54 protein-coding genes (2 of these 54 running past the window's edge) are annotated in these 57,164 nt (G+C 65.8%); 36 read left to right on the top strand and 18 right to left on the bottom strand.

Annotated elements, in window-relative coordinates:
• The 4 genes from F623_RS0101615 to F623_RS0101600 form a co-directional block, all read left to right on the top strand.
• On the top strand, positions 1–359 hold the final stretch of the coding sequence (locus F623_RS0101615) for a hypothetical protein (protein ID WP_018868123.1). 847 nt of this gene lie to the left of the window's left edge; 359 of the gene's 1,206 nt are visible here — the last part of the coding sequence; its start codon lies beyond the left edge, outside the window; it ends in the stop codon at positions 357–359.
• Positions 360–515: 156 nt separating this feature from the next.
• The gene (locus F623_RS0101610) at positions 516–2,135 is read left to right on the top strand and encodes a BCCT family transporter (protein ID WP_026278612.1); all 1,620 of its coding nucleotides are present in this window, start codon (positions 516–518) and stop codon (positions 2,133–2,135) included.
• 199 nt (positions 2,136–2,334) lie between these two features.
• Positions 2,335–3,747, top strand: coding sequence for a hypothetical protein (locus F623_RS0101605; protein WP_196799754.1), 1,413 nt, complete (start codon positions 2,335–2,337; stop codon positions 3,745–3,747).
• A 90-nt stretch (positions 3,748–3,837) separates the two neighbouring features.
• Entirely contained in the window at positions 3,838–5,856 is a 2,019-nt protein-coding gene (locus tag F623_RS0101600) for a TonB-dependent receptor family protein (RefSeq protein WP_369771385.1), read from the top strand.
• A 114-nt stretch (positions 5,857–5,970) separates the two neighbouring features.
• On the opposite strand, the gene F623_RS0101595 is transcribed toward F623_RS0101600, so the two are convergent.
• Entirely contained in the window at positions 5,971–6,699 is a 729-nt protein-coding gene (locus tag F623_RS0101595) for a rhomboid family intramembrane serine protease (RefSeq protein WP_018861043.1), read from the bottom strand.
• A gap of 54 nt (positions 6,700–6,753) precedes the next feature.
• Positions 6,754–8,259, bottom strand: a complete 1,506-nt coding sequence (locus tag F623_RS0101590) for a SulP family inorganic anion transporter (protein ID WP_018861044.1) — start codon at positions 8,257–8,259, stop codon at positions 6,754–6,756.
• A 262-nt stretch (positions 8,260–8,521) separates the two neighbouring features.
• On the opposite strand from F623_RS0101590, the gene F623_RS0101585 reads away from it, so the two are divergent.
• Positions 8,522–9,010, top strand: coding sequence for a universal stress protein (locus tag F623_RS0101585; RefSeq protein WP_018861045.1), 489 nt, complete (start codon positions 8,522–8,524; stop codon positions 9,008–9,010).
• Between the two features lie 15 nt (positions 9,011–9,025).
• On the opposite strand, the gene F623_RS0101580 is transcribed toward F623_RS0101585, so the two are convergent.
• Positions 9,026–10,528 carry a YdiU family protein gene (locus tag F623_RS0101580; RefSeq protein ID WP_018861046.1) on the bottom strand — a complete coding sequence of 501 codons (1,503 nt, stop codon included), beginning with the start codon at positions 10,526–10,528 and terminating at the stop codon, positions 9,026–9,028.
• A 138-nt stretch (positions 10,529–10,666) separates the two neighbouring features.
• Here F623_RS0101580 and F623_RS0101575 point away from each other — a divergent pair, with 138 nt between their 5' ends.
• The gene (locus F623_RS0101575; RefSeq protein ID WP_018861047.1) at positions 10,667–11,170 is read left to right on the top strand and encodes a hypothetical protein; all 504 of its coding nucleotides are present in this window, start codon (positions 10,667–10,669) and stop codon (positions 11,168–11,170) included.
• A 49-nt stretch (positions 11,171–11,219) separates the two neighbouring features.
• Here F623_RS0101575 and argH read toward each other — a convergent pair whose 3' ends face one another.
• Positions 11,220–12,656, bottom strand: a complete 1,437-nt coding sequence (gene argH / locus F623_RS0101570; RefSeq protein WP_018861048.1) for an argininosuccinate lyase — start codon at positions 12,654–12,656, stop codon at positions 11,220–11,222.
• A gap of 106 nt (positions 12,657–12,762) precedes the next feature.
• Between argH and F623_RS0101565 the strand changes: the two genes are divergently transcribed.
• From F623_RS0101565 to F623_RS0101550, 4 genes are all read left to right on the top strand, one after another.
• The gene (locus F623_RS0101565; protein ID WP_018861049.1) at positions 12,763–13,803 is read left to right on the top strand and encodes a sensor histidine kinase; all 1,041 of its coding nucleotides are present in this window, start codon (positions 12,763–12,765) and stop codon (positions 13,801–13,803) included.
• The gene (locus tag F623_RS0101560) at positions 13,793–14,518 is read left to right on the top strand and encodes a LytTR family DNA-binding domain-containing protein (RefSeq protein WP_018861050.1); all 726 of its coding nucleotides are present in this window, start codon (positions 13,793–13,795) and stop codon (positions 14,516–14,518) included. The genes F623_RS0101565 and F623_RS0101560 overlap by 11 nt, the downstream gene beginning before the upstream one ends.
• A gap of 123 nt (positions 14,519–14,641) precedes the next feature.
• Positions 14,642–15,589, top strand: coding sequence for a hydroxymethylbilane synthase (gene hemC / locus F623_RS0101555; protein ID WP_081616563.1), 948 nt, complete (start codon positions 14,642–14,644; stop codon positions 15,587–15,589).
• Between the two features lie 3 nt (positions 15,590–15,592).
• The gene (locus F623_RS0101550) at positions 15,593–16,408 is read left to right on the top strand and encodes a uroporphyrinogen-III synthase (RefSeq protein WP_018861052.1); all 816 of its coding nucleotides are present in this window, start codon (positions 15,593–15,595) and stop codon (positions 16,406–16,408) included.
• Positions 16,409–16,427: 19 nt separating this feature from the next.
• Here the strand turns inward: F623_RS0101550 and F623_RS0101545 are convergent, their stop codons facing one another.
• Positions 16,428–17,456: a CDP-6-deoxy-delta-3,4-glucoseen reductase gene (locus tag F623_RS0101545; protein WP_018861053.1), complete on the bottom strand. Its 1,029-nt coding sequence runs from the start codon at positions 17,454–17,456 to the stop codon at positions 16,428–16,430.
• 160 nt (positions 17,457–17,616) lie between these two features.
• On the opposite strand from F623_RS0101545, the gene F623_RS0101540 reads away from it, so the two are divergent.
• On the top strand, positions 17,617–18,192 hold the full coding sequence (locus tag F623_RS0101540) for a hypothetical protein (RefSeq protein WP_018861054.1): 576 nt from the start codon (positions 17,617–17,619) through the stop codon (positions 18,190–18,192).
• A 34-nt stretch (positions 18,193–18,226) separates the two neighbouring features.
• Here F623_RS0101540 and ubiD read toward each other — a convergent pair whose 3' ends face one another.
• The 8 genes from ubiD to dnaA all read right to left on the bottom strand — a co-directional run bounded on the left by ubiD (position 18,227) and on the right by dnaA (position 29,500).
• Positions 18,227–19,690 (bottom strand): 4-hydroxy-3-polyprenylbenzoate decarboxylase, encoded by a 1,464-nt coding sequence (ubiD, locus tag F623_RS0101535; protein ID WP_018861055.1) that lies wholly within the window; start codon positions 19,688–19,690, stop codon positions 18,227–18,229.
• Between the two features lie 33 nt (positions 19,691–19,723).
• A complete protein-coding gene (xth, locus tag F623_RS0101530; protein ID WP_018861056.1) occupies positions 19,724–20,491 on the bottom strand; it encodes an exodeoxyribonuclease III in 768 nt (255 codons plus the stop codon).
• The gene (locus F623_RS0101525) at positions 20,488–22,536 is read right to left on the bottom strand and encodes a M3 family metallopeptidase (protein ID WP_018861057.1); all 2,049 of its coding nucleotides are present in this window, start codon (positions 22,534–22,536) and stop codon (positions 20,488–20,490) included. The genes xth and F623_RS0101525 overlap by 4 nt, the downstream gene beginning before the upstream one ends.
• Positions 22,537–22,645: 109 nt before the next feature.
• On the bottom strand, positions 22,646–23,173 hold the full coding sequence (locus F623_RS0101520) for a hypothetical protein (RefSeq protein WP_018861058.1): 528 nt from the start codon (positions 23,171–23,173) through the stop codon (positions 22,646–22,648).
• 6 nt (positions 23,174–23,179) lie between these two features.
• Entirely contained in the window at positions 23,180–25,612 is a 2,433-nt protein-coding gene (gene gyrB, locus F623_RS0101515) for a DNA topoisomerase (ATP-hydrolyzing) subunit B (protein WP_018861059.1), read from the bottom strand.
• A gap of 65 nt (positions 25,613–25,677) precedes the next feature.
• Positions 25,678–26,751 carry a DNA replication/repair protein RecF gene (locus F623_RS0101510; RefSeq protein WP_081616572.1) on the bottom strand — a complete coding sequence of 358 codons (1,074 nt, stop codon included), beginning with the start codon at positions 26,749–26,751 and terminating at the stop codon, positions 25,678–25,680.
• Positions 26,752–26,774: 23 nt separating this feature from the next.
• Positions 26,775–27,878, bottom strand: a complete 1,104-nt coding sequence (gene dnaN / locus F623_RS0101505) for a DNA polymerase III subunit beta (RefSeq protein ID WP_018861061.1) — start codon at positions 27,876–27,878, stop codon at positions 26,775–26,777.
• Positions 27,879–28,132: 254 nt separating this feature from the next.
• Positions 28,133–29,500 (bottom strand): chromosomal replication initiator protein DnaA, encoded by a 1,368-nt coding sequence (gene dnaA, locus F623_RS0101500; protein ID WP_018868124.1) that lies wholly within the window; start codon positions 29,498–29,500, stop codon positions 28,133–28,135.
• Positions 29,501–29,652: 152 nt separating this feature from the next.
• On the opposite strand from dnaA, the gene rpmH reads away from it, so the two are divergent.
• From rpmH to F623_RS0101395, 21 genes are all read left to right on the top strand, one after another.
• The gene (gene rpmH, locus F623_RS0101495; protein ID WP_012983964.1) at positions 29,653–29,793 is read left to right on the top strand and encodes a 50S ribosomal protein L34; all 141 of its coding nucleotides are present in this window, start codon (positions 29,653–29,655) and stop codon (positions 29,791–29,793) included.
• Positions 29,794–29,815: 22 nt separating this feature from the next.
• A complete protein-coding gene (gene rnpA / locus F623_RS0101490) occupies positions 29,816–30,166 on the top strand; it encodes a ribonuclease P protein component (protein ID WP_018861063.1) in 351 nt (116 codons plus the stop codon).
• Entirely contained in the window at positions 30,163–30,420 is a 258-nt protein-coding gene (yidD, locus tag F623_RS0101485; RefSeq protein ID WP_018868125.1) for a membrane protein insertion efficiency factor YidD, read from the top strand. The genes rnpA and yidD overlap by 4 nt, the downstream gene beginning before the upstream one ends.
• 8 nt (positions 30,421–30,428) lie before the next feature.
• A complete protein-coding gene (gene yidC, locus F623_RS0101480; protein ID WP_018861065.1) occupies positions 30,429–32,135 on the top strand; it encodes a membrane protein insertase YidC in 1,707 nt (568 codons plus the stop codon).
• A 7-nt stretch (positions 32,136–32,142) separates the two neighbouring features.
• Positions 32,143–33,456, top strand: coding sequence for a tRNA uridine-5-carboxymethylaminomethyl(34) synthesis GTPase MnmE (gene mnmE, locus F623_RS0101475; RefSeq protein WP_018868127.1), 1,314 nt, complete (start codon positions 32,143–32,145; stop codon positions 33,454–33,456).
• A 151-nt stretch (positions 33,457–33,607) separates the two neighbouring features.
• Positions 33,608–35,482, top strand: a complete 1,875-nt coding sequence (mnmG, locus tag F623_RS0101470) for a tRNA uridine-5-carboxymethylaminomethyl(34) synthesis enzyme MnmG (protein WP_018861067.1) — start codon at positions 33,608–33,610, stop codon at positions 35,480–35,482.
• Entirely contained in the window at positions 35,472–36,101 is a 630-nt protein-coding gene (gene rsmG / locus F623_RS0101465) for a 16S rRNA (guanine(527)-N(7))-methyltransferase RsmG (RefSeq protein ID WP_018861068.1), read from the top strand. The genes mnmG and rsmG overlap by 11 nt, the downstream gene beginning before the upstream one ends.
• On the top strand, positions 36,098–36,853 hold the full coding sequence (locus F623_RS0101460; protein WP_018861069.1) for a ParA family protein: 756 nt from the start codon (positions 36,098–36,100) through the stop codon (positions 36,851–36,853). The genes rsmG and F623_RS0101460 overlap by 4 nt, the downstream gene beginning before the upstream one ends.
• A gap of 327 nt (positions 36,854–37,180) precedes the next feature.
• Positions 37,181–38,023: a ParB/RepB/Spo0J family partition protein gene (locus F623_RS0101455; protein ID WP_018868128.1), complete on the top strand. Its 843-nt coding sequence runs from the start codon at positions 37,181–37,183 to the stop codon at positions 38,021–38,023.
• A gap of 132 nt (positions 38,024–38,155) precedes the next feature.
• A complete protein-coding gene (locus F623_RS0101450) occupies positions 38,156–38,542 on the top strand; it encodes an ATP synthase subunit I (protein WP_018861071.1) in 387 nt (128 codons plus the stop codon).
• Positions 38,543–38,573: 31 nt separating this feature from the next.
• On the top strand, positions 38,574–39,416 hold the full coding sequence (gene atpB / locus F623_RS0101445; protein WP_018868129.1) for a F0F1 ATP synthase subunit A: 843 nt from the start codon (positions 38,574–38,576) through the stop codon (positions 39,414–39,416).
• Between the two features lie 51 nt (positions 39,417–39,467).
• Positions 39,468–39,704, top strand: a complete 237-nt coding sequence (atpE, locus tag F623_RS0101440) for a F0F1 ATP synthase subunit C (protein ID WP_012983953.1) — start codon at positions 39,468–39,470, stop codon at positions 39,702–39,704.
• A 53-nt stretch (positions 39,705–39,757) separates the two neighbouring features.
• Positions 39,758–40,228 carry a F0F1 ATP synthase subunit B gene (locus tag F623_RS0101435; protein WP_012983952.1) on the top strand — a complete coding sequence of 157 codons (471 nt, stop codon included), beginning with the start codon at positions 39,758–39,760 and terminating at the stop codon, positions 40,226–40,228.
• A 9-nt stretch (positions 40,229–40,237) separates the two neighbouring features.
• Positions 40,238–40,774, top strand: a complete 537-nt coding sequence (locus F623_RS0101430; protein ID WP_018861073.1) for a F0F1 ATP synthase subunit delta — start codon at positions 40,238–40,240, stop codon at positions 40,772–40,774.
• A gap of 13 nt (positions 40,775–40,787) precedes the next feature.
• Positions 40,788–42,329, top strand: a complete 1,542-nt coding sequence (gene atpA / locus F623_RS0101425; protein ID WP_018861074.1) for a F0F1 ATP synthase subunit alpha — start codon at positions 40,788–40,790, stop codon at positions 42,327–42,329.
• A gap of 12 nt (positions 42,330–42,341) precedes the next feature.
• Positions 42,342–43,202, top strand: coding sequence for a F0F1 ATP synthase subunit gamma (gene atpG / locus F623_RS0101420; protein WP_018861075.1), 861 nt, complete (start codon positions 42,342–42,344; stop codon positions 43,200–43,202).
• 58 nt (positions 43,203–43,260) lie between these two features.
• On the top strand, positions 43,261–44,637 hold the full coding sequence (gene atpD / locus F623_RS0101415) for a F0F1 ATP synthase subunit beta (RefSeq protein ID WP_018861076.1): 1,377 nt from the start codon (positions 43,261–43,263) through the stop codon (positions 44,635–44,637).
• Between the two features lie 12 nt (positions 44,638–44,649).
• Positions 44,650–45,069: a F0F1 ATP synthase subunit epsilon gene (locus tag F623_RS0101410; RefSeq protein ID WP_018861077.1), complete on the top strand. Its 420-nt coding sequence runs from the start codon at positions 44,650–44,652 to the stop codon at positions 45,067–45,069.
• Positions 45,070–45,196: 127 nt separating this feature from the next.
• Positions 45,197–46,519, top strand: a complete 1,323-nt coding sequence (glmU, locus tag F623_RS0101405; RefSeq protein WP_018861078.1) for a bifunctional UDP-N-acetylglucosamine diphosphorylase/glucosamine-1-phosphate N-acetyltransferase GlmU — start codon at positions 45,197–45,199, stop codon at positions 46,517–46,519.
• 323 nt (positions 46,520–46,842) lie between these two features.
• Complete coding sequence (gene glmS, locus F623_RS0101400; protein ID WP_018861079.1) at positions 46,843–48,693, top strand: glutamine--fructose-6-phosphate transaminase (isomerizing); 1,851 nt, start codon at positions 46,843–46,845, stop codon at positions 48,691–48,693.
• 109 nt (positions 48,694–48,802) lie between these two features.
• Positions 48,803–49,099, top strand: a complete 297-nt coding sequence (locus F623_RS0101395) for a hypothetical protein (protein ID WP_018861080.1) — start codon at positions 48,803–48,805, stop codon at positions 49,097–49,099.
• 63 nt (positions 49,100–49,162) lie between these two features.
• Here F623_RS0101395 and dtd read toward each other — a convergent pair whose 3' ends face one another.
• The 3 genes from dtd to F623_RS0101380 all read right to left on the bottom strand — a co-directional run bounded on the left by dtd (position 49,163) and on the right by F623_RS0101380 (position 50,953).
• Entirely contained in the window at positions 49,163–49,606 is a 444-nt protein-coding gene (dtd, locus tag F623_RS0101390) for a D-aminoacyl-tRNA deacylase (RefSeq protein WP_018861081.1), read from the bottom strand.
• Complete coding sequence (gene pip, locus F623_RS0101385) at positions 49,603–50,589, bottom strand: prolyl aminopeptidase (protein WP_018861082.1); 987 nt, start codon at positions 50,587–50,589, stop codon at positions 49,603–49,605. Before pip ends, dtd begins: the two co-directional genes overlap by 4 nt.
• 73 nt (positions 50,590–50,662) lie before the next feature.
• Positions 50,663–50,953, bottom strand: coding sequence for a hypothetical protein (locus F623_RS0101380; protein WP_018861083.1), 291 nt, complete (start codon positions 50,951–50,953; stop codon positions 50,663–50,665).
• Positions 50,954–51,165: 212 nt separating this feature from the next.
• Here F623_RS0101380 and F623_RS0101375 point away from each other — a divergent pair, with 212 nt between their 5' ends.
• Positions 51,166–51,960: an ATP-binding protein gene (locus tag F623_RS0101375; RefSeq protein ID WP_026278613.1), complete on the top strand. Its 795-nt coding sequence runs from the start codon at positions 51,166–51,168 to the stop codon at positions 51,958–51,960.
• A complete protein-coding gene (locus F623_RS0101370; protein ID WP_018861085.1) occupies positions 51,935–52,840 on the top strand; it encodes a lysophospholipid acyltransferase family protein in 906 nt (301 codons plus the stop codon). The genes F623_RS0101375 and F623_RS0101370 overlap by 26 nt, the downstream gene beginning before the upstream one ends.
• A 269-nt stretch (positions 52,841–53,109) precedes the next feature.
• Here the strand turns inward: F623_RS0101370 and glnA are convergent, their stop codons facing one another.
• Both glnA and F623_RS0101360 read right to left on the bottom strand, forming a co-directional pair.
• Entirely contained in the window at positions 53,110–54,519 is a 1,410-nt protein-coding gene (gene glnA, locus F623_RS0101365) for a glutamate--ammonia ligase (RefSeq protein ID WP_018861086.1), read from the bottom strand.
• A 197-nt stretch (positions 54,520–54,716) separates the two neighbouring features.
• Positions 54,717–55,988 carry a cation diffusion facilitator family transporter gene (locus F623_RS0101360; RefSeq protein WP_026278614.1) on the bottom strand — a complete coding sequence of 424 codons (1,272 nt, stop codon included), beginning with the start codon at positions 55,986–55,988 and terminating at the stop codon, positions 54,717–54,719.
• An 86-nt stretch (positions 55,989–56,074) separates the two neighbouring features.
• On the opposite strand from F623_RS0101360, the gene glyQ reads away from it, so the two are divergent.
• Positions 56,075–57,019 (top strand): glycine--tRNA ligase subunit alpha, encoded by a 945-nt coding sequence (gene glyQ, locus F623_RS0101355; RefSeq protein WP_018861088.1) that lies wholly within the window; start codon positions 56,075–56,077, stop codon positions 57,017–57,019.
• 61 nt (positions 57,020–57,080) lie between these two features.
• On the top strand, positions 57,081–57,164 hold the beginning of the coding sequence (gene glyS / locus F623_RS0101350) for a glycine--tRNA ligase subunit beta (protein WP_018861089.1). The gene runs 1,998 nt beyond the window's last position; only the first 84 of its 2,082 coding nucleotides appear in the window; it begins with the start codon at positions 57,081–57,083; its stop codon lies off the right edge, out of view.

Raw genomic sequence — 57,164 nt, 5'->3', positions numbered from 1 at the left:
ACATGGGCGCGTACGACTTTCCGAATACCGTGGCCACCGAGGGCTGGGTGCCGGCAATCTCGCTCAGCTACTACCACGAGACGCCAAACATCGGATGGCTCGACTTCGTGATCCCCTATGCCGAATTCAGTTCCGTGGTGAAGCGCGAGAGCGATTTCAACAACAGCGATCTTCTGGTTCTGGGTGCCGCCTGGGGCCGAGGCAACTGGTACATCTACACCGATCTCGCATACTCCAACGGCAACGAGTTTGTTGGTGGCAACCGTCGGGGCGACAACCCGTTCGGCGACCGTCTCGGTGCTAACGAGGACGACAACTGGGAGGCCCGCTTCAACATCAACTTCGGCTACTACTTCTGACGCAGATGCAGGAAGTAGCGGGCTTCATGCGGATGAGACCATGCGCTTCGGGGCCACAAAAACAAGGCACATTCACGACGCCGGACCCCCGCAGCCCGTACACGGATGGACCAAAGGCTGTCGGCGGTTCCGGACCTGTTTTCCAAGGAGGAGATCGTGAGCGACAACGCACAAGATCCACAACGGGAGATCGAGGAGCTCGAAGCCCGTTACGAGACCGATCACGAGATCGGCGAACAGAACATCAACCCGCTGGGGCTGGATCTGCACAACCCGGTATTCGCCGTCAGCGCCCTGTTGATCCTCGTGTTCGTGATCCTGTCCCTGCTGTTCCCGGAACAGGCCGACGAGGGCCTGGGCGCCACGCGCGCCTGGATCGGCGAAACCTTTGACTGGCTGTTCCTGTCGGCCGGCAACCTGTTCGTGCTGTTCTGCCTGGCCCTGATCCTGCTGCCGATCGGGAGCATCCGGATTGGTGGTCAGGATGCGAAGCCGGACTTCGGGGTGCTGTCCTGGTTCTCGATGCTGTTCGCCGCCGGCATGGGCATCGGGCTGATGTTCTGGGCCGTGGCCGAACCGGTGGGCTACTTCACCGAGTGGTTCGGGACGCCGCTCGGCATCGAGGGCGGCACCGAGGCCTCCAAGCACGCGGCCCTTGGCGCCACGATGTATCACTGGGGCCTGCACCCGTGGGCGATCTATGCCGTGGTGGGCCTGGCCCTGGCGTTCTTTGCCTTCAACAAGGGCCTGCCGCTGACCATCCGCTCCGCGTTCTACCCGATCTTCGGCGAGCGGATCTGGGGCCCGATCGGGCATGTGATCGACACCCTGGCGGTACTCGCCACCCTGTTCGGCCTGGCCACCTCCCTGGGTCTTGGGGCGCAGCAGGCGGCATCGGGGCTGGAGTCGGTGTTCGGCATCGAGGCCGGGCTGAACACCCAGGTCGCGATCATCATCGGCGTTACCGTCATCGCCCTGTTGTCGATCATGCGCGGCATCCATGGCGGGGTGCGCGTGCTCAGCAACATCAACCTGACGCTGGCGGCCATCCTGCTGCTGTTCGTGGCCCTGTTCGGCGGCTTTATCGCCTTCCTCTCCAACACCGGCATCACGTTGAGCGCCTACGCCCAGTACATGTGGCCGCTCAGCAACCCGGTGGGCCGTGATGACCAGACCTTCTACCACGAGTGGACGATCTTCTTCTGGGCCTGGTGGATCTCCTGGTCGCCGTTTGTCGGCATGTTCATCGCGCGGGTCTCGCGCGGGCGCACGGTGCGTCAGTTCGTGACCGCGGTGCTGCTGGTGCCGACGGCCGTGACCGTGATCTGGATGAGTGCCTTTGGCGGGACCGGCCTCGATCAGGCCCGCGACGGAGTCGGCGCGCTGGCCGACGGCATCAGCGACTCCTCGCTGGCGCTGTTCCAGTTGCTGGAGCACCTGCCGCTGACCACGATCACCTCGCTGCTGGCGATCACCCTGGTGCTGGTCTTCTTCATCACCTCGTCGGACTCCGGCTCGCTGGTGATCGACTCGATCACCTCCGGCGGCAAGACCGATGCCCCGCAGTCCCAGCGCCTGTTCTGGGCCACGGTCGAGGGCGTGATCGCTGGCGTGCTGCTGGCGGTGGGTGGCGCGGCCGCGCTGCAGGCCCTGCAGGCCGGCGCGGTGAGCACCGGCCTGCCCTTCGTGATCGTGCTGCTGTTCATGTGTGTCAGCCTGATGATGGGGCTGTTCCACGAACTGAAGCTGATCCGGCTGAAGGAGGCGGCCGGGTAGTGCTCCATTCGAACGGATTTCGCCGCAATGCGTAATCCACGCCCCGCCGGTTCATGACCGGCGGGGCGTTTTTCCGTGGGCGAACGCACCGACCCTCTGCCGATGGTGCGATGCAATCGAAGCGGAACCGAAGTTTATGCGCCCGGTCCGGATAACAAAGGCCGGCCAGGCCCGGAGCTCACAGAAAACCAGGGAGTCCATGATGAAGCAGTCCGCAATCGCGGCGGCGGCCGCGTTTTCGCTCTTGGGGCCCGTGCTCGCACAGGCCTCGCCACTCGGGATCGCGCACGCGCTGGATAGTCAGGACCGTGTGCTCGTGCATGCCGACGGGATGACGGCCGATGATGCGTTCATGGTGCTCGGGGCGCTGGCGGTCAAGGGGCGGCTGATGCGCGACAGTGAGTTGGGGCATGACGGATACCGCCCCGAACTGGTCGATGACCCGATGCAGCAGGTCGGCGAGACCTGGCTCGGCCTGCTGGATACGGTGCACGGCAAGCTGGTGGAAGAAGGGCGCATCCGCGCCCAGTCCGGCAGTGACGACGAGGCCGATCCGGCGGCCTATGCCGATGCCGCGTATCTCTACCATATGCATCACAGTGGCGGACGTTTCGAACACCTGGGCCTGTACGACGAAATCACCCACAACCCGGCACCGCTGATGGCGGCGCTGACGGACCACCTGGTCAACGAACGCTACGCGGACGGCGAGGTGGCCGCCGCCAACGATTCGGATCTCGACGCCCTCGCCTTCGGCCTCGACGCCTTGCACGCCCCGGCCTACGCCTGGGTGCGGCAGGACAAGCCCGGTGGCGAGGACGACATGGGGCAACTGGAGCTCCAGACCCTCGCGGGCTGGCTGGGCCACTCGCGCGAGGACATGGTCGAGATCGCCCGGGCCATGGCGGACACCGCTGACGCGGCCTGGGACGACGATGCCGGGATGTTCGTCCGCAACCAGGGCGCGGAGTGGTCGGTGGACCAGGTCGGGGCGCTGCTGCGCGGCCTCAAGGGGATCTACGAGACGCTCTACCTGTTCGGGGATGCGGACGACCAGGCGCGCGCCGAGAGGCTGGCGGATCGCACCGCCTCTATCACCCGCGCCATCGTGGCCGAAGACGGGCCGATCCGCGACTGGGGCCTGCCCGCACGTATCGAGTTCGAGGACGGCGAGGCCCACGCGGCCTCCACCCACGTCGACGTCGCCGCGCAATGGCGGTTTGTCCACCAGGTCACCGGAGGCTTTTCCCTGCTGCGCGAACGCGAGGGGACCGCCAAGCTACTGAGCGAGCGCGCACCGGAGCTGGAAGACGAACTGGGTGCGGCGATTGACCGCCTGCTCGAGGGCGCTCTCGAATACCATCTTGGGTCCGACATCGTGCCCACCCGGCTGGCCTACAAGGATGGGTCGGTGACCGACCCGACCGTAACCACCCAATCCGTCACGGCCTTCATGATGGCCGTGGCCAACGGCTACCGCACGGGCGAGGCCTTCGACAACCCGGGTGCCTGGGGCGACGACGAGGCACTGGCCGAACGCAGCCGCGCGCTGTACGACGCCTTCCTCGATCATGGCGAGCTTCTCGCTCAGCAGCTGATCATCCGGGACTGACCCGCGATGCCCGGGCGGCTAGCAGGGGGGCGAATCCGGAGTCTCGGGGCCCCGGCTGCCCTGTTGCCGGTGCTGGGCCTGGCGGTCCCGATGGCCGTCGCTGAAGACGACGTGCCGGTGCTCGACCCGGTGGAGATCACGGTGACCGCGCCCAGGCTGGCCACACCGTTGGCGGACCTGCCGGCGGCGGTATCGCGCGTGGACGAGCGCCAGGCCACCGAAGGACGCCAGGGCCTGCAGCTGGACGAGTCGCTGAACCGCGTGCCGGGGCTGTTCGCCCAGAACCGCTACAACTTCGCGCAGGACGCGCGCATCTCCATCCGCGGTTTCGGCTCGCGGGCGCCGTTCGGGGTGCGCGGGCTGCGTATCCTGCAGGACGGGATCCCCGAGACCACGCCCGACGGCCAGTCACAGGTGGATGCGATCGACCTGTTGAACCTGCGCGACATCGAGGTCCTGCGCGGGCCCAGCGCCGCGCTGTACGGCAATGCCTCCGGTGGCGTGATCTCTGCGCGCACCCGCGACGGCCGCGACCCGCGTGGCTTTGGTGGCGGGGTCATGCTGGGCAGCTATGGCTATCGCCGCGCCGAGGCCATCGCCGAGCAGGATCACGGAACCCATCGCTATTCCCTGACCGCCCACGACTTCGCCATCGACGGCTACCGCGACCAGTCCACCGCCGAGAAGCGCTACCTGCGCCTGCACACCGCCTCGGAACTGGAGGCGGGTACGCTGAACTTCCACCTGCGCTACCTCGATGCCCCGCGCACCGACGACCCTGGCGGGCTCACGCGCGAGGAGATGCGCCAGAATCGGCGCGCCGCCGCGCCCCTGGCCACGGCCCTCGACAGCACCCAGGAGGCCGAGCAGCTGACGACGGGGTTGCAGTGGGAGCAGTCGCTCGGCCCCGGCGAGCTGCGCCTCGGCGGGTTCTGGACCCAGCGCGACTACGCGCAGCAACTGCCATTTCCCGGCGACTCGCGGGTAGCCTTTGATCGCGACTTCTACGGGCTCAACGCGCAGTACGAACAGGACATCGGCCCGACCCGGGTGCTGACCGGTATTGATCTGGAGGAACAGCGCGACGACCGCACCCGGCGTTGTACCGATATCCAGGGACAGGCGAACTGCCCGGGCGGCACCCCCTCGATCGACGATCTCGCGCTGGACCAGCGCGAACGCGCCCGCTCGCGCGGGGTGTTCGTGCAGACCGACACCGCGCTGGGGTCGGACTGGAACATGGTGCTCGGCGCGCGCCACGACCGTATCCGCATGTCCATCGATGACCATTTCTCCGAGCGGGTGGGCGAACCGGATCGCTCGGATGCGCGGACCTTCCGCGAGACCAGCGCGATGGCGGGGCTGATCTGGCACTTCCGGCCCGAATACCGAGCGTACGTAAACGTGGCCACCAACTTCGAGACGCCGACCTTCACCGAGTTCGCGAACCCCGAGGGCGGGGGTGGATTCAACGCCGATCTCGACCCCCAGCGAGCGCGCAGCATCGAGGTCGGAATCCGCCGCGAGACCGGCCGCCTGGCCTGGGATGCCTCGGTCTACGCGACCCGCGTGCGCGACGAGATCGCCCCGTTCGAAGAGCCCAACGTGGACGGGCGCACCTTCTACACCAACGCCGGGCGCACCGCGCGCAACGGCTTCGAGCTGGCGGTCGACTGGTCCGCAACGGAGCAGTGGACGCTGTCCAGCGCGCTCAGCCTGAACGACTTCCGCTATCGGGATTTCGTGGACCAGCAGGGCGAGCGGCGCGACGGCAATCGCCTGCCCGGGCTGCCGCGCGAGCAGTTGTTCGTGGAGGCCGGCTGGCGCCAGGGCCCGTACTTTGTCACCGTCGATGCGCTGTACACGGGCGGGCGCTACGTGAACGACGCCAACGACGAACGGGTAGGTGGACAAACCACGCTGAACCTGCGCGCGGGCCGCCACTGGCAGGACGGCAACGCCCATGTCGAGGCCTTCGTGGCCGCGAACAACCTGCTGGATGCGGACAACGTCGACAACATCCGCATCAACGACGGCAACCGCCGCTACTACGAGCCGGCCCCGGGCCTGACCCTGATGGCCGGCATGCGCATGACCTTCGGGCGGTAAGCGGGGCGGGGCCGGTGCGGTTCGCTGCGCTCACGGCACCCTACGAACCGTCGTCGCCGACCCCATCACCGTAGGATGCACTGAGCGCAGCGAACTGCATCAAGGACAGATGCCCTAATCACGCCGCCCGGGCCCCTCCGGCGGTTCTTTCGGCTCGATCTCGTCGAGCCGCCCCTGTTCGATCTTGCGCAGGGTCTCGGGGTCGGTGGGGTCGTCGTCCTCCCAGTCATGCCGGCGATACACCGGGAACGGGTCACGGCGATAGAGGAACCAGCCGCAGACCGCACCGACAACCGCGCCGAAAAGGTGCGCCTCGAACGAGACCTTGGGGCCGCTGGGGAAAACGCCCCAGAGCATGCTGCCGTAGAGAAACAGGATGATGATGGCCACCGCGATGGACAGCGCATCGCGCCGGCGAATCCCGATCACCACGGCGAAGAACATCAGCCCGTGGGTCAAGCCCGAGGCGCCAATGTGCAGCCCCTCGCGGGCGAACAGCCAGACGCCCAGCCCCCCCATCAGCCAGATCAGCGGGACTGCAACGCGCGTGGCGCGCGGGAAGCCGTAGAGCGTGAGCATGCCAAGCACCCACAGGGTCGGCACATTGGCGAGCAGGTGGCCCCAGGAGCCGTGGATCAGCGGCGAGGTGATGATGCCCAGCGCCCCGACCGCGTCGCGCGGCAGGATGCCCAGCCGCGACCAGTCCCCGCCGACCAGGTCGTGCAGGGCATGGATGACGATCAGGATGGCGGCCCCCAGCATGGGCCAGAGCAGCGCGCGCCGAATCCGCTCGCGCTCGGCCCGGGGGTCGGCCGGGGGTACCGGCCGGCGAAGGTTCATCATCCGCCTAGCCTGCCATGCCCCGGCGCGCGGTCCAATTTCTCCGGAAGTTGGGCGCTAATGCCCGCCGGGTTCTTGGCTGGCATCCTTGTCATGCAGGGCGAGGCGGTCGTGGAGTTCGCCGCTCTCGCCGCGCGGCGTCCTGACCTCGACCTCCATGCCGTTGCGGCGGAACTTGCCGACCACCTTGTCGATGGCGGCCACCGCCGAGCTGTCCCACAGCGAGGCGCGGGTCAGGTCGATCTCGATGTGGTGGATGCCCTCGCGGTAGTCGAAGCTGTCGATGAACTTGTCCACGGCGACGAAGAACAGCTGGCCACGCACGGTGTAGATGCGCGTCCGGCCGTCTTCGGACAATGCGCTGGTGACCTCGACCGCCTTGACCATCTTGCGCGCGAAGAAGATCGCGGAGAGCAGCACACCGGCGAACACGCCCAGCGACAGGTCGTGGGTGATCACGGTGGTGCCGACGGTCACGATCAGCACGGTGGCGTCGGTGCGCGGCAGCTTGTGCAGGGTGGTTAGCGAGCCCCAGTCGAAGGTGGCGATGGAGACCATGATCATCACCGCCACCAGCGCGGCCATCGGGATCATCGAGACCAGATCGCCGAGGAACACGATGAAGATCAGCAGGAAGATCCCCGCCGACAGCGTGGACAACCGCCCCAGCCCCCCGGACTTGATGTTGATTACCGACTGGCCAATCATCGCGCAGCCCGCCATGCCGCCGAAGCAGCCGGTGACGACGTTGGCGATGCCCTGGCCCTGGGCCTCGCGGTTCTTGCCCGACGGGGTGTCGGTCAGGTCGTCGAGGATGGAGGCGGTCAGCAACGACTCCAGCAGGCCGACGATCGCCAGCGCGAAGGCGGTCGGGAAGATGATCTGCAGGGTCTCCCAGTTCAGCGGGATGTCCGGGAACAGGAACACCGGCAGGCCGTCCGGCAGCTCGCCCATGTCGCCGACCTCCAGCGTCGGCAGGCCCATGAAGTAGACCAGGACGCTGAGCACCACGATCGCGACCAGCGGCGGCGGCAGCAACTTCGGGTAGCCCGGGATCATCGGCAGGCCGTAGAGGATCAGCAGGCCGGCGGTGACCAGCGCCCACATGGTGGTGTCGCCGTCCACCAGATAGGGCACCTGCGACATGAAGATCAGGATCGCCAGCGCATTCACGAACCCGACAAGCACCGTACGCGGGATGAACATCATGTAGCGGGCGAGCTTGGCCCAGGCGAACAGGATCTGGATGATCCCGGTCAGGATGGTCGCGGCCAGCAGGTACTGCAGCCCGTGTTCCGCCACCAGCGTCACCATCAGTAGCGCCATGGCCCCGGTCGCGGCCGAGATCATGCCGGGGCGTCCGCCGGCGAAGGCGATCACCACCGCCATGGTGAACGAGGCATACAGGCCCACGCTCGGGTCGACCCCGGCGATGATGGAGAACGCGATCGCCTCCGGGATCAGCGCCAGCGCGACCACGATCCCGGCGATCAGGTCAGCGCGCACATTGAACAACCAGATCTTGCGCTGGCGTTGCAGGAAGTCGGTCAGGGTCTGCTGCACGTGGGAATCCCCAATACGGATGCGCGCCGCTGTATCGACCGGGGCCGGGACAGGCGGGCGGACAGGCGCGAGGGGAGGCTCACCGGTATTCCACCTCTCGCAGGCGCGGTTGCAAGCGGTCTGATGCCAGTACAGACTGAAACCGCCGAAAGGGGGCGAAGTCTAGCACCTCGCACCACGACGCTGAACCGCGCGTCCCCTGTGGGGTCTCGCCGAGGCCCTTCCCACGACCAGCCCGACCACGACCAGTCCGAGGATCTCCATGCTGCAGCGCGTCATCATCGCCGTCGACTTCTCGCCTGCCTCCGCCGCGGCCCTGGCCGTCGCGCGGCAGCACTGCCCGGGGGCGAAGAAGCGCCTGCTCTACGTGATGAAGCCTTCGGACGTGGCGGGGCCCAGCGCGGCCGGCGCCTTCAGTGGCGCCGGTACCTCGCCGCTGAACGCGAAGGACATGCGTCACTCGGCAGAAGACAAGGTCCGCGCACAACTCGAGGACTGGGCCGAGGCGGACGACGAGGTCGCCGTGGCTATCGGCAGCGCACCGGAGGAGATCTCCCGCCATGCCGAGGAATGGGGCGCGGACATGATCGTGATGGGCACGCGCGGTCGCAGCCAGATCGCCAGCATGCTCTCCGGGTCCGCGACCGAGTGGCTGGTGCGCAACGCACGCCTGCCGGTACTGGTGGTGCACGACGTCCCGCTGTCCGAAGCCATGAAGGAAAAGCTGCCCCCGGAGGGCGCGGTCAACTGATTAGGCAGCGGATCATCAGGAGGAGCAGCTCAGCTGGATGCCGGCGGCCCAGGCGGGCGGCAGGTCCGCGTAGGCCTCGAACTCGGGCTGCTCGTCGAACGGGCGTTCAAGGATGGCCTGCAGCCGCAGCAGCTCGGAGGTATCGCCCGCCTCGGCCTGCTCGATCGCGGCCTGCGCCAGGTGGTTGCGCAGGATGTACTTGGGGTTGACCGCGTTCATCGCCGCCCGACGTGCCTCGAACGGGCGGGCCTCCGTCTCCAGGCGCGCCTGATAGCGCGACCACCATGCGCGCCAGGTCTCCGCGTCTTCCAGCTCGCCCTCAAGCTGTTCGCGGATCTCGGGCTGCTCCAGGTCCGGTAGCTGACGGAAGAAGCGAGTGTAATCGACGCCCTCCGCGGCCATGCGCGCCAGCAGGTCATGGATCAGCTCAAGGTCTCCTTCGCGCTCCTCCGCCAGCCCCAGCTTCGCGCGCATGCGCGTCAGCCAGGCCTGCTCGAACCGGGGCATGAAGTCCACCAGCAGTGCCTTGGCCCGCTCGATCGCGGCCTCGCGGGTGGTGTCCTGGAAATGGATTACCAGGGTCTCGGCCAGACGGATCAGGTTCCACTGCGCGATCGCCGGCTGCTGGTCGAAGGCGTAGCGGCCACCCTGGTCGGTGTGGTTGCAGATGTAGCCCGGGTCGTAGGCATCCAGGAACGCGAACGGGCCGTAGTCGATGGTCAGGCCCAGCAGGCTCATGTTGTCGGTGTTCATCACCCCGTGACAAAAACCCACGGCCTGCCAGTCGGCGATCATCTCGGCGGTATTCGCGATCACCTGTTCGAGCATCGCGGCCACCGGGTCGTCGGCGTCCGCCAGCTCGGGGTAGTCGTGCGCCAGCGCATAGTCGATCAGTTCACGCAGGCGTTCGCTGTAACCGTTGTAGAGGAAGTACTCGAAGTGCCCGAAGCGCAGGAAGCTGGGTGCCGCGCGCAGCACGATCGCCCCCGGTTCCACGCGCTCGCGCAGGACCTGGAGGCTGGAGCCGAACAGGGCCACCGCGCGGGTAGTCGGCACGCCCAGCGCGGCCATCGCCTCGGAGATCAGGTACTCGCGGATCGAGGAACGCAGTACCGCGCGGCCGTCGGCACCGCGCGAGTAGCGCGTGCGCCCGGCGCCCTTCACCTGCAGCTCCCAGTGTTCGCCGGAGACGGTTCGGACCTCGCCCAGGAGCTTCGCACGCCCGTCCCCCAGTTGCGGGACAAAGACGCCGAACTGGTGCCCGGCATAGACACTGGCGAGCGGGTCGGGGCCCTCCATCGGATGTCCTTCGGTGCAGGCCCCCAGCCACGGTTGGCTGGCCAGGTCGGTCTCGGCCAGCCCCAGGCGCTGGCACATCTCGGCGCTGGTCGCCAGGCACGTGGCATCCGGGAACGGGGCCGGCGCCGGACGGTCATAAAAGGCCTCCGGCAGGCTGGCAAAGCGGTTTACCCATTGCAGTTCGGGGGCGCTGGGTGCTGGGGCTTCGGCGCGGGACATCGATACCTCGGCAGATCGCGGCTTCAGGCGTTATGATGCGCGACGTTTCGATTTTGCACCTTTGGGCCCACACAGCCCGGGTGTTCCGTCACGCGGGCACGGCGTCCATGCCGGTGCCCCATTTCCGGGAGGAGACTCGTGACCGAAGAGCAGGACAATAAAAATCAGGGTGGCCTGAAGAACAGCGAGCGCCTGGCCTGGCTGGGCTTCATGCTGTTTTTCGTCATCATCCTCGCCATTTACATCGCCCGCGCCACCGGGCTGGAGCAGGATTTAACCGAGGCCCAGCGCGAGCTGTACCAGACGCAGGTGCAGCTGCAGGAGTACACCCGGCACGAGATTCCGCGCCCGGTCGAGCTGGGTCTGACCAATGCGCATATCCAGGATCTGCAGCGCCGCGGCATGGCACGTGCCGAGGAGCGCCTGCGTGACGATCTGATGGAGCATCCGGAACTGATCCCGCACGAGGCCGAGGGCGACGAGGGCTTTGCGTTCCGGCCCGACGGCATCCACGTGCTGAACCACCGCTGGGTACTGGCGAACTTCGAGGGCGACGGGGCCCATGGCCAGGTCCTGCTCGGCTACGAGGTGGTGCACGGGAACGTGATGTGGGAAGTGATCGACTCGACGCTGGACTACTAACGGTCCTGACCCATCAGGTGGTGCGGCTTCGCACCACTTCAATCTCGTCTCAGTCCAGCGTGCCCGCGAGATGTTCGCGCGCAGCCGCGACCTGGCGCCGGACCTGCTCCGGGGCCGTGCCGCCGGTCAGGTTGCGGGCGGCGGCCGACCCCTCGGGGGTCAGCACGGTATAGACGTCGTCGCCCACCGCATCGCTGATGGCCTGCAGGTCGGCCAGCGGCAGCTCCGCCAGATCGACCCCGCGCTCCTGCGCGACCCGCACCGCACGGCCCACGACCTCGTGGGCATCGCGGAAGGCCACACCCCGCCCGACTAGGTAGTCGGCGAGATCCGTCGCGGTGGCAAAGCCCTTGGTCGTGGCCGCCAGGGTGTTCTCCGCACGCACCTCCAGGTTGGGCACCATGTCGGCGAACGCGCGCAGCGAGCCGAGCAGCGTGTCCACGGTGTCGAACAGCGGTTCCTTGTCTTCCTGATTGTCCTTGTTGTAGGCCAGCGGCTGGCCCTTCATCAGGGTCAGCAGGGACATCAGGTGGCCGTAGACCCGGCCGGTCTTCCCGCGCACCAGCTCGGGCACATCCGGGTTCTTCTTCTGCGGCATGATCGACGAACCGGTGCAGTAGCGATCCGGCAGGTCGATGAACGCGAACTGCGCGCTGGTCCAGAGGATCAGCTCCTCGGCCTGTCGCGACAGGTGCATCATCAGGGTCGCCGCCGCAGCGGTGAATTCGATCGCGAAGTCGCGATCCGAGACCGCGTCCAGTGAATTGCGTGTAACGCCATCAAAGCCGAGCAGCTCGGCGGTGTACTCGCGATCCAGCGGATACGGTGTCCCGGCCAGCGCGGCCGCGCCCAGCGGGAGAACATTGACCCGCGCGCGGCAGTCGACCAGGCGCTGGGCATCGCGCTCCAGCATCTCGTACCAGGCCAGCATGTGGTGCCCGAAGGTAACCGGCTGCGCGGTCTGCAGATGGGTAAAGCCGGGCATCACCGTCGCGGCCTCGCGCTCGGCCAGATCCACCAGCCCGCGCTGGTAGCCCCGGATCAGGCCAAGGATGTCGTCGATGGAGGCGCGCAGCCACAGGCGGATGTCGGTCGCCACCTGGTCGTTGCGCGAACGGCCAGTGTGCAGCTTCTTGCCGACATCACCGATGCGCTCGATCAGCCGCGCCTCGATGTTCATGTGCACGTCTTCGCGGCCGATCTGCCAGTCGAATTCGCCGGCGGCGATCTCGTCACGGATGGCGTCCAGCCCCTGCAGGATCTGTTCGGCCTCGGCGTCGGTCAGCACGCCGACCTTCGCCAGCATGCGCGCATGCGCCTGCGAGCCCTGGATGTCCTCGCGGTACAGGCGCTGGTCGAACTCGACCGAGGCGGTAAAGCGTTCGACAAAGGCATCGGTGGGTTCGGAGAAACGGCCACCCCAGAGCTTGGCCTCGCCCTCGGGGGCCGGGGCCTGCGGCTTGTCGCGTGCGGAATCCTGCGTCATGGTGCACCCTGAACCGGGTTGGAAAGACACGGAAGTATAAGGGAGACACGTCACAGTGTCCCCCGGCCAACACAGGGATGGGCGGCACCCGGAGGGGAGACGGGTCGTGAGGGCACACAAGCCGGACGACGAAACAACCGAACTGGCGAATCCATCGCCGCTGCCGGATTTCTGCAGCGCCGAGACTCTGTTGCGCGTGTTGATGGTCGCGGTACTGCTGGCCCTGGCCGTGACCCTGCTGCGCGGGGGCGGGCAGGACTGGGTGCCGGGGCTGGCCCTGCATGCGCTGTTCATCTTCTGGGTCGCGCTGACCAGTCTGCTGATCCTGTGCGCCGGCAAGCGGCTGCTGGTGCGCCTGCCCCTGTGGGGCCAGATCGTCCTGCCCCCGCTGGTGCCGATCGCCAACACGGCGGCGGTCTTTCTGGGGGCCGAGGAGCTGCAGCTGGCAGACCCGGCCTGGCGCTGGCCGGCGATCGCGGTGGCCACAATCCTGAGCCTGGTGGCGATGCATTACCTCTACCTGCAGGCGGCCTGGCAGCGTGAGACCCAGGCCGTCTCCCGCGCTCGCGAGCAGGCCATGCGCGCGCGGCTGCGCCCGCACTTTCTCTACAACAGCATGAACACCATTGCCGGGCTGTGCCGCAGTGATCCCCCACGCGCGGAACAGATCACCCTGGATCTGGCGGATCTCTTTCGCGCCACCTTCGCCACCGGCAATCGCCAGGCGCTGCGTGCGGAACTGGAGCTGGTGCGGGCCTTCCTGAACATTGAGCAAACCCGCTTTGGCGAACGCCTGCAGGTGGAATGGGATTGCCCGGATCAGGCCGGCCTGGACGTCAGCGTGCCGACCCTGATCCTGCAACCGCTGGCGGAAAACGCGATTCAGCACGGGATCGGACCGGCCCGGGGCCCCGGCTTCGTGCGCGTTCGCTGTCGGCTCGACTCCGGCACGGTGATGCTGTCGTTGACCAACAGCGTCGACCCGGAGGCGCACAGCAAGGGGACCGGCACCGCCAGCGATGCCGTGCGACTGCGCCTGCACCATGCGTTTGGCGATCGGTTCCGCTTCGAAGCGGAGGCTAGGGAACGCGAATTCGAGGTCCGCATTCGCCTGCCACTGGAATGGGGGAAACGTCATGTCGACTGAAGCCTTGCGCGTCCTGATCGTGGACGACGAACCGATCGCACGCCAGCGCCTGGCCGGGATGATCAACGATGCCGGACACCAGGTGATTGGCCAGGCGGCCGAGGCGATCGGCGCACGCGACGCCATTAATCGCGAAGGGCCGGACCTGATCCTGCTGGATATCGAGATGCCCGGCGAATCGGGCATGGAGTTGGCCGCCGAAATCGGCGCGCAGCGCCCGGACCTGATGGTCATCCTGGTGACCGCACACGATCAGTTCAGCCTGGAGGCCTTCGAGGCCGGAGTACGCGACTACGTGCTCAAGCCCGTACGCGCCGAGCGCCTGACCCAGGCCCTGGAACGTGCGGCCCGGCACAAGGCCGGCTCGTCGGCACGCATGCCGCAGACCGTTCGCCTGACCATCGGGCGGCGCGAGGAACGCGTTCCCCTGGACCGGATCGGCTACTTCGTGGCCGAAGACGGTTACGTGATCGCCCGCGGCGAACAGCTCGAGGGGTTTGTGGATACCCGGCTGCACGAACTGGAGTCGCGGTTCGGAGAGGCGCTGCTGTGCGTGCGCCGGGGTTGCCTGGCAGTCCGCGCGGCGATCCGGGGGCTGGAGACGCGCGGTCCGGCCGACCACCGTCTGCTGTTTCACGGCGACATCGATCCGGTCGCCATCAGTCGGCGACAGCTTCCGCAGGTGAGGGCCTTCCTGCGCGGTGATCTGCCTTGAGAAGACACTGAAATCGGGCTTTCCTTAAAGAGGGATCGATAGCCCCGCGATCCGGGAGGATTCGGGCCACCGTGCCGAAACCGTTATACTACGGCGCTTTATCCTCCAGCCGCCGGACCCCGCATGAAACCCCTGCGCATCGCCACTCGAAAAAGCCCGCTCGCCATGTGGCAGGCGGAACATGTCGCCGCGCGCCTGCGGGAGCTGCACCCGGATCGGCCTGTGGAACTGGTCGGCATGACCACGCAGGGCGACCGCGTCCTCGACTCCCCACTGGCCCGCATTGGCGGCAAGGGGCTGTTCGTGAAGGAGCTGGAGATCGCGATGCTGGAAGATCGTGCGGACATCGCGGTGCATTCGGTCAAGGACGTGCCGATGGAGCTGCCGGCGGACCTGGTGCTTCCGGTGATCCTCGACCGGGAGGACCCGCTGGATGCGTTCGTCTCCAACACCTATGCCCATGTCGATGAACTGCCAGAGGGGGCGCGCGTCGGATCGTCCAGCCTGCGCCGCCAGTGCCAGCTGCGGGCGCGACGGCCGGATCTTCACATCACCGATCTGCGCGGCAACGTGAATACCCGACTGGGCAAGCTGGATGCCGGCGAATATGACGCAATCCTGCTGGCGGCCGCCGGGCTCAAACGCCTCGGGTTCGACGAACGCATCCGCGCCCGGCTGGAACCGGCGGTCAGCCTGCCGGCGGTAGGCCAGGGGGCAATCGCCATCGAGTGCCGCGAGAACGACCCGGAGATTGGGGCGCTGATCGCACCCCTGAACGACGGCGACACCTCCGACCGTGTGCGCGCCGAACGCGCGTTCAATCGTCGCCTGGAGGGCGGCTGCCAGGTACCGCTGGCCGCCCACGCAACCCTGGACGGCGACCGGCTGCACCTGGATGGTCTGGTCGGCGCGGTCGATGGCAGCCAGCTCCTGCGACGCCAGGTGGAAGGGCCGCGCAGCGACGCGGAGGCCCTTGGGGTGCAACTGGCCGAACAGCTGCTGGAACTGGGGGCCGGCGAGCTGCTGGCCGCCGCCCACGCCGAGAACGCAGCCTCCACGAAAGGATCCTGAAAAATGGCCGATCTGGATATCATGAAGCCCACCGCCGACGGCCCCCTGAACGGCTGCGGGATCCTGGTTACGCGGCCGGCGGCGCAGGCAGAGGAGTTCTGTAACCTGCTGGCTGGCGATGGCGCCGAGGTGATTCGCTTTCCGGTGCTGGAGATCCTGGCGCCCAGCGACCCGACCAATCTGCGCGCGGTGCTGGATCAGCTGGACTCCTTCGACATCGCGGTCTTTATCAGCCCGAACGCAGTGCAGCGGGTGCTGAACCTGGCGCTGGCCGACCACGCGTGGCCCGAAGGGACGCGGATCGCAGCCATCGGCAACCGCACCGCGAAGGAGCTGAAGGGCTTCGGCCTGAATGTGGACATCGCCCCGCCGCGGCGCTTCGACAGCGAGGCCCTGCTGGAACAGCCGGCGATGCAGGAGGTCACCGGCCAGCGCGTGGTGATCTTTCGCGGTGACGGCGGGCGCGAATACCTCGGCGATACGCTGAAGTCGCGTGGCGCTGAGGTCACTTTTGCCGAGGCCTATCGGCGCGGGCGACCGGACGGTGATACCGGCGCGCTGATGTATGCATTCTCGCGCGACCAGATCGACATCATCACCATCACCAGCGGCGAAGGCCTGCGCAATCTCTACGAGATGGTCGGGAAGCTCGGGCGCATGTGGCTGCGCAAGACGCCGCTGGTGGTGGGTTCCGAACGTATCGGCGAGATCGCGCAGGAGCTGGGGTTCAAGGCCGCCGTGGAGATCGCCGAGGATCCGACTGACGCCGCGATGCAGCAGGCGGTGCAGCGCCTGGCCGCGCAACTCGCGACCAGCTGATCAGCGAGGTCGCGCGCCCCTACTCGTGGGGCGCGGCCGGCTCGAAGCTGTCGTAGTAGAGCTGCTCGGTCGGCAGACCCGCGGCGAGGAAGGCGTTGGTTGCCGCCTCGATCATCGCCGGTGGGCCGGCCATGTAGACATCGAATCCGGACAGGTCCGGGTATTCGGCCAGTACCGCGTCGTGGGGCCAGCCCGTGACCGCCGGGAACCCGGCCGCCGTATCCGCCGGTACATCCGAGAGCACCGGCGTAAAGCGGAAGTGCTCGCCGTGTTCGGTGGTCATCCGGCCAAGCCAATCGGGGGCGTAAATCCCGTCTGAGCTGCGCGCACCCCAGAACAGATGATGCCGTCGGTCGAAACCCTCGACCGCCAGATGATCCAGCATTCCCTTGAGCGGGCCGAAGCCCGTGCCACCGCCAACGAACAGGCGCGGCCGCTGCGATTCCTCGTCGACAAAGAACGTGCCGAGCGGCCCCTCGATACGCAACAGCGCCTTGGGCTTCATCTCCTCGAACACCATCTTCGAGAAGCGCCCACCCTCCAGATTGCGCACATGCAGAACCAGTTGCTCGTCGTCATGCGGGGCATTGGCCAACGAGTAGCTGCGGCGACTGCCACCCTTGAGCAGGACATCCAGGTACTGCCCGGCGAGGAACTGCATGCGCTCGGTTGCAGGGAGCTGCAGGCGCAGCTCCATTACATCGTCTGCCAGGCGGTTCAACTGCGCGACACGACAGGGCAGCGTCTTCACGACAATGTCCTTGGCCGCGCCAATCTCGCGCACCTCGATCTCCAGATCATCCACCGGGACCGCCTGGCAGAACAGTGCCCAGCCGTCGGCCAGTTCGGCCTCGGTAATGCCCGGCGGCTTGTTCGGCCCGTGGTCGACTTCGCCCGCGATGACGCGACCCTTGCAGGATCCACAGGCGCCGTTGCGGCAGCCGTAGGGAAACGCAAAGCCCTGGCGCAGCGCGGCCTCGAGTACGGTCTCGTCGTCCTCGACCTCGAGCTGCTGCCCGCTGGGCTGGATGATCACGTCAAAGGCCATGCGCTGCTCCCGCTGCTGATCCAACAAGGGGGCTTATTGTCGCCACGGTCGGCGCGAACGCAAACAACCCCGGAAGCCGCATGCAGCGATGCTGCACGTGCAATCCACAGGCGGGATGGGGCAGACTCGGGGGCGCCAACCACAGGCAGGGAGAAAGGGAATGCAGGGAGAAAAATGGGCGGCCGCACTGGCCGCTGGCGGGCTGATGCTGCTCGGCGGCTGTGCGGCCAACGAAACCCGTGAAGCGGACTCGGGGGCCGATGCAGGCGCCGAAGCCGCCGAGGTCACTGATCCGGAGGTGATCGTGACGGTGCCGGACCGCTTCGCCTACAGCGAGGACGCGACAGTGGCGGAGGCCATCCGCCGCGAATGCGAGCTGGAGGAGCGCTTCCCCGGCTTCGTTCAGGAGTTCGGAGCGCGCCACGATGTGCGGGTGGAGACGGGGGCGGACGTAAGCCCCGGCGATGCCGGAAAGGTGCTGATGGTGGAGATCACCCAGGCCCGCAATGATGGCAATGCCTGGTCGGGACACCGTTCCCTGGCGGAGGCCGAAGGCACGCTGTACGAGAACGGCGAGGCGGTGGCCGAATTCACCTCGCGCCGGGTCTCCGGTGGCGGCGCATTCGGCGGGTTCAAGGGCAGCTGCTCGGTGATGGGGCGCACGGTTCGGGCCATGGGCGCCGACATCGCGGCTTGGGTGCGGCTACCCGAGGACGGCGCACACCTGGGCAACTAGGAGCCCGTCGGGTTCGGGCGGGGCGTAGCCAGGGCTACAGCCCCAGCTCGTGCCAGAGGGCGTCCACCCGCTCGCGTACGGCCGGATCCATCGTGATCGGTCGACCCCACTCGCGCTCGGTCTCACCCGGCCACTTGGTGGTCGCGTCCATGCCCATTTTCGAACCCAGCCCCGAAACGGGCGAGGCGAAATCCAGGTAGTCGATCGGCGTATTCTCCACCAGCGTCGTGTCACGCGCGGGGTCCATGCGCGTGGTAATCGCCCAGATCACATCGTTCCATTCGCGCGTGTTCACGTCATCATCGACGACGATCACGAATTTTGTGTACATGAACTGGCGCAGGAAGGACCACACGCCCATCATCACGCGCTTCGCGTGGCCAGGGTACTGCTTGCGCATGGAAACCACCGCCATGCGGTAGGAGCAGCCCTCCGGTGGCAGGTAGAAGTCCACGATCTCCGGAAACTGCTTCTGCAGGATCGGGATGAAGACCTCGTTCAGGGCAACCCCCAGGACCGCCGGTTCGTCGGGCGGGCGTCCGGTGTAGGTCGAGTGATAGATCGGCTGGTCACGATGGGTGATGCGGTCGATGGTGAATACCGGGAACTCGTCCACCTCGTTGTAGTACCCGGTGTGATCGCCGAACGGGCCTTCCGGCGCAGTGTCGCCGGGGTGGATGTGGCCCTCCAGCACAAACTCGGCCGATGCCGGGACCTCGAGATCGGAGCCGATGCAGCGGGTGACTTCGGTGCGGCTGCCGCGCAACAGCCCGGCAAAGGCGTATTCCGACAGCGTATCCGGCACCGGTGTGACCGCACCGAGGATGGTCGCGGGATCGGCCCCCAGGGCCACGGCAATGGGGAAAGGCTCGCCCGGGTGCGCCTGACACCATTCCCGGTAGTCGAGCGCGCCCCCGCGATGTGACAGCCAGCGCATGATCACGCGGTTGCGGCCGATCACCTGCTGACGGTAGATGCCGAGGTTCTGCCGCGACTTCTCGGGCCCGCGGGTCACGACCAGGCCCCAGGTGATCAGCGGCCCGGCATCCCCCGGCCAGCAGGTCTGCACCGGCAGGGTCGATAGGTCCACATCGTCGCCCTCAAGCACATGGCGCTGACAGGCGGCCCCGCGCGTCTTTTTGGGTGCCATGTCGAGCACCTTGCGGAAGACGGGCAGCTGCTCCCAGGCTGCGCGCAGGCCCTTCGGCGGGTCCGGCTGTTTGAGGAAGGCCAGCAACCGGCCGACCTCGCGCAGGGCCTCCACGGAGTCCTCTCCCATGCCCATGGCCACCCGCTCGGGCGTACCGAACAGGTTGGCCAGCACCGGGATATCGGAACCCTTGGGGTTCTCGAACAGCAACGCGGGTCCGCCGGCGCGCAGGACGCGATCGGCGATCTCGGTCATCTCGAGGTTCGGGTCGATCTCGGTGGTGATGCGCTTGAGGTCGCCGCGGGCCTCTAGCCCGTCGATGAAATCACGCAGGTCCCTGTATTTCACGGGTATCTCCCAGGGCGCGGCCGTCAGCCGAGCCTAGTCGCTGAATTCGGCCCAGACGGGGGCGTGGTCGGAGGGTCGCTCCCAACTCCGTGGCTCGCGGTCAATGCCCGCGGCGGTCAGGCGTTTCTGCAGCGCATGGCTGGCGAGCACCAGGTCGATCCGGAGGCCGCGGTTGCGCCGGAAGGAAGCGGCGCGGTAATCGAACCAGGAAAATTCCTCATCCGGCTGGTCGAATGCACGGAAGGTGTCCGCGAGGCCAAGGTCCGTGAGGGCCGCCAGGGCCTCGCGTTCCGGAGTAGAGCAGAGGATACGCTCGTGCCAGGCCTCGGGGTCGTGCACGTCACGGTCCTCCGGGGCGATATTGAAATCGCCCAGCACCACGAGATTCGGGTGGGCCTCGATCTCGGCGGCCAGCCAGGTGCGCATGCGCGCGAGCCAGTCGAGCTTGTAGGCGTATTTTTCGGTACCGACGTTCTCGCCGTTCACCACATAGAGGTTGACCACGCGGATATCGCCGACCGTGGCGGCCAGAATGCGGCGCTGGGCGTCCTGCAGACCGGGCGGGTCGGTGACCAGGTCCGTTGCCTGTTTGCGCGAGAGGATGGCCACGCCGTTGTAGGTCTTCTGTCCGGAATAGACGACCTGATACCCGGCGTCTTGGATCGCACTGACCGGAAAGTTCTCGTCGGTCAGCTTGGTTTCCTGCAAAGCGAGGATGTCGGTGCGCGAACTCCGAAGCCAGTCGAGGACCTGGGGCAGGCGGACCTTCAGGGAGTTGACGTTCCAGCTGGCGATCTTCACGCGGCATCCTCCAGACCACTGTGGCGCAGCAGGGCGTCGATCTCGGGATCGCGGCCACGGAAGGCACGAAATGAATCGGCCGCGGGTCGCGAGGCTCCAACCTCCAGGATCTCGCGCAGATAGGCCGCACCGACCTCGGGCGAAAACAGGCCCTCCTCCTCGAACCGCGCAAAGGCATCGGCGGACAGGACCTCCGCCCACTTGTAGCTGTAATAGCCCGCCGCATATCCGCCCGCGAAGATGTGCGCAAAACCATGGGGGAAACGGTTGAACGCGGGCGGCCGAACCACTGCGACCTCGTCACGCACAGTCTCCAGGAGATCGAGGATGGCCTGTGCACTGTCCGGTGCGGACCTCGCGTGCAGGCGCATGTCAAACAGGGAGAATTCGACCTGCCGCAGAAGCTGCATCGCGGCATGGAAGTGGCGGGTATCGACGAGGCGCTGATAGAGGTCATCCGGCATGGGTTGGCCGGTTTCGTAATGACGGGCAAACAGATCCAGCGCCTCGCGCTCCCAGCACCAATTCTCCATGAACTGGCTCGGGAGTTCGACGGCATCCCACTCGACCCCATTGATCCCGGCGATCTCCGGCTCGTTCACGCGCGTCAGCATGTGGTGGAGACCGTGGCCGAACTCGTGGAACAGGGTGATCACTTCGTCGTGGGTAAACAGCGCTGGCTTGCCATCCACGGGCGGGGTGGAGTTGCAGGTCATGAACGCGACCGGGACCTGCTGGGCCTCGGCCGAGACAAAACGCTGCCGGCAGACATCCATCCAGGCCCCGCCGCGCTTGTTCTTGCGAGCGTAAAGATCAAAGTAGAAACCCGCACGTTCGATGCCGTTCGCGTCAACTACTCGGTAGTAGCGAACGTCTTCATGCCAGCATTCGACATTCGGGTCGGCCTCGAAGCGCACGCCAAACAGGCGCTCGACCAGGCGAAACAGGCCTTCCACCGCCTGGCTGGCGGGAAAATAGGGCTTCAGCATTTCCTGACTCAGCCCGAGACGTCGCTCACGCATCTTCTCGGCGGCATAGGCCATGTCCCAGGCTTCGAGGGATTCGAGAGAGAGCTCTTCGCGGGCGAAGGCGCGCAGGTCGTCCAGATCCTGTTCGGCCCGGGGGCGTGCGCGCTGTGCGAGGTCGTGCAGAAAGGTATCAACCTGGGCGGCGCTCTCGGCCATCTTGGTCGCCAGCGAGCGCTCCGCGTAGTGCGCAAATCCCGTGATACTCGCCTTCTCCTCCCGCAACTGGAGGATCTCGACCATCACCTCGCTGTTGTCGAAGCGACCTGCATCGGATCCCTGGTCGGATGCTCGTGTCGCGAAGGCCTCGTAGACGCGGCGGCGCAGGTCTCGGTCGTCGGCATGGCTCATCACCGCGAAATAGCTGGGAAAATCCAGGGTGACAAGATAGCCGGTCTGTTCGTGGGCCCGGGCATTCTGGGCCAGCATGGCCTGTTCTGCGGCGGGTATGCCGGCGAGTGCGGCAGGGTCGTCGGTCTGCCAGGTCCAGGACTGGGTGGCATCGAGCACATTCTCCTCGAAGCGCGCGGTCAGTGCAGAGAGGCGGGAGTCGATCTCGCGCAGCCGTGCGCGCGCATCTTCGGGAAGAGCCACGCCGCTGAGGTGAAAGTCACGCAGGGCGTCATCGATCACCTTGCGCCGCTCGGGCGCGAGCCGCTCGTATTCGGGGCCATCTGCCAGGCGGCGGAAGGCGGCGTACAGGCCCTGGTGCTGCGACACCCAGCTGGCAAACTCAGACAGCTTGGGCAGACAGGCGTTGTAGGCCTGACGCAGGTCAGGGGTGTTCATCACCGCGTTCAGGTGACCGACCGGCGCCCACACTTGGGAGAGGCGGGCATCCAGGTGCTGCAATGGCGCGACGAGACCATCCCAGGTGGGCGAATCCCCGGCCTGCTGGACAAGATGCTCGATGCCGTCGCGGTTTTCCTGAAGGACGGTATCGAGTGCGGGGATCACGTGTTCGGGGGCGATGGATCGAAACGCGGGGAGGCGATCCGTTTGCAGTAGGGGGTTGGTCACGGTGACTCCTGATTCGGCCAGGTGGAATTATGCCATTCGGACCGCTGGCTCGGGAGGGTGTTCCGGTGGGGACAACCGCGTCGGCCATCCCACCCGCCTCTCCGAGGAGTCAACGCGAGGGATTGTCTGAAGAGGGAGGATTCAGCGGGGCGTAAGGCCCCATTCCAACGGCCCATGCGAGGGGCCCGTAGAAGGGAGAGCGTCGAGTGTGCTGATACGTCTCCAAGGCGGCGTTGTAGCGCACCAGATTGTCTCCGATGGCCTGGTCGAGGGCACCGACCCGCCTCTCGGCTTCGTCCATTATTTCTTCTTTAATATCAACAGGTTGTTCTAATATCAAATCCCAGGTGGCTCGAATCTCGCGCTCAGTGTCGGCGACGGTCGACAGGTCCCCCTGGCGGCGGGCCATTTCCTGACGTTCTAACAACCGGTGAAGGTTCTGGAGTGCGCACACGCGGCTTCCTGCTTCGGAGCATAGCCGCTGAAGATGGCCGTTTCGCTGGACCAGGAGGCGTTCCAACTGGTCCCATGCCCCGACGACCCGGCGCTCCTGAACAGCCAGGTGGGAATACATGCGGATGACAGCCAGTGTCAGGCTGACCAGCCCGACGATCGCAAGGATGACGAAGCCCGCCATCGGGAGCTAGACGTCGACGTTCTCCGCGCTCAGGGCTCGGGTCTCGATGAAATCGCGGCGCGGTTCGACCTGGTCCCCCATCAGGGTGGTGAAAATTTCGTCCGCCCGGATGGCGTCCTCAACACGAACTTGCAGCAATCGGCGGGTTTCCGGGTTCATTGTGGTCTCCCACAGCTGCTCGGGGTTCATCTCGCCCAGGCCCTTGTAACGCTGGGTACCCAGACCCCGGCGACCCTCCTGAAGCAGCCATTCCATTGCCTCGGAAAAACCCTGGATCCGATGAATTCGCTCGCCACGCTTGATGTAGGCACCATGCTCAAGCAGGGCATTCAGTCGCGCCGAAAGGTCGAGGATCGTCTGGAAATCGCGCGAGGCCAGCGTATCGTCGTTGATGAACTGGGAGAGCGCGGCGCCGTGCTCTATCCGGTCCAGACTCAGCTGAGCGTGGCCATCCACATCGGTAACCGGTCCCAGACTATAGCGTGTGGCGCCCGCTCGATCACTGGAAATCGTCTTGAGGATCCGGGAAAACCAAGCCTGAACGTCCGGGTTGGTTACGCTGCGGGGATCAGGTATGGCATCGGCTTCGAGCATGGCCCAGAGAATGCGGGAATCATACATCCGACCCAGGCGTTCGACCGCTCGGGCCGCCTTCTGGTAACCCTTCACCAGCTCTTCAAAGGCTTCACCCGTAACCGGCGGGGCATCAGGGCCTGGATGCAAAGCCGCCCCGTCCAGGGCGAGCGACACGACGATTTCACCCATCTCGGCCTCGTCGCGGACGTACTGCTCGCGCTTGCCACGCTTGATCTTGTACAGCGGCGGCTGCGCGATATAGACGTGTCCACGCTCGATGAGCTCGGGCATCTGGCGAAAGAAGAACGTCAACAATAGTGTCCGGATATGCGAGCCGTCGACGTCCGCGTCCGTCATGATGATGATGCGGTGATAGCGCAGCTTGTCCGGGTCGTATTCGTCTTTCCCGATGCCGCAGCCAAGCGCAGTAATGAGCGTGCCGACCTCGGCCGAGCCGAGCATGCGGTCGAAGCGCGCACGTTCGACGTTCAGGATTTTGCCTTTCAGTGGCAGGATCGCCTGAAAGTGGCGATCGCGACCCTGCTTGGCCGATCCGCCCGCCGAATCGCCCTCCACCAGGTAGAGCTCCGAATGGGCCGGATCCTTTTCCTGGCAGTCGGCGAGCTTGCCCGGCAGGCCGGCGACATCCAGCGCCCCCTTGCGGCGCGTGACCTCGCGGGCCTTGCGGGCCGCCTCGCGGGCGCGCGCGGCCTCGAGCACCTTGTCGGTGATCGCCTTGGCCTCAGTCGGGTTCTCCAACAGGAAGTTGTGTACCGCGTCGGACAGGACACTGTCGACGATCGGCTTGACCTCGGACGAGACGAGCTTGTCTTTGGTCTGTGACGAAAACTTCGGGTCCGGTACCTTCACCGACAACACAGCCGTCAGGCCTTCGCGCATGTCGTCGCCAGCGGTCGCAACCTTGGCCTTCTTGATCAGGCCTTCGTTCTCCAGGTACTGGTTGATCGTTCGTGTAAGGGCCGCGCGAAAACCGGCCATGTGGGTCCCGCCGTCACGCTGCGGAATGTTGTTCGTGTAGCAGAAGATGTTTTCCTGGTAGGAGTCATTCCACTGCAGGGCAACCTCCACGACATAGTCATCCTCGCGCGTCTGGTTCGCGTAGACCACGGTCGGATGCAGAGCGGTTTTCTTCTGATTCAGGTGTTCGACAAAGGCGCGGATACCCCCTTCGAACAGGAATGTCTCTTCCCGGTTGTCACGCTGATCACGAAGCGTAATGCGAACCCCGGAATTCAGGAATGAGAGTTCGCGCAGGCGCTTTGCCAGGATCTCGTAATGGAACTCGATATCGCTGAAGATCTCGTCGCTGGGCCGGAACCATATCCGGGTCCCGGTACGGTCCGTCGGACCCGCAACGGCCAGCGGTGAATCCGGCACGCCGAGGTGGTAGATCTGCTGGTGCCGCTCACCCGCTCGGTGAATCTCGAGTCGAAGCTCTTCTGACAAGGCATTGACTACCGACACACCGACGCCGTGGAGCCCCCCGGATACCTTGTAGGAGTTGTTGTCGAACTTGCCCCCGGCATGCAGGACCGTCAGGATGACCTCTGCGGCCGATTTACCTTCTTCCTCGTGAATATCCACCGGGATACCACGACCGTTATCGGAGACTGATACCGCATTGTCTTCGTGGATCGTGACCTCAATGGTGTCGCAATAGCCCGCCAGGGCCTCGTCGATCGAGTTATCGACGACCTCAAACACCATATGGTGAAGTCCGGTGCCATCATCGGTATCACCGATGTACATCCCCGGCCGCTTGCGCACGGCATCGAGACCCTTGAGGACACGGATCTGTGAAGAGTCGTAGGTTTCGGGGTCGAGCGGTTCAGTTTCGGACATGGAGTGCGGTATCCGGCCGGTGGCAGACACTGCAGTATAACGCAAAGGAGAGTCCCGGGGCGGGGTCAGTCCCGAGTCACCACACCGTGTTCCACGTGAAACAATTGCGTCGATTGGGACCCGTCCAGCCCGGGAATATTCGGATCTACTGCCGACACAAAAACCTGCCAACCTGATTCCAGCAGTCCCGCCATCAGCCCTTCCACAGCCACAACGTCCAGTTCGGATACCACATCATCCAGCAAGACAACCGGCGCCCTGCCGGTCTCCACCTCCAGCATTCGGGCCTGCCCCCCCGTCAGTGCCGTCACCAGCCGTTTTTGTTCGCCCCTCGACGCTTCGATCGCCGATCGACCATCGAAGCGCAATTCAATATCAGCCCGTTGCGGCCCCACCTGCCCAAAGCCCCGTTCCTCGTCCGATGGTCGACTGCGTTCAATGGCCTCTGCCAGTGAGTATTCCCGATCCCAGCCCACCCGAAGACGAATCCGGAAACCATCCAGGCGGCCCGAGAACCCGAACGACTCTGCGGCCTTTGCCGTGCTCGATTGCCAGCGATGGATATACGCCTCTCGTGCTTGGGTGATCGATTCACCCGCTTCGACCAACGGACGTTCGAATTCACGCGCCGCCCGATGGTTGCCCTTGCGCAGGGCCGCATTTCGCTGTTCGTGGGCTCGGCGCCATTGCTGCCACTGCCACCTGTACGGACCCGTCGCATGAAAGCAGCCCCAGTCCAGCAGCCGCCGCCGTTCCTCGGGCGCGCCGGTCAGTAATTCAAAGGACCCGGCATGCAGCACCCGCACAGGGAGCCATTCCGCGACGCTTGCATGCCCCTCCATCCAGCGTCCATCCAGCCGCGACCGCCGACTGCCCTCCCAGCTAAGACCCAGCCGATGGACTCCACCTTGAAGGTCTCGCACCTGCCCCCCAACCCACAGGCGCTTCTCCCCAGTGGTGATCACCCTGCGAAGTTGCGATGTCCGGAAAGAACGGCCCGCCGCGAGTACATGGCAGGCCTCGAGTACCGAAGTCTTGCCCGCCCCGTTCGGGCCCACCAGACGGTTGATCCCCCTCCCCGGCTCGAACGTCTGCTCCGAGAGATTGCGCACACCATGCCACCAGAGGGCTTCCAGCACGACCGGCAATCACCCCACCGCGGCTACAGTCGCATCGGCATAACGACGTAGCGCGCGCCGCCCGGTGGTTCCGCCTGGACCAGAATCGAGGAATTGCCATCGCGCAGACCAATGCGCACCCGATCGGTTTCGATGGCGTTGAGAACATCCACCAGGTACCCGAGATTGAATCCAATCTCCATGGCCGGCCCTTGATATTCGGCCTCGACCGATTCCTGGGCCTCTTCTCGATCCGCATTGTGCGTCATCACCTGACACCCTTGGTCCCCGAGCGTCATGCGAACACCGCGGTACTTGTCCGATGCCACGATCGATACCCGCGAGAGCGCCTGTTTCAGCCGCTCTCGCTCCACCGTCAGGGTGGCCGGGAGATCGGTCGGGATCACGCGCTCGTAATCCGGAAACCGCCCTTCGATCACCTTGCTCCGCAATACGGCGCTCCCAAGATCGAACAGTACCTGATCGTCACTGAACCCCACTCGGACCGGGACCTCATCATCCGACAGATTGCGGCGCAGCTCCGCGACAGTCTTGCGGGGAACGATCTTCTCCACTCGCCCGTCAATCGCCTGATCCAGTTCCGCCTCGGCCAGTGCCAGCCGATGCCCATCAGTGGCCACGGCCCTCAGACTGTGTCCACTGGCCACCAGCAACAGACCCTGCAGGTAGTAGCGCACGTCCTGCTGCGCCATGGAGAACATCGTCGCTTCCAGTAATCGACGCAGGCGGTTCTGGGGGATGTCCAGGCTCCATTCCGGGCTTTTGCCCTCCCAGTCAGGAAAATCCCCGCCCGGGAGCGTCGCCAACGAAAATCGCGAACCTGCGAATCCCACCGACATCCGTTCACCGTCGATCGTCGCACGGATCTCGCAGTCCTCCGGCGCCGCCTTGACCACATCCAGCAGCTTGCGGACCGAAACGGTCACGTCGCATTCGCCCGGGATACTTCCGGCCGCTTCGCCTTGCCAGGCGAGTTCCAGGTCCGTCGTATCCATCCGGATACCGCCACGTTCGTCCGACCGTAAACGGACGTTGCCGAGGATCGGCATCGTCAACCGTTTTTCGGCCGCCCCGACAATCCGTTGCAGGGCATCAGTCATCGCTTCGCGCTGGAAAGTGAGTTCCATGGCGGTGTCCTGTAATTGGGTTTAAGTAATATAGAACTGATAATAATAAGGCCCGCTTCTCCTTGTGCGGAAATCCTTTATCTATTTGAATATACGACACTTTATGGCCATAAATCGGCCTTGAAACCTCTGTGTTGGCTGTGTCTATCCTGTGGATGAAATTGGCTGGAAAAATCTTTGGCCAGATACCAACGTCTTCTACCCATCTTATCCACAGTTTGTTCCCGATCCACGATGTCGCATCCCGAAAGGCCTCAGCTGCTCAACGTTCGCAGCAGATTGGCGTAGTCCTCGTCCAGGCTGGCGTCCGCTTCGCGTAGTTCCGTAATCTTGCGGCAGGCATGTATAACCGTCGTATGGTCGCGACCGCCAAAGGCCTGCCCGATCTCCGGCAGGCTGTGCTGGGTCAGTTCCTTGGCCAACGCCATGGCCATCTGCCGCGGCCGGGCGACAGAACGGCTGCGGCGGGTCGACAGCAGATCCGCTACCTTGATGCGATAGTAGTCCGCCACGGTTTTCTGGATGTTTTCCAGCGTGATCAACTTGCTTTGAACCGCGAGCAGGTCGCGCAGGGCCTCCTTGGCGAAGTCCAGGGTGATGGGCTTGCCGGTGAAGTGCGCATTGGCGATCACGCGCCGCAGCGAACCCTCCAGCTCGCGAATGTTGGAGCGGATGCGCTTGCCCATGAAAAAGGCCACCTCGGTTGGCAGCTCGATCCCGGCCTGTTCCGCCTTGCGTTGCAGGATGGCTACGCGTGTCTCCAGCTCCGGAGGCTCGATGGCGATGGTCAGGCCCCAGCCAAAGCGCGACTTCAGTCGTTCCTCCAGCCCTTCGACCTCCTTCGGATAACGATCCGAGGTCAGAATGATCTGCTGCTGACCTTCCAGCAACGCATTGAATGTGTGGAAGAATTCTTCCTGTGACCGTTCCTTGTTGGCAAAGAACTGGATGTCGTCGATCAGCAGGGCATCGGCCGAGCGGTAGTGCTGCTTGAAGTCGTCGATCGCGTTGTGCTGCAACGCCTTGATCATGTCGGCGACGAAGCGTTCCGAGTGCAGATAGATGATCCGTCCTTCGGGCTGTCGTGCCAGGATGCTGTTGCCGATCGCGTGCATCAGATGGGTCTTGCCCAGGCCGACCCCGCCATAGATGAACAACGGGTTGTAGGCCACACCCGGGTTTTCCGCCACCTGCAGGCTCGCGGCTCGCGCCAGCTGGTTGGACTTGCCCTCGACAAAGGTGTCGAAGGTGAAGGCCGGATTGAGGTTGCTGACAGGTCCCTTGGGCACCGCCGCCCGGCGCGGCGCCGAGGTCGTCTGGACCGAGGGCGGGGCAGCGTCTTCCGTCGTCTCGGCCGACCATTCCGCACCACCGATGCCCAGGCGCACGCGCTGCCCGTCGACCCCGTCGGCGCCAGGACGGACCTCGCTCACGGCTTCCTCGATCGAGCCGAGCAGGTGGTCACGGACGTGCTCGAATACGAACTGGTTCGGCGCCAGCAAGCGCAAGGCCCCACCATCCTCTTCGGCATGCAGGGGCCGCAGCCAGGTGTTCAGCTGTTGCTCACTCACGCGACCCTGCAGGCGATCCAGACAGGCTGTCCACAGGGTATTGGCAGTCACACGCGGGTCTCCGGAATCACGAGAGGTTCAGGGGATCCCGAGTCTACGCCGATGCCACCCTGCTGCGCTAGCCGCGGCTCGCCCCATGATTGACTTCGTGCACGGTTGACGGTAGTTTTCTCCGCCCTTTATCCCATAGTCCGAGATTCGTCATGAAGCGCACCTTTCAACCGAGTCGGCTTGTCCGCGCCCGTACCCACGGCTTCCGTGCCCGCATGGCCACCCGTGGCGGCCGCAAGGTCCTGAACGCCCGTCGCGCCAAAGGCCGCAAGCGTCTCTGCCCGACCAACTGATTGCGCTGACCGGCCGGCCATTATGACCGCCCGGGCGCAGGGCTTCCCGCGCCAGGCGCGCCTGCTGGTCGGTGCTGATTTCCAGCATGTCTTTGCCGATGCGCGGCCCGTCCGTGGTCGTTACTTGACGCTGCTGAGTCGCGCGCGCGAGGGTGCCGAGGAGCCGCGCCTGGGGTTGGCCATTGGCAAGCGTCATGTCCGGAACGCCACGGACCGCAACCGGATCAAGCGCATCGCGCGCGAGGCCTTTCGCCAACGCCGCGCTGTGTTGCCACCGGTGGACCTGATTGTCCTGGCCCGGCCAGGGGCCGGAGCCTGTGACCGTCGAGCCCTGCGCTTGGAGATGGAAACGCTGCTGGATCGCCTGCAATGACGCTTGTACGCAAGATCGCCCTGCTGCCGGTGCGTGCCTATCAATACGGTCTTTCCCCGTTCATGGCCCCGCACTGCCGGCATTATCCGACGTGCTCCGCCTACACCGTCGAGGCGGTGGAAAAACACGGGGTAGCACGTGGCTTCTGGCTTGGCCTGCGGCGAATCCTGCGCTGCCACCCGTGGTCGCCCGGGGGCTATGATCCCGTGCCGGAACCCCGTCTGTCCGCCCATTCGCATCGACCCCGGAAATAGTCGCGCTCATGGATAACTTGCGTCCCCTTTTGTGGCTCAGCCTGGCCTTCGTCCTGTTCCTGATGTGGCAGGCCTGGAATCAGGATTACGGCACCCCTGCGGAACCCGAGACCGCCGAGCAGGAAGTCGAGGATCCCGAGGCGCGCCCCGAGGACGTGCCCGATGCCCCGCAGTTCGAGGACGAGGATGATCCCCGCGCCGCGGCCGAGGACGAGCCCGATCTCAGCCCGATCCAGGAGCCGGATCGCCGCCAGTTCACCGTTCGTACCGACAAGCACGAACTGCTGATCGATACCCGTGGCGGCACTATCCTGCGGGCTGATCTCCTCCAGTATCCGCGCGACCTTCAGGACGACCCGCTGGTGCCCGTGCGCCTGTTCGACCACCGTGTGCGGGGCTATGTCGCCCAGAGCGGCCTGACGCACGACCGCGTCAACGATCGGGCGATGGAAGGCCGGGCCCCCTCGCACCACGCCAACTTCGAGGTCGAAGGCGATCATTTCGAGATGGCCGAGGGCGACGATACCCTCCAGGTGCCGATGCGCTGGGTCTCGGACGATGGCGAGATCGAGGTCATCAAGACCTACACCTTTACCCGCGGGACCCACCTGATCGAGGTGGATTACGAGGTCCGCAACCAGGGCGATTCCACCTGGAGCGGACGCCAGTATCGCCAGCTGCGCCACGGGCCAACCCCGGATCGCGAATCCTGGTGGTTGTACACCTTTACCGGCGCGGCCTACTACGACGGCAGCTACCAGCGCGAGCGCTTCGAATCGCTCGCCGATGACCCGATCCAGCAGCGCTTGCATGGCGGCTGGGTGGCGATGATCCAGCACTATTTCGTCTCCGCCTGGGTTCCGGGCGAGGACGAGGTGAACGCCCTGTACGCGCGCGCCGTGCCCGGCGAAGTCGGCGAGGAATACCTGATCGGCCTGCACTCGGCCGAGCCCCTGACTGTGCGCCCGGGCGAAAGCGGGCAGCTGCAGACGCGCCTGTGGGTCGGGCCGAAGCTGCAGGATGAACTCTCCGAGATCGCCCAGGGGCTGGAACTGACCGTCGACTACGGGATGTTCACCTTCCTGGCCAAGCCGCTGTTCTGGCTGCTGGACCTGATCCACAGCGTCGTCGGGAACTGGGGCTGGTCGATCGTGCTGCTGACCATCCTGATCAAGATCGCGTTCTTCAAGTTGTCCGCGACCAGCTACCGCTCCATGGCGCGCATGCGCAAGGTCGCGCCCAAGCTGCAGGCACTGAAGGAGCGCTACAAGGACGACAAGCAGCGCATGAACCAGGCGCTGATGGACCTCTACAAGAAGGAGAAGATCAACCCGCTGGGTGGCTGTCTCCCGATCCTGGTCCAGATCCCGGTGTTCATCGCCCTGTACTGGGTGCTGCTGGAGAGTGTGGAACTGCGCCAGGCCCCGTGGTGGCTGTGGATCCAGGATCTGTCCTCGCGTGATCCGTACTTCATCCTGCCGATCCTGATGGGCGTGTCCATGTTCGTGCAGTACAAGCTGAACCCGCCGCCGATGGACCCGGTGCAGCAGAAGATCTTCATGGCGCTGCCGTTCGTGTTCACCGTGTTCTTCGCCTTCTTCCCGGCGGGCCTGGTGCTGTACTGGTTCACCAACAACCTGTTCTCCATCGCCCAGCAGTGGTACATCACGCGCAAGATCGAGGGCGGCGAGGACCCGGACAAGCAGAAGAGCTGACCGGGCCGTGACCGTGGCGGATACCATCGTCGCGGTTGCCACCCCGCCGGGGGTCGGCGGCATCGGCGTGGTCCGCCTGTCGGGCCCCGAGGCACTGACGATCGCGCGGCGCCTGACCGGGCGCGACCGCCTTCGACCGCGCCATGCCCACTACGGCCGCCTCCTCGATCCGGGCAGCGGCGAGGCGATCGACGATGGCCTGATCCTCTATTTCCCCGCGCCTCATTCCTACACCGGCGAGGACGTGATCGAGTTGCAGGGCCACGGCAGCCCGGTGCTGCTGGAGGCGCTCGTCGCGGCATCAGTCGATCTCGGCGCCCGCCGCGCGCGGCCGGGCGAATTCACCGAACAGGCCTTTCTGAACGGCCGCCTCGACCTCGCGCAGGCCGAGGCCGTCGCCGATCTGATCCATGCCCAGACGGCCCAGGCCGCGCGCCTGGCCCGCTCCAGCCTCGATGGCGCGCTGGCCGCGGAGCTGGAGCCGGTCTCCCGGGCCATCCGCGACATGCGCGTGATCATCGAGGCCGAGATCGACTTCGGCGAGACCGACCTCGAATCCGAGGCCGCCCCGGATATCGCCCGGCGGGCGGAGAACCTGCACACGACTATCCTTGCGCTCCTCGAGCGTTTGCGCCCGGCCCGCTACTTCGCCCAGGGCCTGCGTCTGGCCCTGGTGGGTGCCCCGAATGTCGGCAAGTCCAGCCTGATGAATCGCCTGGCCGAGAGCGAGGTGGCGATCGTCACCGACCGCCCCGGGACCACCCGCGACGTGCTGCGCTCACCCATCGCCATTCACGGCATCCCGGTCGAGCTGATCGACACCGCCGGACTGCATGCCAGCGACGACCCGGTGGAGCGGATCGGCATGGAGCGCGCCCGCGAGGCCGCGACGGGGGCGGACCTGATCCTGGAGCTGCGGGATCTGACCCGGCCGGACGCCGTCCCCGATCTGGAGGCCCCGCCCGAGATCCCGCGGCTCACGGTCTGGAACAAGCAGGACTGCGTTGCGGATTCCCGACCTGCAGAGGGGATCGCCATCTCGGCGCGCACGGGTACGGGCATCGATGAACTGAAGCAGGCGATCGTCGAGCGGCTGGGTGCCGGCGAGGGCGGACAGCAGCGGTTCAGTGTGCGGGCACGCCACCTTGATGGCCTGCGCCTGGCGGCGCTGCATCTGGGTCGTATCGAGGCCAGTGCTGCGCCCGACCTGATCGCCGAGGAGCTGCGCCTGGCCGAGGCCGCGCTGGATGCCCTGCTGGGTCGCCAGGACCACGAGGCCCTGCTCGGCGAGATCTTCGCCGGCTTCTGCATCGGCAAGTGATGGCGTAGCAAAACCCTGATCCATGTATACGCTCGCCTTGTTACCCCAGGATTCCGCGATCCCGTTGCGGCCGCTTCGATGCCGCCGCCACTCCTGCTAAACTGCTGATTTTACGTTTTCGGGCCGACCATCGGTCGGGCTTATAGAGGTCATGGCAGAAGAATTCGATGTCATCGTGATTGGCGGCGGACACGCCGGCACCGAGGCCGCACTGGCCGCGGCGCGCGCGGGTGCGCGCACGCTGCTGCTGACCCACAACATCGAGACCATCGGCCAGATGAGCTGCAACCCGGCGATCGGCGGCATCGGCAAGGGCCACCTGGTGAAGGAGATCGATGCCCTGGGGGGCGTGATGGCGCGTGCGGCGGATGCCGCCGGCATCCATTTCCGCATCCTCAATCGGCGCAAGGGCCCGGCGGTGCGCGCAACCCGCGCCCAGTCCGACCGGCAGCTCTATCGCCAGGCCATTCGCCAGCTCGTGGAGGCCGAGCCGAATCTCGAGATCTTCCAGCAGCCGGTGGCCGACATCACCATGGAGGGCGATCGCGTGACCGGCGTGGTCACCGAGGCCGGCATTGCGTTCCAGGCCCGCGCCGTCGTGCTGACGGTGGGGACCTTCCTGAATGGTCAGATGCATACCGGGCTCACCCAGCAGCCGGGCGGCCGCGCGGGCGATCCGCCGAGCGTGCGCCTGGCCGCGCGCCTGCGCGAGATGGCCTTTGCGGTCGGGCGCCTGAAGACCGGAACCCCGCCGCGCATCGACGGGCGCAGCGTCGATTTTTCGCGCCTCGAGGTGCAGCCGGGCGATGACCCGCGCCCGGTGTTCTCGTTCACCGGCTCCGCCGACGACCACCCGGCCCAGCGCCCCTGCCATATTGCGCGCACGAGCGAGAAGACCCATGACTTGATCCGGGCGAACCTCGATCAGGCCCCGATGTATTCCGGCCAGATCGACAGCACCGGACCGCGCTACTGCCCCTCGATCGAGGACAAGGTCGTGCGCTTTGCCGACAAGAGCAGCCACCAGGTCTTCGTCGAGCCGGAAGGGCTGACCACCCACGAGCTCTACCCGAACGGCATCTCCACCTCCCTGCCCTATGCGATCCAGGTGCCGCTGGTGCAGAGCATCAAGGGCTTCGAGCACGCCCGCATTACCCGTCCGGGCTACGCGATCGAGTACGACTACTTCGACCCGCGCGGCCTGCGCCCGTCGCTGGCCACGCGCGAGGTCGCCAATCTGTTCTTCGCCGGGCAGATCAACGGCACCACCGGATATGAAGAGGCCGCCGCCCAGGGCCTGGTCGCCGGGCTCAATGCCGCCCGCCTGACCCGGGACGCCGAACCCTGGATCCCGCAGCGTTCCGAGGCCTACATCGGCGTGCTGATCGACGACCTGGTCACCCGCGGCACACAGGAGCCCTACCGTATGTTCACCTCGCGCGCCGAGTACCGGTTGCTGCTGCGCGAGGACAACGCGGATCTGCGCCTGACCCCGATCGGCCGCGAGTACGGCCTGGTCGACGATGCCCGCTGGGCACGGTTCGAGCGCCGCGCCGCGGCGATCGAGTCGGAGATGGGCCGGCTGGCCCAGACGCGGCCGGACCGCGATCAGCGCACTCGCCCGGCCCTGGCCGAGCTCCTCGGCAAGGCCCCGGAACCGGATGCCACGCTGCTCGATCTGCTGCGCCGGCCGGAGGCCGACTATGACGGGTTGATGCAGGCCCTCCCGGAGCTGGATGCGGGCTGCACGCCGGACGTGCGCGAGCAGGCGGAGATCCAGGCCAAATACGCCGGGTACATCGAGCGCCAGCAGGCCGAGGTCGCACGCCAGGCGAAGGCCGACCAGACGGCGCTGCCGGATAACCTCGACTACGCGCGGGTACATGGCCTGTCCAACGAGATCCGCCAGAAGCTCGCCGAATTCCGACCGCATACGCTGGGCCAGGCCCAGCGCATCCCGGGCGTAACCCCGGCTGCGCTGTCCGCCCTGGCCGTACACCTGAAACAGCGCGCCAGTGGCGAGTAACGACTGGCGCGCGGCGCTGGGCGCCGTGGCCGACGAGTGGGCGCTGGACAGTGCGGCCATCGAGGCCCTGGCGGTCTATCTGGAGCAGCTCGGGCGCTGGAACCGGGTGCACAACCTGACCGCCGTGCGCGACCCCGAGCAGTGGATCCCCCGACACATCCTCGACAGCCTGACCCTGCGCCCGTATCTTCACGGGGACCGCATCCTGGATGTCGGGACGGGCGCCGGCCTGCCGGGCTTCGTGCTGGCCGCCTGCGAGCGCGCGCGCGATTTCTGCCTGCTGGACAGCGCGGCCAAGCGTATCCGCTTCCTGCGCAACGTGATCGGGCTGGCCGGCCTGACCCGCGTCGAGGCCGTGCACAAGCGGATCGAGGATTTCCGACCCGCCGCGCCCTACACCACGGTGCTGGCGCGGGCATTCAAGGCCCCGGCAGACATGGTGGCGCGCGTCGCACCGCAGGTGGCCACGGGCGGGCGGGTGCTGGCCATGCTCGGGCAGCGATCGGTGGCGGACGCGCCGCTGCCGACCCCATGGTCGTACCGGAGTGTGGACCCGGTTACCATTCCCGGCGAGACCGCCGAGCGGCACATCGCCATTATCGAGAGAGCCGACACGTGACCGATACGCTGGCCATCACCAATCAGAAGGGCGGGGTGGGCAAGACCACGACCTGCGTGAACCTCGCCGCCTCGCTTGCCCGGCTGGGCAAGCGCGTGCTGGTCGTGGACCTCGACCCGCAAGGCAATGCCACCACCGGTTCCGGCGTCGACAAGCACGCCGACGATCCGACCTCCTGCGAGGTGCTGCTGGGCCAGGCCACGGTACCGGAGGCGGCCCATCGCGTGGAAGGCGGTTTCGATCTGGTGCCGGCGAACGGGGACCTGACCGTGGCCGAGGTGCGATTGATGGACCAGGAGCGACGCGAGTACCGCATGCGCGAGGCGCTGACCCCGGTGGCCGCCGATTATGACCACATCCTGATCGACTGCCCGCCCTCGCTGAACCTCCTGACGGTCAACGGGCTGGTGGCCGCCGACGGGGTGGTGATCCCGATGCAGTGCGAGTACTACGCGCTCGAAGGCCTGACCGCGCTCATGCGCACGATCGAAAGCATCCAGAAGGGCCCGAACCCGCAGCTGCGCATCGCCGGGCTGCTGCGCACCATGTTCGATCCGCGCAACCGACTGTCCGGTGACGTGTCCGACCAGCTCACCGGCCATTTTGGCGAACGGGTGTTCCGGACTGTGATCCCGCGCAACATCCGTCTGGCCGAGGCCCCCAGCTTTGGTCAGCCGGCCTTGTTGTATGATGCCTCTTCGCGCGGGGCGGTGGCCTACCTCGCGCTGGCCGGCGAGATGCTGCGCCGCTGATCGCGCCCAGGGAAACACTGATTAATGCACACGCTCGCGTTGGCACCCCAGGTTTTTCGAGACAAGGCGCGTCGTGCAGCGGGTAGTGGTTCTACCCGCCCGTTTTCGATTGATTCGGGGCGCAACGCAGAATCGGGGAACCTGGGGTGCCAACCCCGAAGGGGCTCGGCCGCCCGTTGTTATCGCAAACGGGCGCGCGCACGGCGTTGCGGTTCCCTTGTGCAGAATGCTGCACGGCAGTCACCGCGCCTTGTTCGCACGCAAAAGCGACTCGAGCGCGAGCGCGTGCATTAATCAGTGTTTCCCTAGACGAGCAGGACTGAAACGATGGCAAAACGTGGACTGGGCCGCGGGCTCGATGCCCTCCTGTCGGGGGCACAGAGCGGCGGCGACGAGAGCGACTCCCTGGCGCAACTGCCGATCGAGCAGATCCGCCGCGGTCAGTATCAGCCGCGCGTGCATATGTCCGAGCCCGCGCTTGCGGAGCTGGCCGAATCGATCCGCGCCCAGGGCATTGTCCAGCCGGTGGTCGTGCGTCGGGTCGAAGGTGGCTTCGAGCTGATCGCCGGCGAGCGCCGCTGGCGCGCCGCCCAGATCGCGGGACTGGAGAGTGTGCCCGCCGTGGTCCGCGACATCCCGGACCAGGCCGCGGCCGCGATGTCGCTGATCGAGAATATCCAGCGCGAGGACCTGAACCCGCTGGAAGAGGCCCAGGCCATCCGGCGCCTGATCGACGAATTCGAGATGACCCACCAGGCGGCCGCCGATGCGGTCGGCCGTTCGCGCACCTCCGTCACCAACCTGCTGCGTCTGCTCGAGCTGCACGACGTGGTCAAGGAACACGTGAACGAGGGCCGGCTGGAGATGGGTCATGCCCGTTCGCTGCTGGCCCTGCCGCTGGACGATCAGCCGGGTGTGGCCGCGACGGTCGTCAAGCGCGACATGACCGTTCGTGCCACCGAACAACTGGTCAAGAAGGTCCTCTCGGCGCAGCCGGAACCGCGCAAGGAGGCCGGCCCCTCGGCCGAGGTCAGGCAACTCGAAAGCCGTCTGTCCGACCGCCTCGGGGCGCCCGTTCAGGTCCGGTACAACCGTCAGGGCAAGGGCCGGCTGGTCATCGAATACAACAGCCTCGACGAACTCGACGGCATCCTCGAACACATCCAGTAGACTGCCCGCCCGCCTGCCCCAAAGCCCTTCGCCACAAGGCTTTGGGCGACCCATAACGGTTTGACCTAATAGAAGGGTGCACTTATAATGCGCGCACTTTTTGGGAGAGGGGTGGGTGTGCCCATCCGCTGAATGACACCGCGACGCTACAGACACGCCCTACAATCGCTTGGTCTGCAGCTCGCCCTGACGCTGATACTGTCGGGCCTTCTTCTGGCCCTGTTCCCCCCGATCGTGGCGATCTCGGCCGTGGTCGGCGGTATGACCGCGACTCTCGGCAATGCCGTGGCCGCGGTCGTTGTGTTTCGAGCCTACCGTTCCGATCAGGTGGGCTCACTCACGGCGCGCATGATGGGCGCCGAGCTGGGACGACTCGTAATCATCGCGGTGGCATTCGGGGTGGCGTTCGCTCACCTGGACGAGCCGAATCTGCTGGCTTTGTTCGGCGTCTTCCTCCTGGTGCACCTGGCCCCGCTGTGGTGGCTGCACCGGGTTTCTGATCAAGCAATGACGAGATAACTGCATGGCTTCAGAAAGCGAACTGCCCACGATGGAAGAGCACATTGCTCACCATCTCACCAACCTGACCTTCGGCTATCACCCGGAGCAGGGGCTCGGGATCGCCACCACCAGCACCCAGGCCGCCGAGATGGGTTTCTGGGCCATCCATGTCGATTCGATGCTCTGGTCGATCGGTCTTGGGTTGCTCTTCCTGCTGACGTTCCGCGCCGCGGCCAAGAAGGTTACCGCCGGCGTCCCGGGTGGCTGGCAGAATTTCGTCGAAATGATCATGGACTTCGTCAATGACAACGTCCGTGGTTCCTTCAAGCACAAGAACGACATGGTTGCGCCGCTTGCGCTGACCATCTTTGTCTGGATCTTCCTGCTCAACCTGATGGACCTGGTGCCGGTGGATCTCCTGCCGCACATCGCCTATCTGCTGGGCATCCCGTACTTCAAGATTGTGCCGACCACGGACATCAACGTGACCGCGGGTCTGGCGTTGGGTGTGTTCGTCCTGATCATCTACTACTCGCTGAAGATCAAGGGCCCGGTCGGCTTTATCAAGGAACTGACGGGTATCCCGTTCCAGACCAACATCGTGTTCCTGAAGCCGATCTTCTGGGTGATCAACTTCGTGCTGGAGTTCATCAACCTGCTGGCCAAGCCCGCATCGCTCGCCCTGCGACTGTTCGGCAATCTGTACGCGGCCGAGATGATCTTCATCCTGATCGGCGTGATGTACTCCGCGGGCCTGATCCTGGGTCTGGCTGGCGGCGTGCTGCATGTTGGCTGGGCGATCTTCCACATCCTCGTGGTGCCGCTGCAGGCCTTTATCTTCATGGTGCTGACCGTCGTCTACCTCGACATGGCGTACAGCGAAGACCACTGATCCGATTCACCTTCAAACTGACCGTTTCAACACTCGACTGGAGATACAAAAATGGAAATGGCTAACGCTCTGATCGTCCTGGCTGGCTCGCTGCTTCTGGGTCTGGCCGCTGTCGGCGCCGCCATCGGCGTGGGTACCCTGGGTGGTCGCTTCCTGGAAGGCGCCGCGCGTCAGCCCGAGCTGATCCCGATGCTCCGCACCCAGTTCTTCATCGTGATGGGTCTGACCGACGCCGTGCCGATGATCGGCGTGGGTATCGGCCTGTACGTTCTGTTCGCCCTGGGTTAACAAGGCTGAGCGAGTCCCGAGGTCCCCTCCACTCGTCAACCTGAGGTAGCAGGATGAATATCAATCTGACCATCATCGGCCAGCTCCTCGCGTTTGCGGTCTTCGTGTGGTTCACGATGCGCTACGTTTGGCCGCCCATGTCCGCCGCCCTGGAAGAGCGCCGCAAGAAGATTGCGGACGGCCTGGCTGCCGCCGAACGCGGCGAAAAGGAACAGGAGCTCGCCCAGGAGCGAGCGACCGCGGTGATCAAGGAGGCCAAGCAGCAGGCCAACGAGATCATGGCCTCTGCGCAGAAGCGGGCCACCGAGCTGGTCGAGGAAAGCAAGACCACCGCGCGCGAGGAAGGCGAGCGGATCAAGGAACAGGCGCACTCCGAAATCGAGCAGGAGATCAACCGCGCGAAGGAAGAGCTGCGCAAGCAGGTCTCCCAGCTGGCGGTTGCCGGTGCCGAGCAGATCCTGGCCAAGGAGATCGATGCCAAGGCCCATGGCGATCTGCTGAAGAAGCTCGCGGCCAAGCTCTAAGGAGACGTTATGTCAGACCTGATTTCGGTCGCCCGACCCTACGCCCGCGCCGCGTTCGAGCGGGCCCAGGAGAAAAACGATCTCGCTGGCTGGGCCGAGCAGCTCGAGTTGCTGGCCGCGATCGCCCGGGACTCGCAGATGCACAGTCTCCTCTCCAACCCGCGGCTCCCGCGTGCCGATCGCGCGCAGCTCGTGCTGGATGTGGCCGGCGACAAGGTCGGCCCCGAGGCCGGCAACCTGGTTCGGCTGCTGGCCGAAAACGGTCGCCTGCCCGCGCTGCCTGCTGTGTTTGATGCGTTCTCCACGATGAAGGCCGACGCCGAAAAGCGCGTGCACGCCGACGTAATCGCCTTCCGCAAGCTCACGCAGGCGCAGGAGAAAGAAATCCACGATGCCCTGGCCAAGGGCCTGGGCTGCGAAGTCGATCTCGAGTGTTCGGTCGACAGCTCCCTGCTCGGGGGAGCCATCATCCGCGCCGGCGACCTGGTAATCGACGGCTCCGTGCGAGGCCAGCTGAACCGCCTGGCTGCCAATTTGAGTCGCTAAGAGGATATTTAACATGCAACTGAATCCCTCCGAGATCAGTGATCTGATCAAACAGCGCATCGAGAAATTCGATGCCTCCTCCGAGGCCGCCAACGAGGGCTCCGTGGTCAGCCTGACCGACGGTATCGCTCGTGTGCACGGCCTTGGCGATGTCATGCAGGGCGAGATGATCGAGTTCCCCGGCGACACCTTCGGCATGGCGCTCAACCTCGAGCGCGACTCTGTCGGCGTCGTGATCCTGGGTGACTACAAGCACATCAAGGAAGGCGATACCGCCAAGTGCACCGGCCGCATCCTGGAAGTGCCGGTGGGCGAGGGCCTGCTGGGCCGCGTGGTCGATTCCCTCGGCCGCCCGATCGACGGCAAGGGTCCGGTAGACACCGGTGTCACCAGCCCGATCGAGAAGATCGCCCCCGGTGTTATCGACCGCCAGTCGGTTGACCAGCCCCTGCAGTCCGGCATCAAGGCGATTGACGCGATGGTCCCGGTCGGCCGCGGCCAGCGCGAGCTGATCATCGGTGACCGCCAGACCGGCAAGACCGCGGTGGCCATCGACGCGATCATCAACCAGAAGGACTCCGGCGTTAAGTGTATCTACGTCGCCGTGGGTCAGAAGGCCTCGTCGGTTGCCTCCGTGGTGGCCAAGCTGGAAGAGGCCGGTGCGATGGAGAACACGATCATCGTCGCCGCCAACGCCTCCGAGTCGGCCGCGATGCAGTTCATCGCCCCGTACGCCGGCTGCGCGATGGGCGAGTACTTCCGTGATCGCGGCGAAGACGCCCTGATCGTCTACGATGATCTGACCAAGCAGGCCTGGGCCTACCGCCAGGTGTCCCTGCTGCTGCGTCGTCCGCCGGGCCGCGAAGCCTATCCGGGTGACGTCTTCTACCTGCACTCGCGTCTGCTGGAGCGCGCCTCGCGCGTGAACGCCGACTACGTCGAGCAGATGACCGACGGCGAAGTGAAGGGCCAGACCGGCTCGCTGACCGCGCTGCCGATCATCGAGACCCAGGCGGGCGACGTCTCCGCGTTCGTGCCGACCAACGTGATCTCGATCACCGACGGCCAGATCTTCCTCGAGACGGACCTGTTCAACTCCGGTATCCGCCCGGCGATCAACGCCGGTCTGTCGGTCTCCCGAGTCGGTGGTTCCGCACAGACCAAGATCATCAAGAAGCTGGGTGGCGGTGTGCGTCTGGCGCTGGCGCAGTACCGCGAGCTGGCCGCGTTCTCGCAGTTCGCCTCGGATCTGGACGAACTGACCCGCAAGCAGCTCGACCGCGGCAAGCGCGTGACCGAACTGATGAAGCAGGGCCAGTACCAGCCGATGTCTATCGGCGACATGGCGTTCTCGCTGTTCGCCGCTAACGAGGGCTACCTCGATGACGTCGAGGCCGAGAAGGTCGTGAGCTTCGAAAAGGAACTGATCTCCTACGCGCGTTCCTCGCAGAAGGACCTGCTTGACGAGATCAACAGCTCTGGCGACTACAACGACTCCATCCAGGAAAAGCTGAAAAAGGCCCTGGAAGAGTTCAAGGCCAAGCACAGCTGGTAACGGGAGCACGCAATGGCGGGCACTAAGGAGATTCGGACGCAGATCAAGAGTATCCAGAATACTCAGAAGATCACCAAGGCCATGGAGATGGTCGCCGCGTCCAAGATGCGCAAGGCCCAGGACCGCATGGAGGAGTCCCGGCCTTACGCCCAGAAGATCCACGACGTGATCGGTCACGTCGCGATGGCCAATGCGGAGTACAAGCATCCGTTCATGGTCGAGCGCGACGTGAAACGCGTGGCGCTGATCATCGTCTCGACCGATCGCGGTCTTTGCGGCGGGTTGAATACCAACCTGTTCAAGAAGGCCGTCGGCGAGATGCGGCGCTATCGCGAAGAGGGCGTCGAGGTCGACCTGTGCGTGATCGGCAACAAGGCGCTGCAGTTCTTCAAGCGCCTGGGTGGCAATATCGTGGCCGAGGCGCGCGATCTGGGCGACCGCCCGCACATCACGGACCTGATCGGCTCCATCAAGGTCGTGCTGGACAACTTCCGCGACGGCAAGGTCGATCGCGTCGTGCTGCTGGAAAACAAGTTCGTCAACACGATGACCCAGCAACCGGAGGCGACCCAGCTCCTGCCGACCGCGCCGAGCAAGGACGAGTCCCTGAAGCATCACTGGGACTACATCTACGAGCCGGATACGGTTCCCGTGATGGATACCCTGCTCGAGCGTTATGTCGAGTCGCTGATCTACCAGGCAGTGGTCGAGAACGTGGCCTGCGAAATGGCCGCGCGCATGGTCGCGATGAAGTCCGCCTCCGACAACGCCGGCACGATGATCAAGGACCTGCAGCTCGTCTACAACAAGGCGCGCCAGGCCGCGATTACCCAGGAGATCTCCGAGATCGTCAGCGGCGCGGCTGCGGTCTAGCGCCCGCCGGCACGATTCGATCGGCTCGGCACGAATTACGACTTACGAGGATGAACAAATGAGTTCCGGAAAAATTGTCGAAATCATCGGCGCCGTCGTGGACGTGGAGTTCCCCCACGGCGAAGTGCCCAAGGTCTACGACGCTCTGACCCTGGAGAACGGCCTGACCCTGGAAGTCCAGCAGCAGCTGGGTGACGGCGTCGTGCGTACGATCGCCATGGGGACCACCGAGGGTGTGAAGCGTCAGACCCCGGTCACCGCGACCGGCAAGCCGATCTCCGTGCCGGTCGGCAAGGGGACCCTGGGCCGCGTGATGGACGTCCTTGGCCGCCCGGTGGACAACGCCGGCGACGTAGAGGCCCAGGAGACCTGGTCGATCCATCGTGCCGCCCCGACCTTCGACGAGCAGGCGGGCTCCACCGAGCTGCTGGAAACCGGCATCAAGGTTATCGATCTGCTGTGCCCCTTCGCGAAGGGCGGCAAGGTCGGCCTGTTCGGCGGTGCCGGCGTGGGCAAGACCGTGAACATGATGGAGCTGATCCGCAACATCGCGATCGAGCACTCCGGTTACTCCGTGTTCGCCGGTGTGGGCGAGCGTACCCGTGAAGGGAACGACTTCTACCACGAGATGAAGGACTCCAACGTCCTCGACAAGGTGGCCCTGGTTTACGGCCAGATGAACGAGCCGCCGGGCAACCGTCTGCGGGTCGCGCTGACCGGTCTGACCATGGCCGAGTTCTTCCGTGACGAAGGCCGCGACGTGCTGATGTTCATCGACAACATCTACCGCTACACCCTGGCCGGGACCGAGGTCTCCGCGCTGCTGGGTCGTATGCCGTCCGCGGTGGGCTACCAGCCGACCCTGGCGGAGGAGATGGGTGTGCTGCAGGAACGCATCACCTCCACCAAGAAGGGTTCGATCACCTCCATCCAGGCCGTCTACGTGCCGGCGGATGACCTGACCGACCCGTCCCCCGCCACGACCTTTGCGCACCTGGATGCGACCGTCGTGCTGTCGCGTCAGATCGCCGAGCTGGGGATCTACCCGGCGGTGGATCCGCTGGACTCCACCTCGCGCCAGCTGGACCCGCAGATCATCGGGCAGGAGCACTACGACACCGCCCGCGCGGTGCAGGGTACCCTCCAGCGCTACAAGGAGCTGAAGGACATCATCGCGATCCTCGGCATGGACGAACTGTCGGAAGACGACAAGCTGGTCGTGGCCCGCGCGCGCAAGATCCAGCGCTACCTGTCGCAGCCGTTCTTCGTGGCCGAGGTCTTCACCGGTGCGCCCGGCAAGTACGTGTCCCTGAAGGACACCATTCGTGCGTTCAAGGCCATTGTCGCGGGTGAGTACGACCACCTGCCGGAGCAGGCCTTCTACATGGTCGGCACCATCGAGGAAGCCGTCGAGAAGGCCGAGAAGCTCGGCTAAGGAGTGAGCAGCATGCCCATGACGATGCACGTGGATGTGGTCAGCGCCGAGGAGTCCATCTACTCCGGCACCGCGCTGATGATCGCGGCCCCGGCCGAGGGTGGCGAGGTTGGCGTTTATGCCGGCCATACGCAGATGCTGGCCCGCCTGAACCCGGGCGAGCTGCGCATCCAGGAAAAGGAAGGCGCCGATCCGCAACCGGTGTTCGTCTCGGGCGGTATCCTTGAGGTCCAGCCTTACCATGTGACCGTATTGGCGGACACGGCGGTGCGGGCCAAGGATCTGGACGAGGCCGAGGCGCTTGAGGCGAAGAAGCGTGCGGAAGAGGCCCTGGAAAACTCCAAGGCCGATTTCGACTACGCCAAGGCCCAGGCGGAACTCGCGGAGGCTGCCGCCCGCCTGCAAATGATCCAGAAGTTGCGCCGGCAGTAATCCGGCAAATTGCGACGGATGACCGACCCCAAGGGCCAACCAACTGTGTTGGCCCTTTATGATTGTACCCATGCCTGAAACGACACCCCTTCATATCGCGGTCCTTGCGGCCGGCAAGGGGACGCGCATGCGGTCCCGCCTCCCCAAGGTCCTGCAAACCCTGGCCGGACGTCCCTTGCTGGCCCATGTACTCGAACGCGTCGCGCCCTTCGAGGCTGCGGCCCTCCACGTCGTGGTCAGCCACGAACAGGAACGGGTCCGTGCCGCTTTTGCCGATCACCACCCCGTTATCGACTGGATTGACCAGGGCGAGCCACGCGGTACCGGGCACGCTGTGTTCCGCGTGCTCCAGGAGATCCCGGATCCCGCGCGGGTCCTGGTTACCTACGGGGACGTGCCGCGGATTCCGGTCGCTGACCTGGAGGCCTGTGTCCGGGGCGAGGGCGTGACGGTGCTGGCGGCGCAAGTCGCGGACCCGAGTGGCTACGGGCGCCTGATCCTGGACCCTTCCGGCGGGCTCGAGCGTATTGTCGAGCACAAGGAGGCCACTGCCGCCGAGCGGGCGGTGGACCTGATCAATACCGGAGTACTCGCCGCTCCCGCGGGTGATTTGCGCCGCTGGCTGACAGCCTGTGAACCGGACGCGGCCGGGCCTCGGGAGTGGTACCTGACGGACATCGTTGCGCAGGCGCGCGCGGAAGGGCGAGGTGTCGACGTGGTCCGCAGCAGCGACCCGGCCGCCGTACTGGGTGTGAACGACCGCGAGCAACTGGCCGTTCAGGAGCGCCTGCACCAGGCGGAGCAATGCGCACGCATGATGCAGGAGGGCCTCTGCGTGGCGGATCCCGCACGTCTGGATGTGCGCGGTGTCCTGAAATTCGGACAGGACTGCGCGATCGACGTGAACGTCGTGATCGAGGGCACGGTCACCCTGGCGGACGATGTCTATATTGGCCCCGGCTGCGTGCTGCGCGATTGCGATATTGGATCCGGCACGCAGATCGCGGCACACAGTGTCCTGGAAGGTGTGCGCATCGGCGATGGCGCGAACGTCGGACCGTTTGCCCGCCTGCGACCGGGGACCGAACTGGGCCCCGGCGCGCGCGTCGGCAATTTTGTCGAGATCAAGAACGCCACGCTGGGTCCCGGCGCGAAAGCCAACCACCTGACCTACGTCGGGGACGCGAGCGTCGGGGCCGGAGCGAACCTGGGGGCAGGAACGATCACCTGCAACTATGATGGTGCGAACAAGCATCGCACCGAGATCGGCGAGCGTGCGTTCATCGGCTCGAATACAGCCCTGGTGGCGCCCATTCGCATCGGCGATGATGCGACGGTGGGCGCGGGCTCGACTTTGTCGGACGACGTGGACCCGGGCGCGCTGGCGTTGACCCGCGCCCGACCGCGCATCATTCAGGACTGGCCGCGACCCAAAAAGAAATCCGACTAGGGAAACAATGATGAATGTACGCATTCGCGTTGGTACCCCAGGTTTTCCGAGACAAGGCGCGTCGTGCAGCGGGTAGTGGTTCTACCCGCCCGTTTTTGATGGATTCGGGGCGCAACGCAGGATCGGGGAACCTGGGGTACCAACCCCACCATTTAATAAACGAAGGGGCTCGGCCGCCCGTTGTTATCGAAAACGGGCGTGGGAACGGCGTTGCGGTTCCCTTGTGCAGAATGACTGCACGGCAGTCGCCGCGCCTTGTTCGCACGCAAAAGCGACTCGAGCGCGAGCGTGTACATTCATCATTGTTTCCCTGAGGAGTTTGCATGTGCGGTCTGCTGGCAGGCATTGGTGAGCGCAACCTGGTCCCCATCTTCATCGAGGGTCTGCATCGACTCGAATACCGTGGCTACGACTCCGCCGGCGTAGCCGTCGTCGCCGACCATGCGGTGCGCGCGGTGCGCGCCGTCGGCAAGGTGGCCGCGCTCGAGGAACAGATCCAGGCTGGGGGGCTGCAGGGGCCGGTCGGGATCGCGCATACGCGCTGGGCCACGCACGGCCCACCCAACGAGGTGAATGCGCATCCCCACCGCTCGCGCGACGGCCGTGTGGCCATTGTGCACAACGGCATTATCGAAAATCATGCGGCTTTGCGCGCCGATCTCGATGCAGCCGGCTGGTCCTGTGTCTCCGCGACCGACAGCGAGGTGATCGCCCACCGCCTCGAGCAGCTCCTGGTGGATGGGGCCTCCCCGATGGCCGCCATGCGCCGCGTCTGCTCGGAACTGGAGGGCGCCTACGCCCTCGCGGCGGTGTTCGCCGATTGCCCGGACGAGCTGATCGTCGCGCGCTCCGCCAGCCCCCTGATCCTGGGGCTGGGGATCGGCGAGTTCTTTGCGGCCTCGGACGTCCAGGCACTGCTGCCGGTCACCCAGCGTTTTGTCGATCTGGAAGACGGGGACGTCGCACGGCTCACGCGTGCCGGTGTGGAAATCCAGGATGTTCACGGCCAGCCTGTGGAACGTGCCATTCGTGAGGCACGCACTCAGGCGAGCATCGCCGATCGTGGCGAGTATCGTCACTTCATGCTCAAGGAGATCTACGAGCAGCCCCACGCCCTTGAGGAGACGCTTTCCGGCCGTCTGGGCGAGGATGCCGTGCTCGAGAATATCCTGGGCCCCGGTAGTGACGAGCGCCTGACCGACGTCGGCGCCGTCCAGATTGTGGCCTGCGGTACGAGTTACCACGCGGGGCTGGTGGCCGCCCACTGGATCGAAGAGCACCTGGGCCTGCCCGCCCGCGTCGACGTGGCGAGCGAATACCGCTATCGGCGCCATGTCCTCGCCCCGGGCACGCTGCTGGTCGTGATCTCCCAGTCGGGGGAAACCGCTGACACCCTGGCCGTTCTGCGCCAGTCCCAGGAAGAGCCTTTCCTGGCACGCCTGGCGATCTGCAATGTCCCCGAAAGCACCATGGCCCGTGCGGCCGATCTGGTGCTGATGACCCATGCCGGCCCCGAGATCGGGGTCGCATCGACCAAGGCCTTTACCACCCAACTGGCCGCGCTCGCCACGCTCGTGCTGCTCCTGGGGCAGACTGCCACCGCCGCCCGCATGACCGCCGAGGAACGCACGGCCGCTGTCACTGCCCTGCGCAGTCTGCCCGATCAGGTGGCGCGCATCCTGGCCCTGGACGGTCCGATTGCGCGCATCGCCGAGGACCTCCTCGAGCGGCAACATGCCCTGTTCCTGGGGCGGGGTGCCTATTTCCCCATCGCACTGGAAGGCGCGCTCAAGCTGAAGGAGATCTCCTATATCCACGCGGAGGCCTATCCCTCGGGCGAGCTGAAGCACGGCCCACTGGCGCTGGTCGACACCGAGATGCCCGTGGTCGCCGTGGCCCCTGACGATGCGCAGCTGGAGAAACTCTCCAGCAACTTGCAGGAGGTGCGCGCCCGTGGGGGGCAGTTGATCGTGATTGGCGAGTCCAGCGCCGCTCGCACCCTGGCCCCGGAGGACATCTGGATCGGCCTGCCTCAGAGCGAACCCCTCAGCCCCTGGTTGGCACCGGTTCTGCTGACGGTACCCTTGCAATTGCTGGCTTACCATACGGCCGTGCTCAAGGGCACGGATGTCGACCAGCCGCGCAACCTGGCGAAATCGGTGACGGTTGAATAGCGCCCCCCGCCTGGCACTACCGGACTTTCTATCAGGAAACGCTTGTATTCGCCCGGCGGGTCGGCTAGATTCGGGCGCGCTTGAATAACCGTACGATCAGGAGTACCCCATGGATCAGCAAGAGCTCAACAACCGTTGCGTCACCCTGTTTCAGTCCCCGCGTATCCAGACCAAGCTCTGGAATCCGCGCATGTTCTGGAACGTTGGCCGCAAGCTGAATGTGACCCCCGACGAACTGACCGAGCCGAAGGTCGACCTCTGCGAGCTCGAGGTGATGCTGTCCGCGGCTGCCTATGAGCCGTCCCAGTGCGCCGACAACCTGAACGACCGCGAAACCGGTCGCGCCGACTTCATCCGTCGGGCTGTGCAGTCTGGCCAGCGTCCGTTTCTGCGTCGCGCCGCCTGATCCGGTCTCCTGACTGGTGATGTCGAAGACCCGGCCCTTGTGCCGGGTCTTTTGTTTGGCGTGTCAGCCACGCGTCTCCAGCCAGAAGGTCACCGGGCCGTCGTTGACCAGGCTGACCTGCATGTCCGCACCGAAGCGGCCGCTGGCGACCCCCGGGTGTGAACCCCGCGCCTGAGCCACCAGGTATTCGAACAGGGCCTGCCCGTGCTCCGGGCTGGCGGCGGTCGTAAAGCTCGGACGCATCCCCTTGCGCGTATCCGCGGCCAGCGTGAACTGCGGCACCAGTAGCAGACCACCGCCAGTGTCCTGGAGGCTTCGATTCATGCGCCCCTCGTCATCCGTGAACACGCGATACCCGAGCATGCGCTCCAGCAGCCGTTTCGCCGCCGATTCGTTGTCCTGTGGTTGCACCGCGACCAGCGCCAGCAGCCCCGGCCCGACCGCGCCGACGCGCTCACCACCGATGTCTACCGCGGCCTCGGTCACCCGCTGAATCAGGGCGATCACGTCGTGGTTGCCCCGGTCCTGCCCGCGACCTGCCCTTTAAGTTCGTCGGCCAGCGTGTCGGTCGCAGCGACCAGCTCGCGCACGATGCCGGTCTCGGCCGCGGAGTGCCCGGCATCGGCGACGATTGCCAGGCGTGCCTGCGGCCACGCCCGATGCAGCTCCACCGCCTGCTCCACCGGGCACACTACGTCGTAGCGCCCGTGCACGATCCAGCCCGGTATGTCGCGCAGGCGCGGTGCGTCGCGCAGCAACTGATCCGGTTCCAGGAAGGTGTCGTGCATGAAGTAGTGGCATTCCAGCCGCGCCAGGCTCACGGCCACGTCCGGGTCTTCAAAGTGCGCGATCACGTCGTCGTTCGGGATCAGGCAGGAGGCGTGTCCTTCCCAGCCCGACCAGGTGCGGGCAGCCGCTCGGCGGATTTCGGGATCTGTGTCGGTCAGCCGCCGGTAGTAGGCCCCGACCAGGTCGTCGCGCTCCTCCGGCGGGATGGGCTTCAGGTAGTGCGCCCAGGCCTCCGGGAATAGACGGTCGGCCCCTGACTGGTAGAACCACTGGATATCCCGCGGCCGGCACAGGAATACCCCGCGCAGGATCAGTCCCAGTACGCGATCGGGATGGCTCTGGGCATAGGCCAGCCCCAGCGTCGAGCCCCAGGAACCACCGAACACCGCCCAGCGCTCGATCCCCAGGTGTTCGCGCAGGCGTTCGATATCAGCCACCGCGTGCCAGGTGGTGTTGGCCTCCAGGCTCGCGTGCGGCGTCGAGCGCCCGCAGCCACGCTGGTCGAACAGCACGATGCGGTAACGTTGCGGGTCGTAGAAGCGCCGATGCCACGGCTCGCAGCCCGAGCCCGGCCCGCCGTGCAGGAATACGACCGGGATCCCGTCGGGTGTGCCACATTCTTCAAAGTAGAGCTCGTGGCCGTCACCTACCGCGAGCCTTCCTGTGCTGTGCGGTTCGATCTCCGGGTAAAGGGTGTCCATTGATCAGTGCTTCCCTAGATTGCGGGCCCCGAGTGTCGCCAAAACGCTCGCGCAGGGAAAGTGCGCAGTCCGTCTATTCGTCGATGATCTGTCCCCGGTAGACCCGGCGCCGTTGCGGTTCCACGCGGCGCTCCGGCGTGTCCGGGGCCGCGCTCGGCGGTGCCAGGTGTCCCGAACGGTGTAATTCCGTTCGCAGCGCAAGCGCCGCGGCCCGGGCGGTGCTCGATTGCGAGCGTGAGGCGTAGTCCAGGATGGCCTCCATGAAGTCCGCGTTGGTGACCGACAGCCGCGCCACCGCCGGGAACTCCGCACGCAGGTTCCGGCGCAGCTCGGCGGCCAGACTCAAGCTCTTGCGATCGTGCATACCCGTCCCCAACCGTTGATTCGTCCGTCCATCATCGTATGCAAGCGGGATGCCATGGGTTTGGTCCCGGCTTGGGCGATATGCGCGGGTACCTGTTGCATCCACGGTGTGCAGAAGGGCGTGCCCCTGCACCGACAATGGGCCCCACCCGGCAACCGCTGCGGGTATGGCGGCGCTTGCGAAGCGGGCTTCACCGCCCTATGTTGCGGGCCATGGAAACGCCCACCGTCCCCGCCTCCATCCGCCGCCTGGCCGGCCGTGCCATCGCGGACTTCGACATGATCCGCGAGGGCGACCGCATCTTGGTCGGGTTGTCCGGCGGCAAGGATTCGCTGACGCTGCTGTGGCTGCTGCATGGCCTGGCGCGGCGGGCGCCCGTGCGCTTCGAGGTCGGCGCGGTCACGATCAATCCGGAGATCGAGGGCTTCGAGCCGCAGCAGCTGATGGACTATCTCGGCGGGTATGGCATCCCGTACTACTTCGTCTCCGAGCCGATCGCGGAGCTGGCCGGCGAGCACATGGACAACGACTCGTTCTGCTCCTTCTGCTCGCGCATGAAACGCGGCCTGATGTATCGCACCGCGCGCGAACACGGCTACAACGTGCTGGCCCTCGGCCAGCACCTGGATGACCTGGCCGAGAGCTTCATGATGAGTGCCTTCCACGGTGGCCAGCTGCGCACAATGAAGGCCCACTACGCGATCGACGCGGGCGACCTGCGGGTGATCCGCCCGCTGGTCTATGTGCGTGAACGCCAGACTCGCGATTTCGCCGAGGCCGCCGGGCTGCCGGTGATCCTGGACAACTGCCCGGCCTGCTTCGCGATGCCCACCCAGCGCGAACACATGAAGCAGCTGCTTGCGCAGGAAGAGGCACAGCACCCGCGGTTGTTCCGCAACCTGCGCACCACCCTGAAGCCGCTGATGACCGAGGGCGGCATCCCGCCGCGGACCCTGGCCGACCCACCCGAATCCCGCGATCATGGCCGAACGCCGGCATCTGCGTGACCGGCTGATCGCCGGCGGTCTGCGCCTGCTCGCCCGCCTGCCGCTGCGCGTGAATCATGCGCTGGGCGGGTTGCTCGGCGCGCTGGCCTGGTACTGGCCGACGCGCTCCGCCCGGATCACCGGCCGCAACCTCGAACTCTGTTTCCCGGACAAGGACACCGCCTGGCGCCGTCGGGTCGGGCGTCGATCGCTGATGGCGATGGGCCGGGCGCTGACCGAGTCCCCCTGGCTCTGGCAGGCCTCGCCGCAGACTCTCTCACGACTGGCGGTCGAGCCGCCCCGCTACGCCCGCCTGCGCGAACGCGAGGGCGGGCGGGCACTGTTCCTGTGCGCCCCGCATCTGGGTTCCTGGGAGTTCGCCGGGCTGCAGGCCGCCTGCCACGGGCCGATGGCCACCCTGTTCAGCCCGTTCAAGACCCCCGAGATCGACCGCTGGGTGCGCGAGGCCCGCGCCTCGACCGGCGCGACCCTGGCCCCGGCCGACCGCTCCGGGCTGCGCGTGCTGCAGCAGGCGCGCGATCGCGGCGAGATCATCGGTATCCTGCCCGACCAGAGCCCGAAGGGCGCCTCCGGTACGCATGCACCGTTCTTCGGCCGCCCGGCGCTGACCATGACCCTGCTGCCGCGCCTGCTGCGCGGGCGCGAGGACCATGTCGTGTTCCTGTTCGCCGAACGTCTGCCGAAGGGGCGCGGGTTCCGCTATCACGAGATCGAGGCCGGGCCGGAGGTCGCCGACCGCGACTTTGCCCGCGCGGCGGCCGCGATCAACGCCCATGTGGAGGCCCTGGTCCGGCGCTGCCCGGAGCAGTACAACTGGGCTTACAAGCGTTTCCACCCGGCCCCCGAGGGTCAGCCCAGCCCTTATAGAAGCGCTGAATAAAGCCATCCTGGCTTTCGGAGCCGCACGCGGCGCTACAACGTTCTGTATGTCTTTGCACGGGTAAAGGGGGTTTGCGGCTTGCTTCGGAACCAACCACTACGGTGGCCGGTTCCGGCGGCACGTACCTGTGCCGCCGGGAAACGCCGATAAATCAGCGTTTCCCGGTCGCTGAAACGCGGTCGGGTCGGATCCCGCGCACAAAAAAGCCGCCGGACCCGGAGGTCGCGGCGGCCAGTGCCTCTGGCCCCGAGGGGCCGGAAGCGGATGCCTTACAGGCTGAAGTACATGTCGAACTCGACCGGGTGGGTGGTCATGCGCATGCGCGTGACTTCTTCCATCTTCAGGTCGATGTAGGCATCGATCATGTCGTCGGTGAACACTCCACCCTGGGTCAGGTACTCGCGGTCCTGGTTCAGGGCTTCCAGCGCCTGGTCGAGCGAATGGCAGACCTGCGGGATGCCCTTTTCCTCTTCCGGCGGCAGGTCGTAGAGGTTCTTGTCCATCGCGTCGCCCGGGTGGATCTTGTTCTGGATACCGTCCAGACCGGCCATCAGCATCGCGGCGAACGCCAGATACGGGTTGGCGGTGGAGTCCGGGAAGCGCAGCTCGATGCGGCGGGCCTTCGGGCTCATCACGAACGGGATGCGCAACGACGCGGAACGGTTGCGCGCGGAGTAGGCCAGCATCACCGGCGCCTCGAAGCCCGGCACCAGACGCTTGTAGCTGTTGGTGGACGGGTTGGTGAAGGCGTTCAGCGAGCGGGCGTGCTTGATGATGCCGCCGATGTAGTACAGCGCGGTCTCGGACAGGCCGCCGTACAGGTCACCGGAGAACAGGTTCTTGCCGTCCTTGGACAGCGACTGGTGCACGTGCATGCCGGAGCCGTTGTCGCCGACGATCGGCTTGGGCATGAAGGTCGCGGTCTTGCCGTGCATGTGGGCAACGTTCTGCACCACATACTTCAGGACCTGAACCTCGTCGGCCTTCTGGGTCAGCGTCGCGGGGCCGACACCGATCTCGCACTGGCCAGCGGTGGCCACCTCGTGGTGGTGCACCTCGGTCACGAGGCCCATCTCGGTCATCACTTCGCACATGGTCGAGCGCAGGTCGTGCAGGCTGTCGACCGGCGGGACCGGGAAATAGCCGCCCTTCACGCCCGGGCGGTGGCCGATGTTGCCGTCCTCGTAGACGCGCTCGGAGTTCCAGGAGGCCTCGGAGGAGTCCACTCGGCAGTAGGAGCCGGAAAGGTCGGCACCCCATTTCACGTCGTCGAACACGAAGAATTCGTTCTCCGGACCGAACAGCGCGGTGTCGGCGATGCCGGTGCTCTGCAGGTAGGCCTCGGCACGGCGCGCCAGGGAGCGTGGGCAGCGGTCGTAGCCCTGCATGGTGGCCGGTTCGACCACGTCGCAGCGAATGTTCATGGTCATGTCCTCGAAGAACGGATCGATGACCGCGGATTCCGCGTCCGGCATCAGGATCATGTCGGATTCGTTGATGCCCTTCCAGCCGGAGATCGACGACCCGTCGAACATCTTGCCTTCCTCGAAAGACTCTTCGTCGAGGTCATGGGCCGGCACGGTTACATGCTGTTCCTTGCCCTTGGAGTCGGTGAAGCGGAAGTCGATGAAGCGCACTTCCTTTTCCTGGATCTGCTTCAGCACGTCGGCTGCGGACATGGGAGTCTCCTTAAGGTTTGCTCTTGGTCTTTGGATTCGCCGCATCGATTCGAGGTCGGGCGGCGTTGAAGCGGTTCTATGCAGGCATCATGCCACTTCGCCCGGATGGCCCTGTGACGGAGGTCCAGGGCCTGCCAGACGAGCGCCGAACGTGGCGTTGCACGATATCCGTGCGACATTGGCACCACATTAGTGCATCAAGGCTTTTGTTGCACACCTGTAGTGCACGGGCGGTAGAGGATCTTCACCTCGCCCAACCGCCCCTTGAGGCGCGGGTGGCCTTGCAGCAACTGTGACAGGGTCTCGCCACGCGCGTTCAGGTCCGCAAGCGAAGATGCCCCGTCAAGGCGCAGGGTCAGGGTCAGGTGAATACGCCCGTTCAAATAGTGCAGGGAAAGGTGCTCCAGCGACTCCAGCTCCGGGGCATCCATCCAGGCCTCGCGCACCGCTTCGGCGACATCCGGACGCAGGGGCAGATTCGAGCTGCGCGCCTGCTCCTCGTCGTTCTCCGGGTCAACGTGAACGGTAAAATCGCGCAGGCGCTCGTGGCGCTGCGTGACGGCCCAGTACACAGCATCGGCGATCCGGTGCCCTTCGGAAACCGAGATCATCGGGGCGACCTGAATATGCACATCGGCGACCACGTCGCTCCCGTGACGCCGCGTGCGCAACATGTGCGCATCCTTCACCCCGGGCACTTCCATGATGGTGTGATGGATGCGCAGGACCTCGTCCCGGTCCAGTGCCGTGTCGATCAGTTCGGCGGCGCTGCGTACGATCAGGCGTCCGGCGATATGCAGGATGAACAGGGCGACGATCAGCGCGGCCAGGGCGTCGGCCCACGGGAAGCCTGCGACCGCGGCTCCGACCCCGACCAGCACGAACAGCGACGAGATCGCATCCGTGCGGTGGTGCCAGGCGTTGGCATCCAGCATGCGCGACCCGATCCGTTTCGCGACCCGGTGGGTGTACTGATAAAGCCCTTCTTTGGCCACCAGCGTCAGCACCGCAAAGGCGAGCGCGGCCGGGGCCGGTCCGGTCGCGGCTGCGGTATCCACCAGCCGTTGCCCCGCGGCCCAGGCGATCCCGAGGCCGGCCAGCGCCAGAAACACGCCGACGACCACGGTGGCCAGGGTCTCGATGCGCCCGTGTCCGTAGGGGTGGTCATGGTCGGGCGAGGCGGCGGCCTTGCCGGCGGCGAACAGCACCACACCATCGGTGATCAGGTCCGACAGGGTGTGTACGCCGTCGGCGATCAGGGCCTGCGAGTTCAGCAGCCATCCGCTCAAAAGCTGTGCCAGGGCGAGGAAGGCATTCACCACCGCACCCACAACGGTCACCCGGCGCGTGGCACGGTAGCGCCGGCCGTTTTCTGGCGTGACTGCGGTTTCGGAGTTGGCGTGGGGATTGCTCAGGGCGGCTCTCCCGAAGAGAATCCAGACCCCAGTATGGGCGTGCTTCCGCCACATGCAAGACGCTTGCACGGCCGTCAGCGGTGGCCGCAGCCGGAGCCCGGCCGATATACTGTCTGCTTTGCCCTGATCCGGGACCCCGCATGTCGCAAGAACGCAATCCGTCCAGCAGCCGCCCGACCTTCCAGGACCTGATCCGTCGCTTGCAGGACTACTGGAACGACCACGGCTGCGTGGTCCTGCAGCCCTACGACATGGAGATGGGGGCCGGCACCTTTCATCCGGCGACCTTCCTGCGCTCGATCGGGCCGGAGCCGTGGCGTGCGGCCTATGTGCAGCCCAGCCGCCGTCCGACCGACGGGCGCTACGGCGACAACCCCAACCGCCTGCAGCACTACTACCAGTTCCAGGTGCTGCTGAAGCCGTCGCCACCGGACATCCAGGATCTCTACCTCGGCTCCCTGGAGGCGCTGGGCTTCGACACGCTCACCCACGACGTGCGCTTCGTCGAGGACAACTGGGAATCCCCGACCCTCGGTGCCTGGGGCCTGGGCTGGGAGGTCTGGCTGAACGGCATGGAGGTCACCCAGTTCACCTACTTCCAGCAGGTGGGCGGGCTGGACTGCCACCCGGTCTCCGGCGAGATCACCTACGGGCTGGAGCGTCTGGCGATGTACCTGCAGGGGGTGGAGAGCGTGTTCGACCTGGTCTGGACCGTCGGCCCGGACGACCGCCCGGTGACCTACGGGGATGTCTATCACCAGAACGAGGTGGAGCAGTCCGCCTACAACTTCGAGCACGCCGATCGCGATGCCCTGTTCGCCGCCTTCGATCAGCATGCGAACGAGAGCGACCGCATGATCGAGCTGGGCCTGCCGCTGCCGGCCTACGAACAGATGCTGCGCGCCTCGCACAGCTTCAACCTCCTGGATGCCCGCGGCGCGATCTCGGTCACCGAGCGCCAGCGCTACATCCTGCGTGTGCGCGAGCTGTCGCGAAACGTCGCCCAGAAGTACTACGAGTCGCGCGAGGCCCTGGGCTTCCCGCTGTGCGCCGACGACGACACCAACAAGCCCGACGCCGCCTGAACCCTCTTCCCGGATCGCGCGCCCTTGCGCGCGGTCGTGATGGACCCGACACGGACCCGACATGGCTGAAGCCCGCGAACTCCTGATCGAACTCGGCACCGAGGAGCTGCCCCCCACCGCCCTGCCGCGCCTGCGTGATGCCCTG

This window comes from Thioalkalivibrio sp. ALD1 (assembly GCF_000381245.1).
GTDB lineage: Bacteria > Pseudomonadota > Gammaproteobacteria > Ectothiorhodospirales > Ectothiorhodospiraceae > Thioalkalivibrio.
This window is presented reverse-complemented; position numbering and strand designations above follow the sequence as displayed.

What these genes read in the sequence shown, in the direction of transcription:
- F623_RS0101605 (WP_196799754.1), top strand. Translation starts at nt 2,335, where the DNA reads ATGATGAAGCAGTCCGCAATCGCGGCGGCGGCCGCGTTTTCGCTCTTG.
- F623_RS0101600 (WP_369771385.1), top strand. Translation starts at nt 3,838, where the DNA reads ATGGCCGTCGCTGAAGACGACGTGCCGGTGCTCGACCCGGTGGAGATC.
- F623_RS0101595 (WP_018861043.1), bottom strand. Translation starts at nt 6,699, where the DNA reads ATGATGAACCTTCGCCGGCCGGTACCCCCGGCCGACCCCCGGGCCGAG.
- F623_RS0101585 (WP_018861045.1), top strand. Translation starts at nt 8,522, where the DNA reads ATGCTGCAGCGCGTCATCATCGCCGTCGACTTCTCGCCTGCCTCCGCC.
- F623_RS0101580 (WP_018861046.1), bottom strand. Translation starts at nt 10,528, where the DNA reads ATGTCCCGCGCCGAAGCCCCAGCACCCAGCGCCCCCGAACTGCAATGG.
- argH (WP_018861048.1), bottom strand. Translation starts at nt 12,656, where the DNA reads ATGACGCAGGATTCCGCACGCGACAAGCCGCAGGCCCCGGCCCCCGAG.
- F623_RS0101560 (WP_018861050.1), top strand. Translation starts at nt 13,793, where the DNA reads ATGTCGACTGAAGCCTTGCGCGTCCTGATCGTGGACGACGAACCGATC.
- hemC (WP_081616563.1), top strand. Translation starts at nt 14,642, where the DNA reads ATGAAACCCCTGCGCATCGCCACTCGAAAAAGCCCGCTCGCCATGTGG.
- F623_RS0101550 (WP_018861052.1), top strand. Translation starts at nt 15,593, where the DNA reads ATGGCCGATCTGGATATCATGAAGCCCACCGCCGACGGCCCCCTGAAC.
- F623_RS0101545 (WP_018861053.1), bottom strand. Translation starts at nt 17,456, where the DNA reads ATGGCCTTTGACGTGATCATCCAGCCCAGCGGGCAGCAGCTCGAGGTC.
- F623_RS0101540 (WP_018861054.1), top strand. Translation starts at nt 17,617, where the DNA reads ATGCAGGGAGAAAAATGGGCGGCCGCACTGGCCGCTGGCGGGCTGATG.
- F623_RS0101520 (WP_018861058.1), bottom strand. Translation starts at nt 23,173, where the DNA reads ATGGCGGGCTTCGTCATCCTTGCGATCGTCGGGCTGGTCAGCCTGACA.
- gyrB (WP_018861059.1), bottom strand. Translation starts at nt 25,612, where the DNA reads ATGTCCGAAACTGAACCGCTCGACCCCGAAACCTACGACTCTTCACAG.
- dnaN (WP_018861061.1), bottom strand. Translation starts at nt 27,878, where the DNA reads ATGGAACTCACTTTCCAGCGCGAAGCGATGACTGATGCCCTGCAACGG.
- rpmH (WP_012983964.1), top strand. Translation starts at nt 29,653, where the DNA reads ATGAAGCGCACCTTTCAACCGAGTCGGCTTGTCCGCGCCCGTACCCAC.
- rnpA (WP_018861063.1), top strand. Translation starts at nt 29,816, where the DNA reads ATGACCGCCCGGGCGCAGGGCTTCCCGCGCCAGGCGCGCCTGCTGGTC.
- yidD (WP_018868125.1), top strand. Translation starts at nt 30,163, where the DNA reads ATGACGCTTGTACGCAAGATCGCCCTGCTGCCGGTGCGTGCCTATCAA.
- yidC (WP_018861065.1), top strand. Translation starts at nt 30,429, where the DNA reads ATGGATAACTTGCGTCCCCTTTTGTGGCTCAGCCTGGCCTTCGTCCTG.
- mnmG (WP_018861067.1), top strand. Translation starts at nt 33,608, where the DNA reads ATGGCAGAAGAATTCGATGTCATCGTGATTGGCGGCGGACACGCCGGC.
- F623_RS0101455 (WP_018868128.1), top strand. Translation starts at nt 37,181, where the DNA reads ATGGCAAAACGTGGACTGGGCCGCGGGCTCGATGCCCTCCTGTCGGGG.
- F623_RS0101450 (WP_018861071.1), top strand. Translation starts at nt 38,156, where the DNA reads ATGACACCGCGACGCTACAGACACGCCCTACAATCGCTTGGTCTGCAG.
- atpB (WP_018868129.1), top strand. Translation starts at nt 38,574, where the DNA reads ATGGAAGAGCACATTGCTCACCATCTCACCAACCTGACCTTCGGCTAT.
- atpE (WP_012983953.1), top strand. Translation starts at nt 39,468, where the DNA reads ATGGAAATGGCTAACGCTCTGATCGTCCTGGCTGGCTCGCTGCTTCTG.
- F623_RS0101435 (WP_012983952.1), top strand. Translation starts at nt 39,758, where the DNA reads ATGAATATCAATCTGACCATCATCGGCCAGCTCCTCGCGTTTGCGGTC.
- F623_RS0101430 (WP_018861073.1), top strand. Translation starts at nt 40,238, where the DNA reads ATGTCAGACCTGATTTCGGTCGCCCGACCCTACGCCCGCGCCGCGTTC.
- atpA (WP_018861074.1), top strand. Translation starts at nt 40,788, where the DNA reads ATGCAACTGAATCCCTCCGAGATCAGTGATCTGATCAAACAGCGCATC.
- atpG (WP_018861075.1), top strand. Translation starts at nt 42,342, where the DNA reads ATGGCGGGCACTAAGGAGATTCGGACGCAGATCAAGAGTATCCAGAAT.
- atpD (WP_018861076.1), top strand. Translation starts at nt 43,261, where the DNA reads ATGAGTTCCGGAAAAATTGTCGAAATCATCGGCGCCGTCGTGGACGTG.
- F623_RS0101410 (WP_018861077.1), top strand. Translation starts at nt 44,650, where the DNA reads ATGCCCATGACGATGCACGTGGATGTGGTCAGCGCCGAGGAGTCCATC.
- glmU (WP_018861078.1), top strand. Translation starts at nt 45,197, where the DNA reads ATGCGGTCCCGCCTCCCCAAGGTCCTGCAAACCCTGGCCGGACGTCCC.
- glmS (WP_018861079.1), top strand. Translation starts at nt 46,843, where the DNA reads ATGTGCGGTCTGCTGGCAGGCATTGGTGAGCGCAACCTGGTCCCCATC.
- F623_RS0101395 (WP_018861080.1), top strand. Translation starts at nt 48,803, where the DNA reads ATGGATCAGCAAGAGCTCAACAACCGTTGCGTCACCCTGTTTCAGTCC.
- pip (WP_018861082.1), bottom strand. Translation starts at nt 50,589, where the DNA reads ATGGACACCCTTTACCCGGAGATCGAACCGCACAGCACAGGAAGGCTC.
- F623_RS0101380 (WP_018861083.1), bottom strand. Translation starts at nt 50,953, where the DNA reads ATGCACGATCGCAAGAGCTTGAGTCTGGCCGCCGAGCTGCGCCGGAAC.
- F623_RS0101375 (WP_026278613.1), top strand. Translation starts at nt 51,166, where the DNA reads ATGGAAACGCCCACCGTCCCCGCCTCCATCCGCCGCCTGGCCGGCCGT.
- F623_RS0101370 (WP_018861085.1), top strand. Translation starts at nt 51,935, where the DNA reads ATGGCCGAACGCCGGCATCTGCGTGACCGGCTGATCGCCGGCGGTCTG.
- glnA (WP_018861086.1), bottom strand. Translation starts at nt 54,519, where the DNA reads ATGTCCGCAGCCGACGTGCTGAAGCAGATCCAGGAAAAGGAAGTGCGC.
- F623_RS0101360 (WP_026278614.1), bottom strand. Translation starts at nt 55,988, where the DNA reads ATGTGGCGGAAGCACGCCCATACTGGGGTCTGGATTCTCTTCGGGAGA.
- glyQ (WP_018861088.1), top strand. Translation starts at nt 56,075, where the DNA reads ATGTCGCAAGAACGCAATCCGTCCAGCAGCCGCCCGACCTTCCAGGAC.